Raw genomic sequence first — 57,149 nt, 5'->3', positions numbered from 1 at the left:
ACCAGAGCTTCAAACTCCTGGAGATCTTCCATATCTTTGTCTTGCGAAAAATAGATGTGTACCAGCACCGCCTGCTCACCGGCGTCATAACGGTCAAACAAGCGTAAACCCTCATTAAATACCAGCGGGGAACACAGCTAAACTGGCTCCCCGATCTGGAAATCAGCCTTCAACCTTACTCGGTTTCTTCGCTGTCCTGCTGTGCAGAGCCTTGCGCGTTGCTACCATGATGGTAGTTGTTGTTGGAGCCGCCACCCGTATTGTTGCTGTGATGTGAAACCGGGCGGGACGGAACAACAGTTGAAATCGCGTGCTTATAAACCATCTGGCTAACTGTATTCTTCAGCAAAATTACGAACTGATCGAAAGACTCAATCTGTCCTTGCAGTTTGATACCATTCACCAAATAAATTGAAACTGGAACACGTTCCCGACGCAGTGCGTTCAGGAACGGATCTTGTAAAGATTGCCCCTTAGCCATTCTATCTTTTCCTTATATGCTTGTTTTGTACTTAGAACCCGGAAGCTCTGAAAACTGCGTAAAAATTTGCGCACGATACGCGGTAATTGTACACATTCACCCTGCGATAGCACTAACTACCTGTAACACGTCATGGTAAGACTTTTCTGGCTTTTCACTCTCTAACCAGTGAACCTCACTCCATCCGCGTAGCCAGGTCATCTGTCGCTTGGCTAACTGCCTCGTCGCGCAAATACCTCGATAAACCATTTCATCGTATGAAATCTCGCCTTCAAGATAGGACCACATCTGGCGGTATCCCACACAACGAACGGAAGGCATATCCGTATGCAAATCTCCGCGAGCAAATAGCGCCCGCACTTCTGCTTCAAAACCTGAAGCTAACATCTGGTGAAAACGCTGCTCGATTCGCTGATGGAGCAGTTCACGGCTCGCCGGGGCGATGGCGAACTGATGCACCTGGTAAGGCAGAGCGTCTCCTGACGTTTGCGTCAGATCTGTTAAAGTTTTACCCGAAATGAAAAAAACTTCCAGTGCCCGGGAAAGCCTTTGCGGATCATTCGGATGGATTCGTGCTGCAGCGACAGGATCGATTATCTGTAACTGCGCATGTAACGCATCCCATCCACGCTCTGCAGCCTGCTGTTCAATTTCGGCTCGTACCTTCGGATCGGCTGATGGCAAGGGGGATAATCCTTCCAGCAGCGCCTTAAAGTAGAGCATCGTGCCGCCCACCAGCAGAGGAATACGGCCTGCATCTGTGATCGCTTTCATTTCTGCCAGCGCATCGCGGCGGAAATCAGCTGCCGAGTAGGCCTGCGCCGGATCCCGGATATCAAGCAACCGGTGCGGCGCAGCGCGAAGCTCTTCCGCGTTCGGTTTAGCTGTACCGATATCCATGCCTTGATAGATAAGGGCTGAATCAACGCTTATCAACTCAACTGGCAAAACTTTACGTAACGCGATTGCGAGCGCCGTTTTACCGGAGGCCGTTGGGCCCATCAAAAAAATTGCCTTCGGCAGGCTTGCCTTACTCACTTCACTCATCGTTCAGGGCGTTCATCGCCTTTTGTAAATCAACAGGTTGTAATAAACCATCCGGCGGGGTCTTTACCAGATGCGGACAAAGCCGTTCAACGTCGGCTAATAAGGTGATCGCCTGAGCGATACTCCACTGCGCATGTTCAGTCGCCAGACGGCGCGCCAGCCAGTGGGAGATATTCACCGCGTCAATGCTTGTCTGCTGCGCCAGGTAGCCTAACAGTTCAGGAATCAAGTTTTGTAAATTTTGTTGGCGCAAGGGTAAAGGCACCGCGCGAATGGTCACGTGATGGCCATCCGGCACAAATTCAATGCCCATTTGCGTCAGCACGGGCTGCGCGCGCTTAAGCGCCGCGCTCTCCTCGGAAGAGATTTTCAGGCGTACCGGAATCAATAGCGGCTGCCCGCAGCCCGGCGCATTATCAGGCGAGAGCTGCGCATGACGCAGCCAGCGCTCGGCCACCGGCAATGCCAGCAGCGCCAGCTTGCCGTCGCGCTCAAGCAGCGCGTAGTGCGGCGCAATCAGCGTCAACACGCGGCCAAAACTCTGGCTGTGCCCGTCGAGCGCAGGCGTTGCAGCGGGTGCTCGTTTCTCCGCTTTCGGCTCAACCACCGGCGTTTCCAGCAGCTTCTGGTAGAGCGCGCCCTGCTGTTTCTGATAACCCGGCTGCGCGTTCGGCCAGCCGCGATCGCTGCTCGCAGTCGTACGGGAAGAGGCACCGGAGGAGGATCCGCCGACGGAAGAGGGTGAATACGATCCTGCCTCGGGTTCGCGCGCGGCGCGCGGTTCGGCAAACTGGTTGCGCCCGGCGGCCACGCGGTTTTCCGGCAGCGCGCGCGGCGCGGGTTCGTCCGAGAGCGGCAGCGTCGCGTCAAGCTGTTGCTGCAACACGCTCAGCACGCCCTGGTAGATAAAGTCATGCACCAGCCGCGACTGGTGAAAGCGCACTTCATGCTTCGCCGGATGGACGTTGACATCCACCTGATGCGGGTCGATCTCCAGATAGAGCACAAAAGCGGGTTGCTGATCGGCCCCGAGCTTATCTTCGCAGGCCTGACGAATGGCATGGTTAATCAACCGGTCGCGCATCATGCGGCCATTCACATAGCAATATTGAATATCGGTAAACGCAGCGGTGTTACTCTTCGGATCGGCGACCCAGCCACGCAGAGCTAAATCGCCGTGTTGCCACTCAATCGCCAGCGCCTTTTCAAGAAAAGGCATCCCGCAAATAGCGCCCAGACGACGCTCCTTCTGCCCGCCTTGCGCCACCGCGCGGTACTGGCGCACCATTTTACCGTTATGGTTGAGGTTAATAGTGACGTCGAAGCGCGCCAGCGCGATGCGGCGGATCACCTCATCGATATGGTTGAATTCGGTCTTTTCCGTGCGCATAAACTTGCGCCGCGCTGGCGTGTTGTAGAAGAGATCCAGCACTTCAAGCGTGGTGCCAACCGGGTGGGCGGCAGGTTTTACCGTGACCGCCATCTCACGCCCTTCGGCGTAGGCCTGCCACGCTTCCTGCTGCTCAGCGGTGCGCGAGGTGAGCGTTAAGCGCGAAACCGAACTGATACTCGCCAGCGCTTCGCCGCGAAAACCAAGGCTGATGATCGCTTCTAAATCGTCGAGCGAGGCAATCTTGCTGGTGGCATGACGCGCTAACGCCAGCGCCAGCTCCTCTTTTTTAATCCCGCAGCCGTTATCGCGAATGCGGATAAGCTTAGCGCCGCCGCGCTCGATATCGATGTCAATGCGCGTTGCACCGGCATCAAGGCTGTTTTCCACCAGCTCTTTCACTACCGACGCAGGGCGTTCAACCACTTCGCCTGCGGCGATCTGGTTCGCAAGCTGTGGCGGTAGAACCTGTATCGGCATGAAAAGAATCCTTAGTTAAGCAGACCATCTGCGGGCGCGCCCGCATTCGCCATTTGCGCACCGCCCTGCGGGGCTGATTGCAGAGGATGCGCAAGGAAGTAGTTACGCAGGCCGCCATAAATGGCCGCCGCGATTTGCTGTTGGTAATCGTCGCTGGCAAGCAGGCGCTCTTCGCTGCGATTACTGATAAACCCGGTTTCCACCAGCACAGAGGGGATATCCGGCGAGCGCAGCACGCCAAGGCTCGCATGCTCCGGGCGGCGTTTATGCAGCGCGCCCACGCGTTGAAGCTGGCTCAGCATATTGGTGGCGACATCATAGCCGACACGCTGGGAGTGGCCGAACTGCAGATCGAGCACCGCCTGGCTGAGATAAGGGTCAGACTGGCTGTTAGCCAGCACATCACCCGCACCGCCCAGCAGTTCGGACTGCTTCTCGTGCTGCTCAAGCCAGCTTGCCATTTCGCTGTTTGCGCGGCGGTTTGACAGCACCCACACCGAGGCGCCCGTCGCATCACGGTTCGGCGCGGCATCCGCATGAATCGAGACCAGGAAGTTGGCGTTCTGTTTACGCGCCACGTCGGAGCGGCCCATTACCGAAATAAAGTAGTCGCCGTCGCGGGTCATCACCGGCTTAAACATCGGGTCGGCATTGAGCAAAGCGCGAAGCTTACGCGCGATGGCAATCGTCACGCTCTTCTCCTGCGTGCCACCAGCGCCGATTGCGCCGGGATCCTGGCCGCCGTGACCGGCATCAATGGCGATAATCACTTTATCGCCCGAGGCCGCGCGCGTCTGTGCGGCGGGCCGGGTAGTGGTATTACTGCTTACCACGCTGGTGATGCGATCGTTGTCCGGTTTAAACGGATTGCGCGCAGGCGCGGTCGGTTGCGGCCTCATGACCGGGGCCTCGGCACGCTTCACCACCACGGGCGGCGGGGGAGGCGGAGGTGGCGCATCAGCATCGATGGTGAAGACTACCGTATATCCTGCCCCGCTCTGCTGTTTTACCGCGCGGGTTTTGCCGTTTTGCGTCAGGTCGACCACCAGGCGGATCGACTGGTTATCTTTCGCCGTCCCGGCACGGATGCTCTTTACCAGGTTATTACCGCTAAATTGCAGCGGCAGCCCCTGAATAATGCCGGTCTGCTTAATATCGAGCGCCACGCTGCGCTTGCCCTGCTGGCTAAACGCATAGTCAGGATCGCCCATAAAACTGAAGGTGATACGTGCCTGGTTCTCGCCATTCGATACCTGAATATCCGCTAAACTCGCGGCGTTAACCTGGAAACAGAGCATCAACAGCGTAAGCGCCAACCAACTTGTTATGCGAGAGATCATCCCGTCACCTTTCCTGTTAACCAGCCATACGTGCCAGTAACGACTCGCCCGATGAGGATACCGCGCCAATGCGCGCCTCACGCCCCTGCGCCTGATAATCTAAATGGATTTCAATATCCGGCTCCGGCAATACCCCTGTGCCCTGCTGCGGCCACTCGACGAGGCAGATCGCGTCGTTGGCAAAATAGTCGCGGATGCCCATAAACTCCAGCTCTTCCGGATCGGCGAGCCGATAGAGATCGAAGTGATAGACCTTCAGCTTATCGAGGTCGTACGGCTCCACCAGCGTGTAGGTCGGGCTTTTCACATTCCCGTTGTGACCCAGTGCCTGCAGAAAGCCACGGCTAAAGGTCGTTTTGCCGGCACCAAGATCGCCATACAGATAGATCACCGTTGCGCCCGCGCACGCTTGCGCCACGCGCTGGCCGAGATCGAGGGTGGCTTGTTCATCAGGTAAAGGGATCACGCGATTAATCATTTTCTGTATCAATTACATCCGGGTTAACAACACGCAGCAGCGTGCTAAAAAGATCGGTAGCCAGCATGCCGCGCTGGCCATACTGAGCCGCCCGCAGATCCGCCGCCGCGCCGTGCGCGACGCAGCCTGCACAGGCAGCATCATACAAACTGAATTTCTGTCCGAGCAGCGCGCCGATAATACCAGAGAGCACATCGCCCATGCCGCCGCTGCCCATTCCGGCATTGCCGGCATCAATAATACCGCATTCGCCGTCCGCGCTCGCCACCACCGTGCCCGCGCCTTTCAGCACCACCACGCCCGCATAGCGTTTTACCAGACGCTGCGCCGAAAGTAAGCGATCACTCTCAATTTCCGCCACGCTGCAGTTAAGCAGACGCGCCGCTTCGCCGGGGTGCGGCGTTAATACGCGATTGTGACGTTTATCGGGGTTGATTGCCAGAAGGTTCAGCGCATCCGCATCCCACAGCATCGGTTTACGGAAGTTCTCCACTTTTTGCAGGGCTTTTTTGCCCCACTCCTGCTGCCCAAGGCCGGGGCCAATCACCACCACGTCGGCCCATTCGAGGCTCTCATCAAGAGACTCTGGCGTAAGTTCATCAACCATAAGTTCCGGCCGCTGGGTGATGATGGGGGCAATGTTCTCGCGGCGCGTCAGAATACGCACTAAACCGGCACCGGTACGCAAAGCCGCTTCGCCCGTCATGCGGATAGCGCCCGCCGTACCGTGGTCACCGCCAATAATCACCAGCCGCCCGTTATCACCTTTATGGGACGTTGGCAGGCGCGGCGTAAACCATTCTGAAAGTTGGCTGGCGTCAAAACGAGAAAGGGGTGGCTGCTGACCATTAAGCCAGGCCTCAAGGCCCAGCGCATGGTGATGCAGTTGCCCTACCACATCGCGCGCTTTGCCGGTCAGCAGGCCCGGTTTCAAGGCGATAAAAATGATGGTGTGGCGGGCCTGGATCACGGCACCAGGTGTGGTGCCGGTCTGTGCATTAAGGCCAGAAGGGATATCAAGGGCAATACACGGCGCAGCGTGCTGGTTGGCGCGCGTAATCAGCGCCGCAACGTTGTCGCGCGGTGCGCTGCTCAATCCGGTGCCGAGCAGGCCGTCGATAATCAGATCAATCCCTTCAGGCCAGAGTACCTCTTCGGCGTGGATTGTGCCGCCAGCATTGAGCCAGGCCTCACGTGCCTGCGCCGCCTCTTCAGGGAGCGGTTTATCGCTCTCTAGCGCGATGAGGGTAACCTCAATGCCCGCGGCGGCGGCAAGACGCGCAACAACATAGCCATCGCCGCCGTTATTGCCATGCCCGCAGAGCACCAGCCAGTGCTTTGTATCGGGATAATTATCCCGCGCCACCTGAAAAGCGGCCTGGCCTGCGCGCAGCATCAATTCATATAGCGTAATGCCAAGGCTGTCCGCCGCCTCTTGCTCGAGACGTTTCAGGTCGTCAGCAGGCCAGACAGAGTGTGGTATACTTGCGGCGTTTTTTTTCATCTCTATGGTCCGTCATGTCACAGCCCCTCGATCTCAATCAGTTAGCGCAACAAATCAAGCAATGGGGCACTGAATTAGGTTTTCAGCAGGTCGGTATTACCGATACCGATCTCACCGCCAGCGAGCCGAAGCTGCAGGCGTGGCTGGATAAACAGTATCACGGCGAGATGGAGTGGATGGCGCGTCACGGTATGATGCGCGCCCGCCCCCATGAGCTTCTCCCCGGCACGCTTCGCGTTATCAGCGTACGGATGAACTACCTGCCGCCGAACGCGGCCTTCGCCAGCACGCTAAAAAATCCGGCGCTCGGCTATGTCAGCCGCTACGCGCTGGGTCGCGATTATCATAAGCTGCTGCGCAGCCGTCTTAAAAAGCTCGGCGAACTGATCCAGCAGCAGTGTGCTTCGCTGAATTTTAGACCGTTTGTCGACTCTGCGCCCATTCTTGAGCGGCCGCTGGCGGAAAAAGCCGGGCTTGGCTGGACAGGTAAGCACTCACTTATTCTCAGCCGCGATGCGGGGTCATTTTTCTTTCTTGGCGAACTGCTGATTGACCTCCCCCTGCCCGTCGATCAACCAGTCGAGGAAGCGTGCGGGCGCTGCGTCGCCTGCATGACCATCTGCCCAACCGGGGCGATTGTCGAGCCCTATACCGTCGATGCGCGCCGCTGTATCTCCTATCTCACCATTGAGTTAGAGGGCGCGATCCCCGAGGAATTCCGCCCGCTTATCGGTAACCGGATTTACGGCTGCGATGACTGCCAGCTTATCTGCCCGTGGAACCGCTTCTCGCAGCTTACGGATGAAGCGGATTTCAGCCCGCGCAAAGCTCTGCACGCACCGGCGTTGATTGAACTGTTCGCCTGGAGTGAAGCGCACTTTTTAAAAGTCACGGAAGGTTCGGCTATTCGCCGTATCGGTCATCTGCGCTGGCTGCGCAATATTGCGGTCGCGCTGGGCAATGCGCCGTGGGATGAGGCGAATATCGTGGCGCTGGAGCAGCGACTGGGTGAGCACCCACTTCTTGATGAGCACATAACCTGGGCGATTGCGCAGCAAATTGAGAAGCGTAATGCCTGCGTCGTTGAGGTGCAGTTGCCGCAAAAACAGCGTCTGGTGCGGGTGGTAGAAAAGGGTCTGCCGCGCGATGCCTGAGCCATCCACAGCTTGTGAATAAAATTAAAAACACATTACGTTTCAACGTTAACAAATTCGTCAAGCGATCGTGTTAACATTTTGAAATGTTATTTTTATTTTAAAATTCAGCAGGTTAGAAAGAGATAATTTAATAAGCGAAGCAATAGAATCCAGGCTAAGCAAAGCTCGCCCTGTGGATAACTCTGTTCACAATACTTTTCTAGCACGAAAGGAAATCGCCCGCAGCGCGCTTCTTCGCTGTGGATAATTTTTTGGAGATGAAAGATTGGAGCGGGAAACGAGACTCGAACTCGCGACCCCGACCTTGGCAAGGTCGTGCTCTACCAACTGAGCTATTCCCGCATACTTATCTGGCCTGGCTAATTGCCGTGAACCAGTAAATCTGGATGGTGCGTGCCTTGCGGCATTTCAAATTTGGAGCGGGAAACGAGACTCGAACTCGCGACCCCGACCTTGGCAAGGTCGTGCTCTACCAACTGAGCTATTCCCGCATATTTATCAGAGTTCAGTGTCAAAAAACCGAAGCCTGTAAATTGGATGGTGCATTTCAAATTTGGAGCGGGAAACGAGACTCGAACTCGCGACCCCGACCTTGGCAAGGTCGTGCTCTACCAACTGAGCTATTCCCGCTTATCAGCGCTATTTCAACACGTTAAAGCATTTAACCGCTGAAATTTCGTGATGCCGTTTTTCACATTTCTGTGTCTTCACGGGAGGCGCATTATACGAGAAAACATTCCTGCTGCAAGCCCCTGAAAGCAAATTTTCGTTTTTTTTGTTTAACTGCCGATTTAATCGACAAAATGCACATTTTTGCAGCAAAACCGCGCCAGCACTGGCTTGCAGAGCCGAAAACCGCATATCGGCTCTGCGCACGCAGACGCTTACAGTTTAATAAAGTGTTCGCGGTAGTAAGCCAATTCCGCCACCGATTCGCGGATATCATCCAGCGCCTGGTGAGTATTCTGCTTTTTCAGGCCGGTCAGCACTTCCGGTTTCCAGCGGCGCGCCAGCTCTTTCAGAGTGCTGACATCCAGGTAGCGATAGTGGAAGTAGGCTTCCAGCTCCGGCATGTACTTGAACAGGAAACGGCGATCCTGGCCAATGCTGTTGCCGCAGATGGGCGATTTCCCGGCTGGCACCCACTCTTTCAGAAACTCAATCGTCGCCAGTTCCGCTGCGCGATCGTCAAAGGTGCTCGCTTTAACGCGTTCAACCAGCCCGCTGCCGGTGTGGGTTCGCACGTTCCACTCATCCATCAACGCCAGCTGCGCGTCGGATTGATGCACTGCCATCACCGGCCCTTCCGCCAGGATATTGAGGTTGGCGTCGGTCACCAGTGTCGCGATCTCAATAATGCGATCGCGCTCGGGATCTAAGCCCGTCATTTCGAGATCAATCCAAATGAGGTTGTTTTCATTTGCGCTCATGCTATTTTCCACCCTTATCGCGTCACTATATTCATCCAGAATTGAGTGTATCATAGAGGTTTTGCCCATCCGGGGCGACCAGGAGCCAGCACGATTGAGTAAAAATAAACTCTCCAAGGGACAGCAGCGCCGCGTTAAAGCGAACCATGAGCGCCGGCTGAAAACCTCGACGGAGAAACCCGATTACGATGACAACCTGTTTGGCGAAACGGCCGAAGGGGTGGTCATTAGCCGCTTTGGTATGCATGCCGATGTCGAATCCGCCGATGGCGATGTGCATCGCTGCAATATTCGCCGCACTATCCGCTCGCTGGTTACCGGCGATCGCGTGGTCTGGCGGCCAGGCAAATCGGCCGCGGAAGGCGTCAACGTGAAAGGGATTGTCGAAGCGGTGCACGAGCGAACTTCGGTGCTGACGCGCCCGGATTTCTACGATGGCGTTAAACCCATCGCCGCCAATATCGACCAAATCGTTATCGTCTCGGCGATCCTGCCAGAACTCTCACTCAACATTATCGACCGCTATCTGGTGGCCTGCGAAGCGCTGGACGTTGAACCGCTGCTGGTGCTGAATAAAACCGACCTGCTCGATGAAGAGGGCCTGGCGTTCGTTAACGAGCAGATGGATATCTATCGTCATATTGGCTACCGCGTATTGATGGTCTCCAGCCATGCGAAAGATGGCCTTGATCCGCTGATAGCTGCATTGACCGATCGCATCAGCATCTTTGCTGGTCAGTCCGGCGTCGGCAAATCGAGCCTGCTTAATGCGCTGCTCGGCCTCAACGAGGAGCAGATCCTCACCAATGACGTCTCTGACGTCTCAGGTTTGGGCCAGCACACCACCACCGCCGCGCGCCTCTACCACTTCCCGCAGGGCGGCGATGTGATTGATTCTCCGGGCGTACGCGAGTTTGGCCTCTGGCATCTCGAACCGGAACAAATCACCTACGGTTTTGTCGAATTCCATGATTATCTCGGTCATTGCAAATACCGCGACTGCAAGCACGATACCGATCCCGGTTGTGCGATCCGCGAAGCGGTAGAGAATGGCAAAATCGCGGAGAGCCGCTTCGAAAATTATCACCGTATTCTCGAAAGCATGTCGCAGGTAAAGACGCGTAAAAGCTTTTCTGAATCAGATGACTGACAACTAAGCTAAGCGTCGTTAGAATCGTCCCCCATTTTAAGACTCCGACGCCGGGCGTCGGGTCAGGAACGACAGTAAACAATGGCCTGGAGGCTACCTTGTTAAACTCATTCAAACTTTCGCTTCAATACATTCTGCCGAAACTGTGGCTCACTCGCCTGGCGGGCTGGGGCGCAAGCAAACGTGCAGGCTGGCTGACCAAACTGGTTATCGATCTGTTCGTGAAATACTACAAGGTCGATATGAAAGAGGCGCAGAAGCCGGATACCGCCAGCTACCGCTCTTTTAACGAATTCTTCGTGCGCCCGCTGCGCGACGAGGTACGCCCACTCAATACCGATCCGAACGTGCTGGTGATGCCAGCGGATGGCGTAGTGAGCCAGCTCGGCGCCATCGACAATGACAAAATCCTGCAGGCTAAAGGCCATAACTACAGCCTCGAAGCGCTGCTGGCGGGCAACTACCTGATGGCGGACCTGTTCCGTAACGGCAGCTTTGTCACCACCTATCTTTCGCCGCGCGACTACCACCGCGTGCATATGCCGTGCAACGGCATCCTGCGCGAAATGATCTATGTTCCGGGCGACCTTTTCTCCGTTAACCACTTAACGGCGCAGAACGTACCTAACCTCTTCGCCCGTAACGAGCGCGTTATCTGCCTGTTCGACACTGAGTTTGGCCCGATGGCGCAAATTCTTGTCGGCGCGACCATTGTTGGCAGCATCGAAACCGTCTGGGCGGGTACCGTTACGCCGCCGCGCGAAGGGATCATCAAACGCTGGACATTCCCGGAAGGTGAAAGCGAAGGCGCGGTCGCGCTGCTGAAGGGCCAGGAGATGGGCCGCTTTAAGCTCGGCTCCACCGTTATCAACCTGTTTGCGCCGGGTAAAGTGCAGCTGGTTGAAGCGCTACGCAGCCTCTCAGTGACCAAAATCGGTCAGCCGCTGGCGCTCTCCACCGAGCCGTTTGTGCCGGTTGATGAGCACGAGCCTGCGCCGCTGCCGGAAGAAGAAATTAAAGCGGAACATGACGCCAACCCGCTGGTTGACGACACCAAAGAAGACGTTTAAGCCTCACCCCAGGGAGACTGTAGTGCGCCTGATTATCGCTTTTCTGATGGCCTGGTGCCTCAGCCAGGGAGCCGTTGCCGCAACGGCTCCCGATGCCCGTCAAATTGCCCAGGAGCTGGAGCAAGCCAAAGCGGCGAAAAACACGCCGGACCAGGCGGAAATTGTTGAAACGCTGCAAGGCGCGCTGAACGCCCTCGACGAGCGTAAAGGCTCCCTTGAACGCGCCCAGCAGTATCAGGACGTGATCGACAACTTCCCCAAACTTTCCCGCACCCTTCGCGCCCAGCTCGATAATCTGCGCGACGATCCCCCTTCTGTTTCACCCGGCATGAGCAGCGACGCGCTCAACCAGGAGATCCTGCAAGTCAGCAGCCAGCTGCTGGAGAAGACGCGCCAGGCGCAGCAGGAGCAGGAGCGCGCACGGGAGATCAGCGACTCCTTAAGCCAGCTTCCCCAGCAGCAAACCGATGCCCGCCGCCAGGTGACGGAAGTGGAGCGTCGCCTCGGGGCGCAAACCAGCAACTCGGCGCTTGCCCAGGCACAAAATTTTGCCGCCCAGGCGGAATCGGCAAAGTTGAAGGCGCTGGTGGATGAATTAGAGCTGGCGCAGCTGTCAGCCAACAACCGCCAGGAGCTGGCGCGTATGCGCTCGGAACTGGCGCAAAAGCAGAGTGAGCGGCTGGACGCTTATCTACAGGCGCTGCGTAATCAACTAAACAGCCAGCGTCAGCGCGAAGCCGAGCAGGCGCTGGAGAGCACGGAGATGCTGGCGGAAAACAGCGCGAATCTGCCCGCCAGTATCGTCGAGCAGTTCCGTATTAACCGTGAGCTATCCCAGGCGCTGAACCAGCAGGCGCAGCGCATGGATCTTGTCGCTTCGCAGCAGCGCCAGGCGACCGGGCAAACGCTACAGGTGCGCCAGGCGCTCAATACCCTGCGCGAGCAGTCTCAGTGGCTCGGCGCATCGAATATGCTCGGCGAAGCGCTGCGCGCACAGGTGGCTCGTCTGCCGGAGATGCCGAAACCGCAGCAGCTGGATACCGAAATGGCGCAGCTACGCGTGCATCGCATGCGTTATGAAGATCTGCTCAACAAGCAGCCGCAGCTACGACAGATTCGCCAGGCTGATGGCAAGGTACTGACCGCTGAGCAAAACCGTATTCTCGAAGCCCAGCTGCGCACGCAGCGCGAACTGCTCAATTCGCTGTTGCAGGGCGGCGATACGCTGATTCTGGAGCTGACCAAGCTTAAAGTTTCCAATAGCCAGCTTGAAGATGCGTTAAAAGAGGTGAATGAGGCGACTCACCGCTATCTCTTCTGGACGGCGGATGTCAGCCCGATGGGCTTCTCCTGGCCGCTTGAGATTGTGCAGGATCTGCGCCGCCTGCTGTCGCTGAACACCATCAGCCAGCTGGGTAAAGCCAGCGCAATGGTGCTGACCAGCAAAGAGACGCTCTTCCCGCTGTTTGGCGCGCTGATTCTGGTGGGGGTAAGTATTTACTCACGTCGCCACTTCACCCGCTTCCTGGAGCGCTCCAGCGCCCGCGTGGGCAAAGTGACCCAGGATCACTTCTGGCTCACCATGCGCACCGTCTTCTGGTCCATTCTGGTGGCGTCACCATTGCCGGTGCTGTGGGCAACGCTCGGCTACTGTTTGCAGGAGGCGTGGCCCTATCCGCTGGCGGTAGCGATTGGCGATGGCGTCACCGCCACCGTGCCGCTGCTGTGGGCAGTGATGATCTGTGCGACTTTCGCGCGCCCAACCGGGCTGTTTGTCGTCCACTTCGGCTGGCCGCGAAACCGCGTGGCGCGCGGGTTACGTTACTACCTGATGAGCATCGGCTTTATCGTGCCGCTGATCATGGCACTCATCATGTTCGATAACCTCAACGACCGTGAATTCTCCGGCTCGCTCGGGCGGCTCTGCTTTATCCTGATTTGCGGTGCGCTGGCGATTGTCACTCTCAGCCTGAAACGCGCCGGCATTCCGCTGTATGTCGATAAGAGCGGCAACGGCGACAATATGGCTAACCATCTGCTGTGGAACCTGCTGCTCTGCGCCCCGCTGTCGGCGATTCTTGCCGCCGCGGTCGGTTACCTGGCAACCGCGCAGGCGCTGCTGGCAAGGCTGGAAACCTCCGTTGCTATCTGGTTCCTGCTGCTGGTGGTTTATCACATTATTCGCCGTTGGATGTTTATCCAGCGCCGCCGTCTGGCCTTTGAACGCGCACGCCATCGACGCGCAGAGATCCTTGCGCAGCGCGCACGCGGTGAAGAGGATGCGGCACATCAGCTCAGCACTGAAGGCACCGCCGACATTGACGAGCCGGAAGTCGATCTCGACGCCATCAGCGTGCAGTCCCTGCGCCTGGTGCGCTCGATTCTGATGCTTATCGCCCTGCTGTCGGTGATTTTCCTCTGGTCTGAGATCCACTCTGCCTTTGGCTTCCTCGAGAATATTCCGCTGTGGGATGTCACCTCGACGGTACAGGGCGTCGAGAGCCTGGAGCCGATTACCCTCGGCGCGGTGCTGATTGCCATCCTGGTGTTTATTATCACCACCCAACTGGTGCGCAACCTCCCTGCTTTGCTTGAACTGGCGCTGTTGCAGCACCTTGAGCTGACGCCGGGGACAGGTTACGCCATCACCACCATCACCAAATATCTGCTGATGCTGTTTGGCGGGCTGGTGGGCTTCTCGATGATTGGTATTGAGTGGTCGAAGTTACAGTGGCTGGTGGCCGCGCTCGGTGTTGGTCTCGGGTTTGGTCTACAGGAGATCTTCGCCAACTTTATCTCTGGCTTGATCATCCTGTTTGAGAAACCGATCCGCATTGGCGATACGGTGACGATCCGCGATTTGACCGGCAGTGTCATGAAGATCAATACCCGAGCGACCACCATCAGCGACTGGGATCGCAAAGAGATCATTGTGCCGAACAGGGCTTTTATCACCGAGCAGTTTATCAACTGGTCGCTTTCGGACTCCGTCACGCGCGTGGTATTAACGGTGCCCGCACCGGTCGATGCCAACAGCGAAGAGGTGACGCAGATCCTTTATACCGCCGCCGAGCGCTGTTCGCTGGTGATTGATAATCCGCCGCCGGAAGTGTTCCTGGTGGATCTTCAGCACGGGCTGCAGCTGTTTGAGCTGCGCATCTATGCGGCTGAGATGGGCCATCGCATGCCGCTGCGCCACGAAATCCACCAGCTTATTCTGGCGGGCTTCCGTGAGCACGGCATCGACCTGCCCTTCCCGCCGTTCCAGATGCGCCTTGAGAGCCTCGACGGTAAACGCGCGGCCAAAACGTTGTCTTCAGCGGGGAGAAGCAGCCGCCCGGCGGGCAGCCTGTAACTCTTTGAGTGCCGGTTTATCCGGCCTGCGGAGGTGTTACTCTTCAGGCCGGGTAAGGCGTAGCAGCCACCCGGCACAAACGGGCAGTTACGCCCGGTCGACGCTAAACGCCATCACTTCCGCCAGGGTTTCAGCCTGCAGCGCCAGCATCACCAGGCGGTCAACGCCCAGCGCGACGCCGGAGCAGTCCGGCAGGCCCGCTTTTAACGCTTCCAGCAAATTATGATCCACCGGCTGCTGCGGCAATCCGCGCGCGGCGCGCTTGCGGTTATCCTGCTCAAAGCGCTGCTGCTGCTCGCGGGCATCGGTCAGCTCATGGAAGCCGTTCGCCAGCTCAATCCCTTTGAAGTAGACCTCAAACCGCTCCGCGACGCGGTGATCTTCGGTGCTGATCTGCGCCAGCGCCGCCTGGCTGGCCGGGAAGTGGTAAACAAATGTCGGACGATCTTTGCCGATCTGCGGCTCCACACCCATGGCGAACAGCAGTTGCAGCAGGGTGTCGCGATCCTCTTCCGTATCGGCGATATTGCTCAGATCCAGCTTCGCCGCCACTTCACGCAGTTGCGCTTTATCCGCCGAAAGCGGATCGACCTCCAGATAGCGCTGGAACGCCTGCTGATAGGAGAGCGATTCTGCTGCCGGGCACTCCAGCACCTGTTGCAGCAAATCATCCACCTCATTCATCAAACGGTACATGTCATAGTGCGGACGATACCATTCGAGCATGGTGAATTCAGGGTTGTGATGACGCCCCATCTCTTCATTACGGAAGCTGCGGCAGAGCTGGAAAACCGGGCCGCAGCCCGCAGCCAGCAGGCGCTTCATATGGTATTCGGGGCTGGTCATCAGGTAGAGATTGATGCCCTGAGAGTGGCCGGGGCCAACAAAACGGGTTTCAAACGGGACCAGATGCACATCGGTCACCGTTGCCTGACTCATACAGGGCGTCTCCACCTCCAGTACGCCGCGGTCGGCAAAGAAACGGCGAATTTCCGCCATAATTGCCGCGCGTTTCAATAAGTTGGGGATGGATGCGCTCGGCTGCCAGGTTGCCGTCTCGCTCATGGTTCTTTCTCCGATTTCTAACAAGGGCACGAAGTCTACCCGCATCGATCTGGTTAGACAAATTTTGCACAAATAATTTTCATAGCCCTCGTCAATAAATAGATATGAGCTATTTAGAGATGATATCGATCAAGCTGGAAGCCGTATCACGCGGAAGAACAGCAAAACACTCGAACACGTCAAATTTCCCCTCAGTCAATATGGATATACTGCCCGCTACCCCAAAAGGAGCAGTGGACCTCTTCCGTAATGAAGGCAAGCGCACCTGGCTTATCGTTGCGGAACAACAATAATCTGGAGGAATGTCGTGCAAACCTTTCAAGCCGATATCGCTGTGATTGGCGCAGGCGGAGCAGGATTACGCACCGCGATTGCCGCGGCGCAAGCCCACCCCAACGCTAAAATCGCACTGATTTCAAAAGTCTATCCCATGCGCAGCCACACCGTTGCCGCCGAGGGCGGTTCCGCCGCCGTCGCCCAGGATCATGACAGCTTCGAATACCATTTCCACGATACCGTGGCGGGTGGTGACTGGCTTTGCGAACAGGATGTCGTCGACTACTTTGTCCATCACTGCCCCACGGAGATGACCCAGCTTGAACAGTGGGGTTGCCCGTGGAGCCGCCGCGACGACGGCACGGTCAACGTGCGCCGCTTTGGCGGCATGAAGATCGAGCGCACCTGGTTCGCTGCCGATAAAACCGGCTTCCACATGCTGCATACGCTGTTTCAAACCTCGTTGCAGTTCCCGCAAATTCAGCGCTTCGACGAACACTTCGTGCTCGATATCCTGGTGGATGACAACCACGCGCGCGGCCTGGTCGCGATGAACATGATGGAGGGCACGCTGATCCAGATCCGCGCCAATGCGGTGGTGATGGCCACCGGCGGCGCGGGCCGCGTTTACCGCTATAACACCAACGGCGGCATCGTCACCGGCGACGGTATGGGCATGGCACTGTCGCACGGCGTGCCGCTGCGCGATATGGAGTTTGTGCAGTATCACCCGACCGGCCTGCCCGGCTCCGGCATTCTGATGACGGAGGGCTGCCGCGGCGAAGGCGGTATCCTGGTAAATAAAAACGGCTATCGCTATTTGCAGGATTACGGCATGGGGCCGGAAACGCCGCTCGGCGAGCCGAAAAACAAATATATGGAGCTTGGCCCGCGCGACAAAGTGTCGCAGGCCTTCTGGCACGAGTGGCGCAAAGGCAACACCATCTCCACGCCACGCGGCGATGTAGTGCATCTCGATCTGCGCCACCTTGGCGAGAAGAAGATCAAAGAGCGCCTGCCCTTTATTTGCGAGCTGGCAAAAGCCTATGTCGGCGTCGATCCGATCAAAGAGCCGATCCCGGTGCGCCCGACTGCGCACTACACCATGGGCGGCATTGAGACGGATCAGAATTGCGAATCGCGCATCGCCGGGCTGTTTGCCGTCGGTGAGTGCTCCTCAGTCGGCCTGCACGGTGCTAACCGTCTTGGCTCTAACTCATTAGCAGAGCTGGTGGTCTTTGGCCGTCTGGCGGGTGAACAGGCGGTTGAACGCGCCTCCACGGCCAGCCCGGCAAATGACGATGCGCTCAACGCTCAGGCCGCCGATGTTGAACAGCGTCTGAAGGCGCTGGTGAACCAGAACGGTACTGAGAGCTGGGCGAAAATCCGCGATGAGATGGGCGAATCGATGGAAGAGGGCTGCGGCATTTACCGTACGCCGGAGCTGATGCAGAAAACCGTCGATAAGCTTGCTGAGCTACAGGAGCGCTTCAAACGGGTACGCATTACCGACACCTCCAGCGTCTTCAACACCGATATTCTCTACACCCTTGAGCTGGGTCACGGCCTGAACGTTGCCGAATGTATGGCCCACTCGGCGCTGGCACGCAAAGAGTCGCGCGGTGCCCATCAGCGTCTCGACGAAGGCTGTACCGAGCGCGATGACGTTAACTTCCTCAAACATACGCTCGCGTTCCGCGAGGCGGACGGCACAACCCGCCTTGAATACAGCGACGTGAAAATCACCACGCTGCCACCGGCGAAACGCGTTTACGGGGCGGAAGCGGAGTCGGGTGAGAAGAAGGAGACGAACAATGTCTGAGATGAAGAACCTGAAGATTGAAGTGGTGCGCTATAACCCGGAGGTCGACAACGCGCCGCACAGCGCCTTCTATGACGTGCCTTACGATGAAGCCACCTCGCTGCTTGATGCGCTGGGCTATATCAAAGATAACCTCGCGCCGGATCTCAGCTACCGCTGGTCGTGCCGGATGGCGATTTGCGGCTCCTGCGGCATGATGGTCAACAAAGTGCCGAAGCTGGCCTGCAAAACCTTCCTGCGCGACTACACCAAAGGGTTGAAAGTCGAGGCGCTGGCGAACTTCCCGATTGAGCGCGATCTGGTGGTTGATATGACCCACTTTATCGAGAGCCTTGAGGCGATTAAGCCCTATATCATCGGCAATACGCGCACGCCGGATCAGGGGCCGGGCAAACAGACTCCGGCGCAGATGGCGAAGTATCACCAGTTCTCCGGCTGCATCAACTGCGGTCTCTGCTATGCCGCTTGTCCACAGTTTGGCCTCAATCCGGAGTTTATCGGCCCGGCGGCGATTACGCTGGCGCACCGCTATAACCTCGACAGCCGCGACCACGGCAAACAAGAGCGCATGGCGCAACTCAACGGCCAGAACGGCGTGTGGAGTTGTACGTTTGTCGGTTACTGCTCGGAAGTCTGTCCGAAGCATGTCGACCCGGCCGCCGCCATTCAGCAGGGCAAGATTGAGAGTTCGAAAGACTTTCTTATCGCCACCCTGAAACCTCGCTAAGGAGTGCATGATGACGACTAAACGTAAGGCCTGGGTTCGCCCCATGCCGTCAAGCTGGTGGAAAACCCTGCCGTTTTATCGCTTCTATATGCTGCGCGAAGGGACGGCGATCCCGGCGGTCTGGTTCAGCCTGGAGCTGCTGTATGGTCTTTTCGCGCTGAAAAACGGGCCGGAGAGCTGGATGGGCTTTGTCGCTTTCCTGCAAAACCCGGTTGTGCTGCTGCTCAACCTGATCGCGCTGGCAGCGGCGCTGTTGCATACCAAAACCTGGTTCGATCTGGCACCGAAAGCGTCGCTGATCATTGTGAAAGGCGAAAAAATGGGGCCAGAGCCGGTGGTAAAAGGGCTATGGGTGGTGGCTGCCGTGGTGACGGTGGTTGTGCTGTTTATCGCCCTGTTCTGGTGAGGAATTGATGATGATTAACCCAAATCCAAAACGTTCTGACGAACCGATGTTCTGGGGGCTGTTTGGCGCAGGCGGTATGTGGAGCGCCATCTTCGCCCCGGTGATGATCCTGCTGGTCGGCCTGCTGCTGCCGCTCGGTCTCTTCCCCGGCGAGGCGCTGAGCTACGAGCGCGTTATCGCCTTTGCCCAGAGCTTTATTGGCCGCGCCTTTCTCTTCTTGATGATTGTGCTACCGGTCTGGTGCGGCCTGCACCGCATCCACCACATGATGCACGATTTGAAAGTGCATCTGCCCCAGGGCAAATGGATTTTCTACGGCCTCGCGGCGATTATTAGTGTCGTTGCGTTAGTCGGCGTGATTTTCCTGTAAAACCTGTCGCTCTCCTGCCCGCGCAGGAGAGCAAATTTCCCGCCATCTTCTACACTTACGTAAAAGCCAGGAGGGAGAATACCATGCGTTTACTGCCTATCTTCGCAGCGGTCACCGCTGCCTTTTTAGTCACGGCCTGCAGCACGCCAACGCCGCCAAAAGGCGTCACCGTAGTGCAGAATTTTGATACGCAACGCTACTTAGGGAAATGGTACGAGATCGCCCGCTTCGATCACCGCTTTGAGAGCGGTCTGGAGCGCGTCACTGCGACCTACAGCCTGCGCGACGATGGCGGCTTAACCGTTATCAACCGGGGTTATAACCCGGATCGCGGCAAATGGCAGGAGTCGGTCGGGAAAGCCTATTTTACCGGCGATCCGCGCACCGCGTCGCTGAAGGTCTCATTCTTTGGCCCGTTCTATGGCGGCTACAACATCATCTCGCTCGATAAAGAGTATCGCCATGCGCTGATTTGCGGCCCGGATCGCGACTACCTGTGGATCCTCTCCCGCACGCCGACCATTTCGGCCGACGTGAAAGAGAAAATGCTGGCAGAAGCGACCCGCCAGGGCTTCGAAGTGAACAAGCTAATCTGGGTCGATCAGCCCCATTAATGGGCGCTGATTTTTAAGCCAATAATTCCGGCCACAATCAAACAGAGGCTAACGATACGCGCCGGGCTTGCGGACTCGCCGAGTAATACAATCCCGGCGATCGCCGCGCCGACGGCGCCAATGCCGGTCCAGACCGCATAGGCGGTGCCGACCGGCAGGGTTTTCATTGCCCATGAAAGCAGCACGACGCTAATAAGCATCGCCACGACGGTAATAATGCTGGGAGTGATGCGGGTAAAACCGTGGGTATATTTCAGGCCGATAGCCCAGACGACTTCAAGAAGACCGGCGATGACGAGAATAAACCAGGACATGGTTGGCTCCAGTACGGGGCCGTCCCCGAATTAAAATTGACGCTGTCGGGTCGTCCCGCCAGCCAGGTGAAGAAGGTCAGATTTTCCCCTCTTTGCCGGTGGATTTCAACCCCACAAACCTCCATTCAGTTTCAGGAAGTTAAAGCAAGAAATAGCCCCTCTTCGCAGCGGAATTCAGGCATTTATTCATCATATCCAGCGAATATGATGAATCGCTTTCCTGGGTACAGGAAGCCGTGCGCCCTCCTCTGACTGCGAAGAAAAATATGTTCAAAATGCTTGTGATTGATCGCTGTTACTTCACCCGCTCAGGGATGGAATCCTGGCTCAATCAAATTGATTTATTTCCTGCCTCTTTTATTGTCACCGCTCTGCATAACTTGATGCTGGCGAAAGAGCATATTGTTCAGTGGCAGCCGGATTTGGTGATTATTGATTTACACGGTTTTAAAGATGAAATTCATCATATTCAACAGCTTGCTTCGCTCTTCTCGGTGTGCGGCACATCCTGCCAGGTGATGCTGCTGGAGTCGGGTCACGACACCCAGCTGTCGGCATTTTGTGCGCAGTTCCCCATCGCGGCGATCTTACAAAAGACGGATCCGCTGGAAAAAGTGGCGCAGGCCATTGATAACATGATGCAGGCGCGCCCGATCAGGCAGTCACGGCGAGTCGTAACGCCGCTATTAACGCGTCAGGAAGAGAAAGTATTAACCCTGTGGATGGAAGGCAGAGATAACGCGGCAATCGCAGCAAACATGCGGATCAACGGGAAAACCGTTTATACCTACAAAAGAAATATTCGTATGAAGTTGGGGATGGGAAACCGCTTTACGCCGTTTTTGTCGCTACCAGAGGCAAACTAACGGTACGGCACGGGCCGTACCGGCAGTCATCACTGTTGTGCTTTGGTCGCAGCGCCAGAAATTGCGCTACCGCCATCGGAGATATCTTCGCCGACGCCACGGGTGGTGTTACACGCCGTCAGCACGGATGAAAGAACCAGTACAGAAAAGATCGCAACAAATGTCTTCTTAACCATAATATCTTCCTTTTATTGTCAATATCGTTTGTGTATAGCCACTTAAGCATAGACAAATTCCCGAAAAGCGACGGGAAAAAAGCGGATTTTTAAGACGAGAGGAAGTTATTAACTGGCAGCGTGCGAAATGATATGACCCAGCGTCTGCACATCTTCGCCGATACCGCGCGCGGTATTGCAGCCTGCGAGCAGTGCGCAGCTGATAAGCAGCAGTGAGAGGAGTTTTGCGAGACGTTGCATTATCCGGGCCTCAACGAACCCGCGACGCAGCAGAGCGCTACGTCGCGGTTGCGCGCATTACTTCACGCGAGATACGTATTCGCCGGAGCGGGTATCGACTTTAATCACTTCGCCAACCTGTACGAACAGCGGCACTTTAACCACAGCGCCGGTGCTCAGGGTAGCCGGTTTACCGCCAGTACCTGCGGTATCACCTTTCAGACCCGGATCGGTATCAACGATTTCCAGTTCAACGAAGTTCGGCGGCGTGACGGAGATCGGCTGGCCGTTCCACAGAGTCACGATGCACTCTGCCTGATCCAGCAGCCATTTTTCGCTGTCGCCAATCGCTTTTTTATCAGCAGAGAGCTGTTCAAAGGTTTCGTTGTTCATGAAGTGCCAGAACTCACCATCGTTGTAGAGGTAAGTCAGGTTCATATCCACAACGTCCGCGCCTTCAGCCGAGTCGGTAGACTTGAAGGTTTTCTCAACGCGGGTACCGGTCAGCAGACGACGCAGTTTAACGCGTGCGAACGCCTGGCCTTTGCCCGGTTTCACGAATTCGCTGGCCTCAACCGCGTACGGTTCGCCGTCCATCATGATTTTAAGACCGGCACGAAAATCGTTGCTATAGTAAGTCGCCATAAGGCCCTCTGAAATTGTTAACTGGTAGCTTAGCCAAAAAAATGGCACACATTGTAACCCTAAAATCCCCTTCCAGAGAAGATTGGTTATTGCAACTTGCCGATGTAATCACCGATCCCGATGAACTGCTACATATTTTAAATATAGAACCTGATGAAGCGCTGCTGCGAGGACGCGAAGCAAAGCGGCTTTTCCCGCTGCGGGTGCCGCGTGCGTTTGTTGCGCGCATGCGCAAAGGCGATGTTAACGATCCGCTTTTGCGTCAGGTACTTACCACCAGCGAAGAGTTTATCTCCGCGCCGGGTTACAGCACCGATCCGCTGGATGAGCAGAGCAGCGTGGTGCCAGGGCTGCTGCACAAATACCGTAACCGCGCGCTGCTGCTGGTCAAGGGCGGCTGTGCGGTAAATTGTCGCTACTGTTTCCGTCGCCACTTCCCGTATGCCGATAACCAGGGCAACAAGCGGAACTGGCAGGGCGCGCTGGACTATATCGCCACGCACCCGGAGCTGGATGAGATCATTTTTTCCGGCGGCGATCCGCTTATGGCAAAAGATCACGAGCTTGAGTGGTTGATCGCCCAGCTGGAAGCCATTCCACACCTTAAGCGGCTGCGCATTCATAGCCGCCTGCCAATTGTGATCCCGGCGCGCATCACCGACACGCTGGTTGCCCGCTTCGCCCGCTCCTCGCTGCAAATTTTGCTGGTGAACCATATCAACCACGCGCAGGAGATTGGCGACGATTTCCGCGTGGCAATGGCGCAGCTGCGCCAGGCGGGCGTCACGCTGCTCAACCAGAGCGTGCTGCTGCGCGGCGTAAATGACAATGCGCAGACGCTGGCGGATCTCAGCAACGCCTTATTTAATGCGGGCGTGCTGCCTTACTATCTGCATGTGCTGGATCGGGTAGAGGGCGCGGCGCACTTTATGGTGAGCGATGAAACGGCGCGGGAGATTATGCGTGAGCTGCTGACGCTGGTGTCGGGGTATATGGTGCCGAAGCTGGCGCGGGAGATTGGCGGTGAGCCGAGTAAAACGCCGCTGGATCTACAACTGCGTCAACAGTAAAAAAAAGCACGGTCGCGAAATACGCAACGCGACCGTGAAAAAGCGCTTGCACGGGAAACAAGCGCGTGTCGGAACTTTAAAATGTCTCCCAGCCCTCATCGCTGCCGCCGGCAGGTGCCAGACGCGCACGCTGTACGGGTGCTTTCACGGTGCTGGCGCTGGCGCGAGCCGGCTGCTGGCCCGGTAAACGGAACACATCCACCAGTTGTTGCAGTTTCGTGGCCTGCTCTTCAAGGCTACCCGCTGCCGCCGAGGACTCCTGTACCAGCGAGGCGTTCTGCTGGGTCGTGGTGTCCATTTCAGACATCGCCTGCGCAATCTGACCGATGCCACGGTTCTGCTCATCAGAAGCGGCGGCGATCTCCTGCATCAAATCCTTCACCTGCATGACGGAGTTAACGATACCGCTCATGGTTTCGCCAGCCAGATCCACCTGACGGGAACCCTCCTGCACATAGTTCACCGATTCGCTGATCAAGGTTTCAATCTCTTTGGCTGCCTGCGCGCTGCGCTGGGCCAGAGAGCGAACTTCGCCCGCTACCACCGCAAAGCCGCGGCCCTGATCCCCTGCCCTTGCCGCTTCTACTGCCGCGTTCAGTGCGAGGATGTTGGTCTGGAAGGCGATGCCGTTAATCACCGAGGTGATTTCAGAGATGCGTTTTGAGCTTTCCATAATGTCTTTCATGCGGTTTACCGCCACGCTGACCACGGTGCCGCCCTGGGCAGCGGTATCCGAGGCAGTAATCGCCAGCTGGCTCGCCTGATGGGCGTTCTCGGCGTTCTGTTTCACCGTCGAGCTCAGCTCTTCCATGCTGGCGGCCGTTTCAACCACTGCCGCCGACTGCTGTTCAGTACGTGCTGAGAGTTCGTTATTGCCTAACGCAATCTCGTTTGCTGCGGTATTCACCGAGCTTGAAGCGGCGCGCACCATCTTCAGCGATTCAGAGACACGCTCAACCAGCAGGTTAAACGCGGCGACCGCACGACCAATCTCGTCCATACGCCCGGTTGTCAGCGCCTGGCTCAGATCCAGTTTCTCGCTGATATTTTCCATGCCATCGCGCATATCGTTAAGACGACGCTTGATGTTAAGCACGGTAAAGAGACCAAACAGACCGAGAACCAGCGTCGCGACCAGCGTGGCGCTAATCGATAAAACCATTGAGCGGTTAATCAGGCTGGAGTTAGCAGACACCGCGTTATTTACCAAATTGCTGTTATAGGCGACCTGATCGGTAAAGTCGTTAATTAATATGGCAATACTGTCAGCAACGGGCCCGCCTTTACGCATCGCCTGAATAATGGCAGCACGGTCATTACTTTCTGAGACTTTAAAAAATTGATCCATCACTGCGCGAAACTTCTCTAAATCGGCCAGCGTTTTATTTGACAGCTCTTGATCGTGTTGATCGGAAACGAGATCTTTAATGTAACCCTGGTGCATGGCGTAAACGTCGTCATACAACTTTAATGCGTTCTGTTTGATTTCCGCCATTCCGGCGGGTTCCTCAGTCAGACCGTGAACGAAGAGCTGGCCGCGAATCGTCAGCACTTTCAGCATCTCTTTGTTCATCATGTCCAGGCTGGGTAAGGTATTTTCTTTAAAGTTCGTTTGCGACTCACCCAGTTTCGATAAAGAAAATATCGCAATCAGGTTTGTGCCGATAAGACTTAAAATCAATAACGAGAAAGCAAGTAACAATCTTTTTGTAATATTCATTGATAACTCCCGACACCATCATGCAAGAAATAGAATTGTCTTTTTCACACTCCTTCGCGTTTTGTCCTGAAGTGAATATCGGCAGCGAAAATTATTACTTTATCTCGATATATCCTCTTTTTTAAAAAAAGATCGGATTCGCAGAAATATAATTAAAAAAAGCTTAAAGCTTAAGAAAACTTAATATTCAGAGAGGCGAAGTTTCATTAGCAGGAAAATTATAATCGTCTTATTTACAAGCAGAGAATAAATAACAGCGATGGGAAAAATATCAGTTCTTTCAGCGCGCCCGCCATCACTGGCGGGCAGAAGAGAAAAATCAGTTAGGGCACTTGTAAACCTGAGCGTTCATTTCGCTGGCGGTCGGCACAAAGCTCGACAGTACGCCCTGCGTCGGGCTGCTTACGTTGTAGAGCACGTTACCGCCCATAGCAGCAGCCTGGTTGCGCAGAGCATTTGCCGCGCCGCGCATTGAGCCGCCCTCTTCGCCGTGCTGGCCAGAGAGCCAGTTGCTCTGCTTACCGCTGGCGGTGCCGAGATACTGGCACTGCGCGGCGGGCTTATCTTCCACAAAACGCACGTTCTGGCCGCCTGCGGTGAGATCATTGCTGCTGCTGCAACCCGCCAACAGAAACGCTGCGCCAACCATTCCCGCCAAATATTTTACCGACATGTTATTCCCCGTAATCAATGAGCTGGACGCGGTTCGTCCGTGTCTAAACCTTATACTAAAAAGATGACTAAAAGAAAAACACCGACATCGCAGGTCAGATAAATCAGCGAAAATAGCAAAAAAGCCCCGCCGTGATGGCCGGGGCTTAAGTGCAGCATTAGCAACGATTTATGTTACTGCCAGAGAAAAGCTTATTGATCGGCACAACATCGACGGTTCCGTCCTGGGCGACAACGAACTTCACAATCGCCCAGACTCGGTCATTGAGATATCCGTTGGCATTAACAGACTCCCAGTCATAGGAGCGACCATCAGCAAGATAGAGCTTCACTTTCGCACCGCTTATATCGTTATGATCGGTCGAATAACGGTAAACCGCGTAGCAGTAATTTCCAGGATGCATTCGGTTGATGGTAATCGTTTCCGGGCCATAGCCCTGCGTATTATCCACATCCAGTTCCGCATCTGCTCCTGCTGGCTTACGGGAGGAGTACTGGACATGAGCAGTACTGTTACCTACCGGCACAAACAGGTGCGAATCGAGATCTTTCGGCCTGGCATCCCAGGTCAACACCATACGCGCCGCCTTACCGTTAAGCAGCGGGGAGAGCACAAAGTTTTTTGTGTAATCAGTGACGCCCAGCAGACTTGCCACTAAGTCCGTTTCCAGCGTGATATAGCCCGCCAGACTCGCCTCCACAAAGTAATCTCCTTGTTTAAGCGTCAGGGAGTATTTACCGCTACTGTCCGACACTATGGTGTGAAGTGGTTGCGCATCGCCCTGCGAACGGAAGATCTTCACCGTGACACCCGAAATCGCGCTGCCGGTAACGGCGTTTATGGTCGTGCCATGCACCAGCACTGGCGGTAGGGTAAAGCTCACCTTCTTTTTGGCATTGACATGGTTCGCGTTACTGAGCGATGCGGCGACCTGGACATTTATCGCCTCAGCGCGCGTACTGAGCAGCGTCCCTACGGCGACACCGGCGCTGTCGGTTACACTCTGGCTGGTGATAGTGACATCTGACCCTTTATCCTGCGCCCAGTTAACCGTCACCCCGCCGATCGCGTTGCCGTTTGCATCCTTAACCGTTGCCCTGAAGTCAAAGCTGTCGGTGCCGTTGGCATCTTTCTCTATCGCCGAGCCATCCAGCACAACGCTGGCGATAGCCGCCGTTGTGACATCACCCGTGAAGTTAACCGACTTGCTGGCGTAAGTGGTGCCTACGCTGGCCGTCACGGTGTAGCTGCCTGCACGCAGGCTGGTGACGCTGGTACTCACTTTGCCATCGTCATCGCTTACCCCCTGAGCCGTGGTCAGTGCCGCCCCGTTGCTGACGGTAAATTTTACCAGCATGCCGCTCAGGATGTTCCCGCTGGCATCTTTCACAATGGCAGTGAGGTTATTCATGGCATTGCCATCAGCCACCGCGTTATTGGTATCAACCAGCAGATGGGCATCGTCGATACGCGCCGTCGCGGTGTCAGCCACGAAGAGAGTAGACTTGCTGATAGTTGAGCCGTTTACCGTGGCATTCACCGTATAGACCCCGGCGGTACTGCTCACCACCGTCGTGCTCACTTTGCCATCTGCGCCCGTAAGACCGGCACTCGCCGCCAGCGTTGCCCCAGAACTGACGCTGAATCTGACCGCCACACCGGAGAGCGGGTTGTCATAGGCATCCACCACCGTCGCGGTCACACCGTTTGTATCCCTGCCGTTAGCCGCTGCGCCATCGGGCGAGATCGCTAAATTTTCATCCGGCAGCTGCGCGGAGTTGCCATCCGGGAGAAAAGTCGTGGTCAACCTCGCCGAATGGGAAGTGCCCACCAGATTCGCAGCGGCATTAAAGCTCCCCGCCCTGCGGCTGGTTAACGCCGTTTGCGCTTCCCCTTGCGCGTCCGTAACAGCCTGCGCTGGGGAGACTTTCACCGGGCTATCAGGCACAAACTGGATCGCCATACCGGGAATCGGATTGCCGAGCGCATCCGCAACTCTAACCTGCATCATGTTGATGTCGTTGCCATTGGCGAGGGCATTTTGCGCCACGCTGCTCTGCACAAAGTGCGCCGTTGCGCGGTCAACCTCAAAGGTCACCGTTTTACTGAGTGAGAGATTGTTAGCATTCGCCGTGACGGTGGATATCCCCGCGCGAGTATGGGTCAGCGACAGCATCACCTGCCCTTGCGCATCCGTCAGCACCGGGCTGCCTTCCACCAGCGTGGCGCCGTTGTCTGCCGAAAACATCACTGGGTAACTGGCCAGCGGGTTGCCGTAGCGGTCGGTGACCGTGGCGCGAAGTTTGTTGGTTTGCACGCCGTTTGCCACCGCGTTATCAGCGAGCACGGTAAGCTCGGTGAGCCGCGCTGACGCGACATCGGCAATAAACTCGACTCGCGCGCTACGCTCATTACCGTTACGCAAAGCGGCGGTCAACACACCATTGCCGACCACCCGGCTTCGCAGTTGTACCGCTGCGATCCCCTGGTTATTGGTGTCGACCTCCAGCCACTCTTTATCAGAGGCATGATCGGTAAAGAGGGTCGCCGCCGACACATTGTTATTGTCAGTCAGCTGTGACACGCGAAATGCCACGCGCTGTCCAACAAGCGGCTGCCTGTCACGGTTCACAATTCTGGCTTTCACCGTAAAGGCGTGCTGATTATCAGCGATCTGCGCCGCGTCAGGGGTGAGCGTGAGCTGATCCACCACAACACTTGAGCGCATCACGTGGAGAGTGGTTGTCACCGGCTCAGAGCGATTGCCTTTTTCATCTACGCCGATGGCGGTTAAAACATAATCCTGCGACGCACTGGCTGCCCGGCTGTGGCTGGGAGCATACGCAGGAACCTGCACCTCCAGCGCCGTCATTGACGGTTGGCTGAAGCTGCCACCATTGACGCTGAAATTCGCCGATGCCTGCCATTCAATACGCTTCAGCCCATATTTCGCTTTTGCCACCGTCACAGGAATAGAGAGCGTCGAACCCGCCTCAACCGTATAGTGCTGCGGAATGGAAAGCGCCACCAACAGCTGCTTTCGGTACTGCATCACAATGTTGTAGTTACGATCCACCAGCGCATATTTGCTTCCCATCAGGCTACGCTGGATATCCAGATTATCGGCATCGAGCTGACGCCACAGCGGCACGCCGAGGCGATAGTTCATCGACAGATCAAAACGGGTGTCACGGGTGTCTCCAAATGAGCGCTCTCCGGAGAGCGTTAACAGCGGAAAGGGCGAGTAGTTCAGCCCCAACGTTAACGCCCAGGGATCGTTTTTCAGATCTCCGCTGCTGGTCAGCGCGATATTTTTGCCAAAGTAGCGCTCATACTTTACCGAGCCGCCCCACTGGGGTTGCGATGGCAACCAGCCATCAAGACGAAGATCAAATCCGTTCGCCGGGCGTTCGTCGTAATCTTTCATCTTTTCAATCGTCGAGGGGTGCCAGTCGGTAAGACGGTGATAGGCGTTCGCCGACAGTTTCAGGAAATTCCCCCACGCTTCGCCACCAATCCCTAAACGGGCGTTTTTGCCCGTGTAGTCGTAGTCATAGAAGGTGTTGATGCCGTACATCCAGGCATCGCTCTGCTGGCGATAGCCGAGACCAATATTGGTAATATTGCGTTCATCATTTTTACGCAGCCCCAGTTGACCGAATAGCAGCTGATCCTCGGTATCATGCAGGGGTAAAAGCACATCGCCGCCAATGTTGCCGTCGCTATCCAGCGTGGCATTCACCGTGCCTTTTTGCCCCACCCAGTCCTGAAGCTGCTGGTTAATCAACCCGCCCCCTACGCTGCGAGCGAAATCAGCAGACGCTTTCCCGATATCTTCCGACATCAGTAATTGACCGGTCTGCGCGACTTTCGGTGCCAGCCACGCATCGGCTGCGGCAGGTTCAACTGCCTCCTCCGCCTGCATATCGAGCGTTGGCAAAGGCGGGTTATTTTGCGCCTGGGGTGCAACCGTCGGTGAAAGGGTGTGGGATAACATTCTGGGCTCGCTAATAAGCGCCTGTAGCCCGGCCATCGTTTCATCCATGCTGCGATAATCGGCATATTCTTTTGCCTGTGCCGCAGGAGTGAAGGAGAAAAAGAGTGGGCTGAATAACTGGAGCGCGATAATTACCCACGCGGCACCACGCTTCCAGCCGGGAAGTTGTCTGGTTTTCATTATTAAGTCATCAAGGAAAAAAGACGAAAAAGCCGTTTTTAAAAACGGCATTCAAAATAAAAACTGGCGATGCCTCTGTCAGATGCTGGCAAGGTTTCGCATCTTTTCTTTAACGATTTGGTAACTCGTGTAGTGCGCCTTCGCACACAGGGTATCCAGCTTGAGATCGAGCTGCATGGTGTAGATCTCTTTCGCCTCTTTACCCATGATGTTTTTATTAATGTTCAGAAACTTGTAGCCTTCGCCTATTTTTGAGTAATCATCAGAGTAATTTTTATAGGTCGACGTATCCGTGCCGCGAATGAAGTTAAATTTGTCGATACAGGTGTTGTTAGTTGATGCAATAACGATCCCATCGAAAAAGGGTGATTTGCGCTCCGCCGCCGTGCCTTGTGGCGCGCTGATGTTACTGGCGCTGACTGCCGAAATGCTCTCTTTTGGGCTGTTTTTTTTACCTGCACAAGCTGAGAGAAGAAATACGCACGCGCTGCTTAATATAATGGCATTTAAATTGTTCATTTTATTTTTTCCCTTAAAATTTAACCATTAAAAAAATATCAGGCTTTAAACGTGCGAATGCCGTGAGAATATTCCCACTCACACATCACACGCACCTAATAAGGTTGTATAATAAATTCACAATTTAGCTTTAAGCTATTTATATCGGAATATTAGACACAAACAAGATAAATTATCGCGATATAAGCCACTTCCAGCGCAACGCATAATTATTATAAGAAAAATAATAACAAAATCCCGCCCCTTCGCTGAGAATTATCTGGTAAATTGTCGGGATGCGTCTCTTAAAACAGAAAAAAAGCGGCTTTATTTATTGACAATATAGGTAGCATCGACAATATGGTTACATTTTTTAAGCAGTCTCATCATTCTGAATAGAGTGATTTAATTAACAGGTTAAAGTAAGCATTAATTAATTTCTTTATTACAGAAGCATCTAACTTTTTCTTTTTAATTTATTCCATGATCGACGGCATCATGAAAGGTATCAATATGCTCTTTATTATAGATAAGGAAATCTATTTCAGACCCGCCGATGGCGCGATATGGGGCGCGGGCACTGAAAATGAAAAACGGTTTTTAACCCTCGCCGGCAGCCGCTTATTGCTCTTTTTTATCGAGCATCGCGGCGAGATCGTGACCCGCGATGCGATCTTTCAGGCGGTCTGGGAGCGGTATGGTTTGCACTCCACCAATAACACGCTCAACCAGTACATCTCACTGCTGCGCAGAACGATGACGGACTTTGGCTTAGGCGCGCAGGTGATTAAAACCATCCCCAAAACCGGCTTTATATTCAGCCGCGATCTCTCTGTTATCGCCGTCACAGAAAATCGTGACGCGGCAGTACCAGAGGCTGCACCAGTACCAGCCGCGGCTGACCCGCTGATTGCGCGTAAACAGTACGGCGCGCTGGCGCTGCTGGTGCTGTTTTTACTGTGCACCTTTATGCTCTTTGGCCTGTGGCAGAGCCGTACCCTCAGCGCGCCGCTGCCTGAATTTGGCAAAAGCGTCGTGACGTTCACCCAGTGCGATTTTATGCCGGCGGAGAGCGAGGAGGAGTCCCGGTTGCTGGCGTCGAGTGACAAACTCAAATTTATGACGCTGGTGGACGATCTGGCGGTTGAGCAGGAAGCAACCCGCGATAAAGCCCCGCTGGCCTGTCCGGCCAACTCGCCTGCGGGCTGAAACGCAGGCAAAAAAAAGAGCGGGCATTAAGCCCGCTCCTCTTCGTTGAACCCGCGCCCGGTTTCCCGGGCACGTGTCCGGCAGCCATTACATCATGCCGCCCATACCGCCCATGCCACCCATACCGCCAGCAGCACCTAAATCAGGCGCGTCGCTTTTCGGCAGATCGGTAACCATGCACTCGGTAGTGATCATCAGACCGGCTACGGAAGCCGCGTACTGCAGTGCAGAACGGGTCACTTTAGTCGGATCCAGGATACCCATGTCGATCATGTTGCCGTACTCTTCGGTCGCAGCGTTGTAACCGTAGTTACCGTCGCCCGCTTTAACCATGTTGGCAACAACAGACGGCTCTTCGCCGCAGTTCAGCACGATCTGACGCAGCGGGGATTCCATCGCGCGCAGCGCAACTTTGATACCCACGTTCTGGTCTTCGTTCTGGCCTTTCAGCTCAGCCAGTTTGCTGGCTACGCGAATCAGCGCTACGCCACCACCGGCAACCACGCCCTCTTCAACGGCAGCACGGGTTGCGTGCAGCGCATCTTCAACGCGGGCTTTCTTCTCTTTCATCTCAACTTCGGTCGCAGCGCCAACTTTGATTACCGCAACACCGCCTGCCAGTTTCGCTACGCGCTCCTGCAGTTTTTCACGATCGTAATCGGAAGTAGCTTCTTCGATCTGCTGACGAATCTGCGTTACGCGACCCTGAATAGCGGTCTCTTCACCCACGCCATCGATGATGGTGGTGGTGTCTTTGTTGATCACAACGCGTTTCGCCTGACCCAGATCTTCCAGGGTCGCTTTTTCCAGCTCCATACCGATCTCTTCAGAGATAACGGTACCGGCAGTCAGGGTTGCGATATCCTGCAGCATCGCTTTACGACGGTCGCCGAAGCCCGGTGCTTTCACCGCAGCCACTTTCACGATACCGCGCATGGTGTTAACCACCAGGGTCGCCAGCGCTTCGCCTTCCACATCTTCAGCGATGATCAGCAGCGGTTTGCCTGCTTTCGCAACGGCTTCGAGAACCGGCAGCATTTCGCGGATGTTGGAGATTTTTTTATCAGCCAGCAGGATGAACGGGCTTTCCAGCTCTACTGCGCCAGTTTCCGGCTTGTTGATGAAGTAAGGGGAGAGGTAGCCACGGTCGAACTGCATACCTTCAACCACGTCCAGCTCGTCCTGCAGACCAGTACCGTCTTCAACGGTGATCACGCCTTCTTTACCGACTTTATCCATCGCTTCAGCGATCAGTTTACCTACGGTTTCGTCGGAGTTAGCGGAGATGGTACCAACCTGAGCGATAGCTTTAGAGTCAGAGCACGGTACGGAGAGCGCTTTCAGCTCTTCAACGGCAGAAGCGACAGCTTTGTCGATACCGCGTTTCAGATCCATCGGGTTCATGCCCGCAGCAACGGCTTTCAGACCTTCAGTGATGATGGACTGTGCCAGAACGGTCGCGGTGGTGGTACCGTCGCCCGCAGCGTCGTTCGCTTTGGAGGCAACTTCTTTCACCATCTGCGCGCCCATGTTTTCGAACTTGTCTTCCAGCTCGATTTCACGTGCTACGGAAACACCATCTTTGGTGATGGTCGGTGCACCGAAAGATTTATCCAGAACCACATTACGGCCTTTCGGACCGAGGGTAACTTTCACTGCATCTGCCAGAACATTTACGCCGCGCAGCATTTTTACACGAGCGTCGTTACCGAATTTTACGTCTTTAGCTGCCATTTTCTGTATTCCTTAAATTCGTTCAGGTTCGTTCGCGCGCGTTGTTACGCTTCAACAATTGCCAGAATGTCGCTTTCGGACATAATCAGCACTTCTTCGTTGTCGATCTTCTCAGCCTTCACACCGTAACCATCGTTGAAAATCACGATATCGCCCACTTTCACGTCCAGCGGCTGAACAGTACCGTTTTCCAGGATGCGGCCCTTACCGACAGCGATGATTTCGCCACGAGTTGATTTGCCTGCCGCAGAACCGGTCAGAACGATACCGCCAGCAGATTTAGACTCAACTTCCTTACGTTTGACGATCACACGATCATGTAACGGACGAATACTCATTTGATAGCTCTCCTTTGAGAAAGTCTTTATCAGTTATGGTGAGGCCGGGTCCATGCGGTTATCCGGCTGGTGACCTGAGAGATGGGGTTAGGCCTCTCCCCCTTCAAGGGGTAAAACAAAAAAAATTTTCGAAAATGCAATCGACTGCCCCCTCCCTTTCCTGGCGGGGAACGACGAGCCATAAGTAAAACAGCTTGTGCTACCATCGACGCTCCCGATAAGAGACAGACAGAAAAAATGAGCGGATTAAAACAAGAGCTGGGGCTGGCGCAGGGTGTTGGATTACTCTCTACCTCGTTACTGGGCACTGGAGTCTTCGCCGTTCCGGCGCTGGCGGCACTGACCGCCGGTAACAGCAGCCTGTGGGCGTGGCCGTTACTCATCGTGCTGGTCTTCCCGGTGGCGATTGTCTTTGCCATTCTCGGACGCCACTTCCCCAGCGCTGGCGGCGTCGCCCACTTTGTCGGCATGGCGTTTGGTCCGCGTTTGCAGCGGGTGACCGGCTGGCTGTTTCTCTCGGTGATCCCGGTTGGGCTGCCTGCGGCCCTGCATATCGCCGCCGGTTTCTGGCAGGGGCTCTTTGGCTGGCAGGGGCCGCTGCTGCTGATGGCGGAACTGATGACGCTGGCGCTGATCTGGCTTATCGGCACGCGCGGGGCAGGCTCCAGCGCCAACCTGCAATCGATTATCGCCGGGCTGATCGTTGCTCTGCTGGTCGCCATCTGGTGGCGCGGCGGCATTACGCTGCGCGATATCCCCTTCCCACCGCTGGGCGACGTTTCCCTCTCTGAGATGTCCGCTTCATTAGCGGTGATGTTCTGGTGTTTTGTCGGGCTGGAGGCGTTCGCCCATCTCGCCTCGGAGTTTAAAAACCCGGAGCGCGATTTCCCCCGTGCGCTGATGATTGGCCTGCTGCTGGCGGGCACCGTCTACTGGGCCTGTACCGTGGCGGTGCTGAAGTTCGATCTTTGGCATCACCTGGGCGCAGCGGCCTCGCTGCCGGTGATTGTCGTCGATCTCTTTGGCAAGCAGGCGCTGTGGGTGGCCTGCATTATTGGCTATCTCGCCTGTTTCGCCAGCCTCAATATCTATATTCAGAGCTTCGCGCGGCTGGTGTGGTCGCAGGCGGCCTACAAGCCCGACAGCGCGCTGGCAAAACTCTCGGCGCGCCAGTTGCCGCTTAACGCTCTCAACGCGGTGATTCTCTGCTGCGTGGCCTGCACGCTGGCGATTTACGCCTTCAACATCAATCTCGACACGCTGATCATCTATGCCAACGGCATCTTTATCATGATCTACCTGCTCTGCATGCTGGCGGGGTGCCGCTTGCTGAAAGGGCGCTATAAGGCGCTGGCGTCGTTGGGGAGCGTGCTCTGCCTGCTGTTGCTGATCATTCCAGGCTGGAAGAGTTTGTATGCGGTGGTGATGCTGGCGGCGCTGTGGCTCTTTTTACCGAAGCGGCGTACGACAACGGTTCGTTCGCTGCCGGAATAAAAAAATGCCCGGCAAGGCCGGGCAGCGGAGCTTAACGATCGTCTTTATGATCCAGACGGTTGTTGGGGTCATCTTTACGCTGATATTCGCCTTCAAAGGTGTCGCCACCGCCAAACCCGGCGCCCGCGCCAGGCCCGCGCGAAAAGCGCAGGTGCGGCATCAGCTTGAGGGTGATCAGCTTCTGCACCGGCGGCACCAGCAGCAGCAGGCCGAGGAAGTCGGTAAAGAAACCAGGCAGCAGCAGCAGCAGGCCAGCGATCACCAGCGACACGCTCTTGATCATCTCGGCCGCCGGGCTTTCACCCGCCGCCATCTTCTGCTGCATCGCCATCAGGTTTTTAAAGCCCTGGTTGCGCACCAGCGACATACCGATAACCGAGGTGAAGAGCACCAGGATAAGGGTCATCAGCACGCCAAAGACGTGAGCCACCTGGATGAAGATCGAAATTTCGATGTAAACGTATAAGAAAAAAGCAATAAACGGTATCCAGCGCACTGGCTTCTCCTGTGAACGAGCAACGGTCATCTCACCGTTGCTAAAATGAGTCTGCGAAATCGCATAGGGATGAGATGGTGGCAAAGCTGAAAAATTCAATTTCCCCGGTGGTGTAAAGTTTTGTTTGTTACGCAGCGGTGACTTATTTCACATATTGGTAATTATGATGGGTCCAGTAAGATAATAAGTGATCCCGATTACGGCAATTCGCCCGCGCCAGCATATAATTTCACTCTTCTGGCCGATTGAGGGAATAATCGTCGGTCGAAAAAGACACATAACCACATAAATATTGTGTGATTGGTGTATTCATTCGTAGCTTGAAAAAGAAGGTTCACATGTTAAACAACATTCGTATCGAAGAAGACTTGTTAGGTACCAGGGAAGTGCCAGCGGATGCCTACTACGGCGTGCATACTCTGAGAGCGATTGAAAACTTTTATATCAGCAACAACAAGATCAGCGACATCCCTGAGTTTGTTCGTGGCATGGTGATGGTGAAGAAAGCCGCAGCGCTGGCGAACAAAGAGCTGCAAACCATCCCTAAAAGTATTGCTAACGCTATTGTTGCCGCATGTGATGAGGTGCTGAACAACGGCAAATGCATGGATCAGTTCCCGGTTGACGTCTATCAGGGCGGCGCGGGCACGTCTGTGAACATGAACACCAACGAGGTGCTGGCAAACATCGGTCTTGAGCTGATGGGCCACCAGAAAGGGGAGTATCAGTTCCTCAACCCGAACGATCATGTCAACAAATGCCAGTCTACCAACGATGCCTACCCGACCGGGTTCCGCATCGCGGTCTACACCTCGGTGGTGAAACTGATCGATGCCATCAAACAGCTTGGCGAAGGCTTTGAAAACAAAGCGGTGGAGTTCAAAGATATCCTGAAAATGGGCCGTACCCAGCTACAGGATGCGGTGCCGATGACCCTCGGCCAGGAGTTCCATGCCTTTAACGTGCTGCTGAATGAAGAGACCAAAAACCTGCTGCGTACCGCGGAACTGCTGCTCGAAGTGAACCTCGGCGCAACGGCTATCGGTACCCGCCTCAACACGCCGGATGGCTACCAGCAACTCGCCGTGCAGAAGCTGGCCGAAGTGAGCAACCTGCCGGTGGTTGCCGCGGAAGATTTGATCGAAGCAACCTCCGACTGCGGTGCCTATGTAATGGTGCACAGTTCGCTGAAACGCCTGGCGGTAAAACTGTCGAAAATCTGTAACGACCTGCGCCTGCTCTCCTCCGGGCCGCGCGCCGGGCTGAACGAGATTAACCTGCCGGAATTGCAGGCGGGCTCCTCCATCATGCCGGCCAAAGTGAACCCAGTTGTGCCGGAAGTGGTAAACCAGGTCTGCTTTAAAGTGATCGGTAACGACACCACCGTCACCATGGCTTCCGAAGCGGGTCAGCTGCAGCTGAACGTGATGGAGCCGGTGATTGGCCAGGCGATGTTCGAGTCAATACACATCCTGACCAACGCCTGCTACAACCTGCTGGAAAAATGCATTAATGGCATCACCGCCAACAAAGAGGTGTGTGAAAGCTACGTCTATAACTCCATCGGTATCGTCACCTACCTCAACCCATTTATCGGCCACCACAATGGCGATATCGTCGGCAAGATCTGCGCCGAAACCGGGAAGAGCGTGCGTGAAGTGGTGCTCGAGCGCGGATTGCTGACGGAAACGGAGCTGGATGATATCTTCTCTGCCCAGAACCTGATGCATCCGGCCTATAAAGCGAAACGCTATACCGATGAAAGCGAACAGTAACCTCCCCCCAGGTTAAAAAATATGAAAGGCACGTCCTCCGCGACGTGCCTTTTTCTTTTGGGTGGTTACTTACCAATAACAATTTCATATCACTTGGAAAACAAGGAAGCCCACTATGTTTGCTGCAGAGCTTGTCCTCGTCTTACTTGCCATCTACCTTGGCGCCAGGCTCGGGGGGATCGGCATTGGCTTTGCCGGTGGCCTCGGGGTGCTGGTGCTGACGCTCTTCTTTCAAATTAAGCCCGGCGCCATCCCGTTTGACGTCATCGAGATCATCATGGCGGTCATCGCCGCGATTGCCGCCATGCAGGTGGCAGGCGGGATGGATTACCTGGTCAGCCTCGCCGAGCGCATGCTGCGCCGCCATCCGAAGTACATCACCTTTCTCGCCCCGCTGGTCACCTGGTTTATGACCATTCTGGCGGGCACCGGCCACACAGCTTTCTCCACGCTACCGGTAATTACCGAAGTGGCAAAAGAGCAGGGCATCCGTCCCTCGCGCCCGCTCTCTATCGCCGTGGTGGCGTCACAAATCGCTATTACCGCCTCGCCCATCTCTGCGGCGGTGGTCTTCTTTGCCGGTATCCTTGAGCCGCTGGGCGTCAGCTACCTGACGCTGCTGGCGATCTGTATTCCCGTCACGCTGATTGCCGTGATGCTGACCGCCATTGTCTGTAACTTCCTCGGCTGCGAGCTGAAGGACGATCCGGTCTACCAGGAGCGGCTGGCGAAAGGGGAAGTGAAGCTGCGCGGTGAGCAGGTGTTTGCCCTGAAGCCCCACGCCAAACGTTCGGTGATGCTCTTTCTGGTCGGCATTATCGCCGTGATGCTCTACGCCACCGCCATCAGCCCGACGGTTGGGCTGATCAATAACCCGGTGCTGCCGCGTAACGAAGCGATTGTGGTGTTTATGCTGACCATCGCCACGCTTATCTGCCTGAGCTGCAAAGTCGATACCGGCGAGATCCTCAACGCTGGCACCTTTAAATCCGGCATGAGCGCCTGTATCTGCGTGCTCGGCGTTGCGTGGCTCGGCGATACCTTCGTCAAACACCATATTGAAGATATCCAGATGGTGGCGGGCGATCTGCTGCACAGCTACCCGTGGCTGCTGGCGGTGGTGCTCTTCTTCGCTGCTACCCTGCTCTATTCGCAGGCGGCGACCACCAAAGCGCTGATGCCTGCTGCGCTGCTGCTTGGCGTCTCACCGTTGACGGCCGTGGCTTCATTTGCCGCGGTTTCGGCGCTGTTTGTGCTGCCGACCTACCCGACGCTGCTGGCGGCGGTCGAGATGGATGACACCGGTTCAACGCGCATCGGCAAATTCGTCTTCAACCACCCCTTCCTGATCCCCGGTGTGATCGCCATCGCGCTCTGCGTGGTGCTCGGCTTTATCTTCGGCACTATCTTGTTGTAAAAGTCTATAAATCGGGCTGCCCGGCGGCCCGATCTTCCCGCGTCGCATGCTATAGTCCCTGCTTTCGCTTTCAGGAGGTTGAGAATGAACACGCCCGACGCCGTTGTTGTACTCTGCACCGCCCCGGATGAAGCCACCGCCCAGGATCTGGCGGCCAAAGCGCTGGCGGAAAAACTCGCCGCCTGCGTGACGATCCTCCCCGGAGCGACCTCGCTCTACTACTGGGAAGGCAAGCTGGAGCAGGAGTATGAAGTGCAACTGCTGCTGAAAACCGACGTTGCGCACCTGGACGATCTCTTCGCCTGCCTGAAATCGCACCACCCTTATCAAACCCCCGAACTGCTGGCGCTGCCGGTTTCTCACGGAGAGCACGACTACCTCACATGGCTCAACGCATCCTTACGCTGATCCTGCTGTTATGCAGCACATCCGCTTTCGCCGGGCTGTTCGACGCGCCCGGCCGCTCTGACTTTGTGCCTGCTGACCAGGCTTTCACCTTTGATTTTCAACAGCATCAACATGACCTGACGCTCAACTGGCAGCTGAAAGAGGGTTACTACCTCTACCGCCAGCAGATCCGCGTCACGCCTGCGCAGGCGCAGATCGGCGCGCTCGAACTGCCGAAGGGCGAGATGCATGAAGATGAGTTCTACGGCAAAACCGAGATCTACCGCCAGAAGCTGAACCTGCCGCTAAGCATCGCGCAGGCGGGGAAAGGCGCGACGCTTACCGTCACTTATCAGGGCTGTGCCGATGCCGGTTTCTGCTACCCGCCGGAGACCAAAGTGGTGCCGCTGATGGAGGTCGCTGCCGCGCCGGTGGTTGAACCCAAAGCCGCACCAACGACTGAGACCGCGCCCGAGCGCCCGCTGCCCTTCTCCGCCCTCTGGGCGCTGTTGATCGGTATCGGCATCGCTTTCACCCCCTGCGTATTGCCAATGTACCCGCTGATTTCCGGCATTGTGCTCGGCGGCAAACAGCGCCTTGCCACGCCGCGTGCGCTGCTGCTGGCCTTTATTTATGTGCAGGGGATGGCGCTAACCTATACCGCACTGGGGCTGGTGGTGGCCGCCGCCGGGCTGTCGTTCCAGGCCGCGCTGCAACACCCCTACGTGCTTATCGGCTTATCGCTGCTGTTTAGCCTGCTGGCGCTGTCGATGTTCGGCCTCTTTAACCTGCAACTGCCTTCCGCGCTGCAAACCCGCTTAACGCTGTGGAGCAACCGCCAGCAGGGCGGCTCCGTCGGCGGCGTGTTCGCCATGGGGGCGATTGCCGGGCTTATCTGCTCGCCCTGCACTACCGCGCCGCTCAGCGCCATCCTGCTCTATATCGCCCAGAGCGGGAACCTGTGGCTCGGCGGCGGCACGCTCTACCTTTACGCCCTCGGCATGGGCCTGCCGCTAATTCTTGTGACGGTGTTCGGCAACCGCCTGCTGCCGAAAAGCGGGCCGTGGATGGAGCAGGTCAAAACCGCCTTTGGCTTTGTGATCCTCGCCCTGCCGGTCTTTTTACTGGAGCGCGTGTTGGGCGAAGCCTGGGGGCTGCGGCTCTGGTCATTTCTCGGCGTCGCCTTCTTCGGCTGGGCCTTTATCACCAGCCTCAACGCCACGCGCCCCATCGTTCGCGTGCTGCAAATCGCGCTGCTCGGCGCGGCGCTGGTTTGCGCCCGTCCATTGCAGGACTGGGCCTTCGGTGCGCCAGCGGCGCATACCGCAGCGCCTTTGGCCTTTACGTCGGTGAAAACCGTCGACGATCTCAACCGGGCGCTGGCGCAGGCCAACGGTCGGCCTGTCATGTTGGATCTCTATGCTGACTGGTGCGTGGCCTGTAAAGAGTTTGAGAAGTACACCTTTAGCGACCCGAAAGTGCAGGCAACGCTGAAAAACACGCTGTTATTACAGGCCAACGTGACGGCTAATGACGCACAGGATGCCGCGCTTCTGCGCCATCTGAATGTGCTGGGGTTACCTACCCTGCTCTTTTTTGACGCGCAAGGGCGAGAGCAGCAAGCGGCCCGGGTGACCGGGTTTATGCCTGCCGAAGCCTTTGCCGACCATTTGCGCAAACGCGCCCCGTAAACAACACTTGGTGGGGAAGTTTGACGCAGTAACGGAGGAGACCACTGTGCAACGCGAAGACGTTTTAAGCCAGACATTGCAACTGCTTGAATTAAGAGGCATTGCGGACACCACTCTTGAAATGGTTGCCGAGCGCGTCGACTATCCGCTGGAGGAGTTCCGCCGTTTCTGGCCCGATAAAGAGGCGCTGCTCTATGATGCACTGCGCTATTTAAGCCAGCAGATCGATACCTGGCGCCGCCAGCTGCTGCTGGATGAGAGCCTCAACCATGAACAAAAACTGCTGGCGCGTTACGCCGCGCTGACCGAGTGCGTGAGCAACAACCGCTATCCGGGCTGCCTGTTTATCGCCGCCTGCGCCTTCTTCCCCGCCCCGGATCACCCGATTCACCAGTTGGCGGATCAGCAGAAGCTTGAAGCATACAACTTCTCTCACAAGCTGCTGAACGAGCTGGAGGTGGACGATGCGGCGATGGTGGCGAAGCAGATGGAGCTGATCCTGGAAGGGTGTCTCAGCCGCATGCTGGTCAACCGCAGCCAGGCGGATGTCGACACCGCCCAGCGCCTGGCGGAAGATATTCTGCGCTTTGCCCGCTGCCGCAAGGGCGGCGCGCTGACCTAAGCGCTTAGTAGCCCCGCCCACGCGGAGAGAAACAGGCACAGCGCCATGATGCGCTGAAAGGCGACAAGTGACGTCGGGGTGCGGAACAGCCGGTTAACGGCTTTGCCGAGCAGCGCCCAGGCGGCAAGGCAGATGAGCGAGATCAGGAAAAACGACAGCGCCATCACCGAGACCTCGCGCAGCGGATGACCGCTGTGTGGGGCAAACAGGCTCACTACCGCTAACGCCATCATCCATGTTTTCGGGTTGATGAGTTGTAATATCGCCGCCGCACGTATGCTGAAGGGCTGCTGCGCCTCACCGTGCAGATCGGTGGCCGGCGCACGAAACAGCTGCCAGCTCATCCAGCTTAACCACGCCACGCCCGCCCAACTCATCACCGTTCTCACCAGTACATGTTCCTGCAATATCTGCCCTGCGCCCGCACCGGAGATAAAGACAATCGCGCTGGCGGCAACGCAGGCGCTCACCACCGCAGGCAGCGTGGCTTTGACGCCAAAGCGCTGGCTACTGGCGAGGATCAGGATATTGGTCGGGCCAGGGGTGATCGACGCGACAAAGGCGAAGAGCAAAAACGGCAGGAAGATTGAGATCAGGGTCATTGTCAGGCTCCTTAGGTATCAGCCTGTCAATGTCGCGTTATTTTATGTCATCGTCTGGAAGGTTTGTGCAGAGCCTGCGGTAGTGCGCCGGAGAGAGACGATAAGCGCGCTGGAACCAGCGCCCAAGATGGCTCTGATCGGCAAATCCCACGGCGGCAGCGACATCAGCAGGCTGATCGCCCCGCGCCAGCTGCGCCCGCGCGGTGGTAAGACGTAACTGTACAAGCCAGGCGTGTGGGCTTAAACCGAACTCGCGCTTAAAGCAGCGCGTCAGCGTAAAGCGATCGGTGCCGGTTTCGCGCGCCAGGTCCGTTAAGCCAATATTGTCACCGATATGCGCGTGAAGATAATCCCGCGCGCGGTGGGCAATCGCCACGCTCTGGATCTGCGTCGGGATGCGTTTGCGCCACTGGCAGTGGTGCGTCAGCTCGCCAAGCAGCGCATCCATCGTCCCCTGCTGCACAATGCGCATCTCGTCGCTGTGCAGCGCAGAGAAGGTTTGCGCAATGGTGCGAATCAGCCGCGGTTCGCGCGCAATAGTGTGGGAAAAGTGCAATGCATAGCTGGAGGGCACGGCGTCATACAATCCGCGCAGTGTGGTGTTGAGCCAGCGATCGTCGAGGTAAAAAGTGAGATAGGTAAAGCCGCCCTCTACCGGCGCATCGCCGTCGTGGATCTCGCCCGGCTCGAGTAAAAAAGCGTCGCCCGGTCGGCTATGATGCCGCTCGCGGCGGCAGTGAAATTGCTGGGTGCCAGACAGGGTGATGCCCACCAGATAGCTGTCATGCCAGTGCGGGTCGTACGCATGCCCCTCGAAATGGGCGCGGATGGTCTCAATCCCCGTATCCGCATGCTGTCGCAGCTCAAGCCAGTCTTTAGACATTTCGCCTCCGTATACTATCGAAAAGTAGCATTCATCAACGCTATGTAAAAGTCTGGAAGATTTGTGCAGCCCCCGATTTTCGACGCGGTTTTGCGCGTTTTGCCGCAAAGTTGAGCAACTGAAAGGGATTTCGGGAAATTTGGTTGACGCCCACGGGCGATTACGGTTTAATGCCGCCCGTTGCCCGGATAGCTCAGTCGGTAGAGCAGGGGATTGAAAATCCCCGTGTCCTTGGTTCGATTCCGAGTCCGGGCACCACTATTTAAAGAACCCGCCCAAAAGGCGGGTTTTTGCTTTTCTGCAACCGGACTCTCCATCGAACTCCGTTCGATTATTCGCCGTCAGCGGCTCACCCCTTCGGGGCCAGCGCGGCAAGCGCGCTGTTCAACGCCTTCGGCGTTAGTCCGAGTCCGGGCACCACTATTTAAAGAACCCAGCCTATGGCTGGGTTTTTGCTTTTCTGCGACCGGACTCTCCATCGAACTCCGTTCGATTATTCGCCGCGAGCGACTGGTCAGCGCGTTTCTGAGCCTCCGAGTGAAGCCGTGGGTCTGGTAGTGGACCTCATCAAAGTTGCCATAATGAATAGCAATAATGCGCAACACGAAATGATGCAGCAGCATCTTCCAAATTTTGATCCAGAGCGGGTGCTTGCAAGAAAAGCATTTGACCTGCTTAAGTGGAGTTAACTTTTAAGCAGGTCAATTCCACTTAACCAGGCTTGTCACTGTTTAGATATAACGTGCGCTTACGAATGGTTTTGAGGAGAATACTAATTTTTTCAAGGGATTATTGCTGCATAAAAATATCTTCCTGAATAGCATTATTAAGATTCTAATATTATTCATTTTTCATATTTAATTTAGCATTACAGCATTTACCATAAAGACTAATTTACCCAGAAAACCCAAAATTAAATTTTTATTAAACCACACATCTGGCCCCCTACTAAAATATCTTTTCAATCAACTAGATGAACAAACGATAATCTCACCATGATCGTTTTCACAAACTAACCATGACAATTCTTCAGAAACCACATAATATTCGAAATACCGGCATTGCTCTATAACAAAGACTAAAGCCTTGAGAGGGATCTTATATAAGTACATTTGTTCATTATCTTCATCAGCCAAGAAGAAAACGTACGAGTTATGAGCTTGAGAAAATTTATTTTCTACGATCTCGGCGATGTATTTGTAGCCAGAATTATCCTCGTAATGCAAGGTATCAATTTTATTTTTCAGAGATAACCACCAGGCTCGTGGGTTTCCAGAGACATAATTTTTCTTAATCTTTTCAATTATGGCAGTTGCGTTGACCACAACGTAGTCGCCAATACCTGCTTTATTAAACGCATCCTCAAGTTCTGCTCTTAACTCTGACTTTTGTTCATTCAACATTGTCCTGTTCCTTTCGTATTTGAACGGTGTGGATGTTGTGGACCTTTATAAGTAATGTTTCCACGATTAGCCCCTCCGGCTCCTCGTTTTCCTTCTGACTGCCAGCCAACATGTGGTTTGTCATGTCCGGCTTTAACATCCATATCGTCATGTGGTGCATCATAAGCAACTTTCGCACCATTTTTCCCTTTGAATTCAACAACGGTCCCTGTTTCAGGATCAATTTTTGAGAAGGTAACATCATCCGGGTTCGTCATACCGGCTTTTTCGAATCCTGCTCTTCTTGCAGAATCAAAATCTGGCTTGTGTTCAACAGTAGCAAGACCAAATGGATCGATCCATGTTAGCGGGTTTACCGCATACTGATAAAGATTCCAGCCCCCAGCTAACCCTATCGGGTCCTGAACAATGAACCGTCCGGCCTGTGGGTCGTAATAGCGGAACAGGTTGTAGTGCAGGCCGGTTTCGCTGTCTGCATACTGCCCGGCATAGCGCAGGGGCTGGTGCGCTAGCGCGGTGCTCTGCGCCCGTCGCGTGAAGCCGTCGGTCTGGTGGCGGACCTCGCCGAAGCTGCCGTACTGCCCGCTCCAGCGGAGGCTGCCTTCTTCGTCGTTCACTTCCAGCGGCGCGCCATTCAGGTCGGTACTGAACCAGAATATCTCCCCGGTTTTGTCCTCCCGCAGATGGTCGACCCGCGCCAGCGGGCTCCATGCTTCATTCGGATCGTAAATATAGGTGCTGCACTGCCCGCCTTGATGCTGCTCCTGCAAAAGGCGGTAACCCTGCCAGAGGAAGCGGCTTTCATGGGTGCCGTGACCGGTGGTAATAGTCTTGCGGATGCGCCTGCCGAGCGCGTCATACAGGTAGTGTGCTTCAAAGCGCCCCTGCGGCCCCGTTCCGCGCGCGGACAGAAGTCGGTTTTCGGCATCATACGTGTAGTGCTGCTCATACAGCCCGCTGCGCCTGCGCGTCAGGTTGCCCCACGCATCGTACTGCATAAACAGGCTCTGCCAGTGCTGCAGACGGTTATCGGTAACCGGGTCGTCGTTCGCGACCAGGTTATCAGCGGCATCATACGTAAAGAGCGCACTGCTGTTGCCCTGGCGGGACTCATAATGCTTCAGCAGGCGGCCTTCAGCATCGTAACCGTAATTCACCTCGCCGCGCAGAGTGTCGCTAACGCCCGCCAGCTCGCCACGTCCGGTGTAACGGTAGAGGCGCTCCAGTATCGCCTGCTCCGGCAGGGCCACCGCTGTGATAAGTGCGCTGCGCTGCGCAGTGCGTCTGCCGAGGCTGTCGTAACTGCGGAACTGTTCGCGCGCGCCCTGGGTACGGCTCACTTCCCGGTGCAGACGGTCGCGGGTGAATTCAGTGACCAGTTGTGATCCGAAGCGGATGGCACTGACGTGACCGGAGCCGTAGTGCAGCCAGGACATTTGCTGCCCGCCGGGCAGGGTCAGATTTGTCAGATTGCCCAGTGCATCCCATTCATAGCTGAGTTCGCCGTTAACACCAGACTCATTTACCAGGCGACCTGCCGCATCGCGGTTGAAGGCGATGTCATCGGCTTCAATGCCCAGGGCAACACCTTCAGCCGTCGGGGTGCGCCGGATACGGGTGAGCTGACCGTTCAGGTCGTGGTCATAGCGGTACTCCGCATGGCGGGTAGCGCGTGCGGTCAGCAGGCCACTTTCATCGTAACTGAAGGTTCGTCTACGCCGGGCGATGCCGCCATCGACGGCAGGCCTGCCATTTTCATGCAGTTCGCTGAGGAATCCACGGCTGTCCCACATCATCTGGCGCGACGTGTTGTCCGGGCGGATTTCGCTGAGCGGACGGCCTGCGGCGTCGTATGTAAAGCGATATTCGCCGCCATTGCCGTTCTCGAGCCGCAACAGGTTGCCACGCGGGTCGTAATGCCAGCGCCGGGTGCGCCCGATGCGGTCGGTGATGCTCACCGGCAGGCCGAGCGGGTTATAGTCCCAGCGCACCTCGCTCTCCAGCGGGTCGCGCCAGGCGGCAAGCTGACCGCGTGCGTTCCACTGCAATGTTTCGCGGCTGCCGTCCGGGCGGATAACAGCAGAAAGTTGTCCCGCGTTATTCCATTCTCGCCGTGTAATGTTCCCTTCGGCGTCTTCGCTGCTAAGGAGCTGACCGAACCTGTCATAGCTGAAACGCGAGACACTGCCGGAGCAGTCGGTGCGCTGCGTAAGTAGTCCCTGGCGGTTCCACTCCAGACGCACTAAACCGCCTGTCGCATCGGTGATGCTGTCCGGTAAAGGTTCTTCATCATCCGGGTAGTGGTAAGTGGTCCGGCTGCCTGCGGCGTCGGTTTCCGAAATCAGTCGTCCCTGCAGGTCATACAGGCTCTGCTCTGTCGTGCCGTCCGGCCAGACCGTGCGGGTGAGGCGGTCGGTGAGGCGGTACCAGTAATATTCCGTCTGCCGCCCGGCCGGGTCCGTCTCCTGGACCATGCGCCCGTACCTGTCCCACCGGCTCTGGCGCATAGCACCGCCCGGCAGGATGACATCACACAGCTCGCCATCGCGGTAAATAAAGGCGGTCTTCCGGCCATCGAAGTCGGTGAAGGCGGCGACGTTATCATCGTCATCAATCAGCCAGTGCGCCTGTGCCCCGTCATCACGGACGGCCCGGCGGGTCCCGTTATCAAAATCATACTCAAAAGTTAGCTGCTCACCGCCACTGTGGCGAAAAGCCGTTACGCGCGGCAGACCAGCAATCTCTTGCCAGCAGTATTCACTCACCAGGCCGTTTGCATCCTCGTGGGCGCACATAAGGCCGTCCTGCCAGCGGAAACGCCTGCGCACGCTACCGCCCCGGCCGGTCACTGAGACCAGCTGGCGCTGTTCGTCATAAGCGTAACTGACCAGGCAGATCTCATCCTCCAGCCAGGCCCCGGCAAGGCGGTTGCCCTCATAGCGGCAGACCACGCGCTCCCCGGCGCTGTCCGTCAGGGCATGCAGGGTGAGGTTATCGTTCCACTCGAAGAGGATAGCGTTGCCGCAGGATTCGGAAATGCGCTGCAACAGGGAGGGTTTATCGTTCTCAAGCGGGGCGTAGTGCCAGCGTTCACCGCTGATGTCATACACTGACCAGGTATCGTCCTGATGGTGCTCAAGCCAGCGCTTTTCGGCTTCGCAGTAGGTCCGGTAACCCTTCGGCACCTGCGGGAAGGAGACATAATCCCCGGTCGGGGCCCGCCACACCAGCCCCTCCTGGTAACGCTCCAGACGGGTTTCCCAGAAAAGATTCCAGCCGCGGCCGAGCACACTGTCGCCCGGGTTACCGCTTCGCCAGTAACGCTGCCAGCGCACCGGCAGACGCGACGGCAGGACGAAATCCAGCTCGTCATCGCCGCTGAGAAACTTCTGCCCGCTGACGATATCCACCGGACGGGCAATAATTCCTCCCGCCGCGATGGCGGTCAGCATCGCGCCGAAGCGGCAGGCGATGCGGCCGATTTTGCTGATCCCCGGCAGTTTCGACAACAGCTTACCCACCGCGCCGACCTTGCTGGCCGCACCACCCCAGCCGCCAGCCAGCCCGGCAAACAGCAGGGTGAGGTCTGATATTTTATAGAGCACCTCGGGGACTTCCGGGGTAATCGACAGAGTCTGTTCCGGGTCTCCACCAATAAGAACGTTGCCGGAGCCGGTCATCACCTTTGCATCGCAGGTGGTGCGGTCCCCGATACGGGCAGCAGGGAGATTGTTGATGTAGACGCGGGAGGAGCCTTCCGCCATCTGCTGCGAGCCATCGTCGTCGCACTCCACCATGCTGTCCGTGGCAATGGCTGCGGGCTTACCGTTGATAAAGACGTCAGGAGAGCCGGTGGTGATGACGCCTTTCTTCGTTATGTTCGCCGCCATACCTTCGGCAATGCCGTCGCGCACGCCGGTCGCCACCTCCCCGGCGAGAAAGCCGACTGCGAGACTGGCACCGATAAGCAGTACACCGATGCCCAGGCAGGAGGCACCGATGCCTGCGACCATCAGCGCACCGGCCGCGATGCCGCCCAGCGCCGCAATCGCGCCGCCGACAAGAGTGCCAACAATCATTCCGGCCAGCGCACCGGAATGGCCTATATCATCACCAACATACGCGGCTTCAAACATAGCAACAATCCTTGTTAAGCGTGGAAACGGAAACTTTTGAGAACGGAAAGAAGCAGCGCACTATCGGCGTCGTTTAACGCCCGCACGGCAGACATCGTGAACACCAGAATATGGTCAGCGGAGGGGTTAAACACCGCCTGCTGCTGAAAGGTGCGTTTACCGTCACGCAGGTAGCTGGCATGAATGATTTCGCCGGTTGCCAGGCTGTCGCCAAGCACAGCCTCTGCGCGCTCGCCCGTTTTCCAGCCCTTGAGATGTTTCGCCATCAGCGCCGTCTGGCGGTCGATATAGGCCGCCAGCGTTTCGCCGGGGTTTAGCGTGTCGCGGGAGATATTGAACGCCGGTGCATTCGCGCCGGGCTGCATGAACACATTAACCGTGCGGTCCTGATAGCCTTCAGGAAGGGTGACCTGGCCTTCGGTAAACAGGCAGGGCTGAGCGGATTCTGACATAAAGTGCGTCCTTTCACGAATTCAGAAAAATTAATTTTCGCACAGGGTTTGGCTGAAAACCAGACGCGAGAATGAGAGCTCCCGCGCAGATATTATTCTCTGATGATATGCAGATATAACCTCGCCTGTCGTTTATGCCGGCCTGTAACCTTCCTGAGTTAACGCGGTGAGTTCATACTCAACTATCTTGCCTGCAAAGCGCATAGGACAAAGCCTAACATCTTGATATAGTGCGCCAGTATCAGACGTGGCTTAGTGCATAACTTCAAAGTTCATACGGACAGCGTAGCTTGTTATAAATTTTCGAAAACAACATAAAAAATAGTGGGATATATGTTTTATCGTTCAGACATAGATGGCCTGAGAGCAATAGCGGTGCTGTTAGTTCTCTTTTTCCATGCCGGCTTTACTCTCTTTCCTTCCGGGTTTATTGGCGTCGATATATTTTTTGTCATTTCAGGTTTTCTCATCGCTTCAATTATTAAAAATAAACTCGAAACAAAAAGCTTTAGCTTCGCGGACTTCTATCTACGCAGAATCTGGCGCCTGCAACCCGCGATGCTTGCCATGCTGGTCTTCTCATTTATCATTGCATCGCTATTTTATCTGCCAGAAGATTACAGCGCATTCCTTAAAAGCTTGCAGAAGTCGTTGTTTTTCGTATCGAATCGCTATTTTAGCGATGTAACATCAGCCTATGCAGCGCCCGACTCTAATGCAATGCTGTTGCTGCATACATGGTCGCTCGCTGTTGAGTGGCAATGGTATCTTTTTTTCCCGGCGATCTACTATTTCCTGAGTAAAAAGCTTAACCATAAGAAACAGCTTATTCTGTGCCTGGTGCTTATTCTGTTAACCTTTGGTGTTACCTGGCACTATATATACAACCAGCCAACGAAGACTTATTACTTTTTTGCCTCGAGAATATTTGAATTTCTCATTGGCATGAGCGCCTGCTTTATCATCCCGCATGCCCACAAAGCGAGTAAAATCTCATTAAGCTTTTTATCAGCCATCGCATTCGTAACAATTGTAATTATCGCGATGACGAAAAATATCACACCGGGATATCCTAACGGGTATACGCTTTTAGTTTGCCTCAGTACCGCCGCCATTATCATTGCCGGAAGCAAAGAAAGTAATCCTATAAACCGCATACTCTCTTTTGGGCCGCTCGTCTGGACAGGAAAGCTCTCCTACTCCTTATATCTTTTTCATTGGCCTATATTCGCCGCGCTGCATTATGTTGGCATCACCTCTTTGACCGCACGTTTAGCGGGATTGTGTCTGGCATTGATTCTCGCCACCGCATGTTATTACTTCATCGAAAAACCTTACCGTACGCCCCGTTTTTCACTGAAAAAGTCTCTCGCTTTATTAATTCTGTTGCCTCTGTTACTGGTCATTTCATTTACCCCTCTCAGTAAACGTTACGATACCTTTAGCCATTTACGCTTCGGAAACGACCTAAGCCATATCAATGACGTATTGAAGTCTACAAAATTAGAACAACGTCAGGATTGTATGAATGAAAATGTCAGCGGAACGGATATGGCCTGTGTTGTCGGTGATAAATCCTCTGACCAAAAAGCCCTGCTGATGGGGGATTCACACTCAAATCAATACTGGAATTTCTTTGATGTGATGGGTAAAAACGCCCATATCGCCGTCGACATGAAGGCAACTTCCCTCTGCCTGGCAATTCCGAATATTTATCATGCGGACATGTACACCTATAAAGGCGATTTTTATAAGATGTGCCGGGAAAATGTTGAGCACTATTATGCTGCCATTCAGCAGCACAAATATAAATTCGTTATTATTTCGGAGGTGTGGGAAAACTACCCTTCATTCAATGTGCGAAATAATCTTCAGGATCAACTTAGTCCTGCAGAATCCATTGAGGTCATCTCTGCTTCCCTTGACGGGGCAATACAAACGATCATTCAAAGCGGCGCAAAACCTGTTCTTGTTAAAACCATGTTTGGCATGCCGGAGAATTATCTGACATGCTTCTATGAACACTTCAAAACCAGAAAAGCCTATTCACCCGGTTCATGCAACCCTGCTCCATCACCTGTGAAAAATAACTGGACCGATCAACTCTTTGCCGCGTTACAGCACAAGCATCCAGAGCTGATCGTGATTGATGCGAAAGATGCGCAGTGCCAGAACGGCAAATGCGATACCGAGATCGAGGGTATTCCGCTTTATCGGGATGTCGGCCATTTAAATGACTATGCGTCAGAAAAACTGGGTGAGATTTACCTTAAACGATATGGCAATCCGTTACGGCAATAGCGGATCGGTGGTCTTATCGTGACGCGTTGATAGCAGCATCGTTATTCATTAAGTGGACACTAACTCCCTAAAACTGTGGTGTTAGTGTCCACTTAATTCCAGATTTAAAGCGCGCTCATTACCCCTTCTTTCACCGCTTTTACCGCCTGCTTCATCTGCTTTAACTCTTGCCGCAGGGCATGCACGTTATCGTTATCGGGGATCAGCACAATGCAGTCTCCGGCGATTTTCACGGTGACGCCTTTGCCGGTGGTGAACCCGGCCTCTTTCAGCCATTTGCCGCTCAGGTTGAGGCAAGGCGTGCTGGTATCGCCCTGATTAGGCGTATAGCCGACGGTGTAACGGCGTTCGGTTTTGGAGAATGGATGAGTCTGGGTAGGGATCGTAGCCATAAGGGCAGCCTCCAGTAAGTGAGATGTGAGCCACCACCAAAGAGACCAATCTTATGGCGGCGGACCGGACGGAGTTGGTCTTACCGGCCTTACTGGACACCGGCGCGTCTTGCGACGCCCCCGCCCGGCCCGCCATTGAGGCGTAACCGTACGCGCGACATAAAGAAGACGCAATACGCGTCATATGTCGACAGTAAGGGTTTCAGGAGACCAATCCCGGCACCTGATTTTGCAGGTGCCGGTGAAAAATAGCGCTGATGCCCAAAGCCGACAAGCGGTTTTACTTCTTCCTGCAAAACAAAGCGTTATTCCGGAATTTGTCTCGCAAAATGGGTGTTCTCCCCCTGCCCTCGTTTGCACGCAGCCGGGATCGCTCTTCAGAACATCGTATTGGCGTTGGCGGACTTCCCCGGCACCGACTGAATGATGTCCCAGTGTTCAACAATTTTCCCGTTGCTCACGCGGAAAATATCCATCACCGCCTGGCCGCGATCTTTACTGTCATTGGTCGAGTGAACCTGCAACCAGACTAAATCGCCGTCGGCGGCGCTACGCACAATCCGCGCGGCAGAGTGCGGGTTCTCCTTGAAGAAACCGGTGAAGTAATTCACAAACGGGGCTTTGCCGTCCGGCACATCGGGGTTGTGCTGGCGGTAATGCTCATCAACCACCTTCGCGGCCTCTTTCACCTCGTGGCGGTTGAAGAATTTATCATAAAAATCAACCACCAGCTGTCGGTTAGCCTCTTCTGTCGCCACATTGCGCACATGTGCCGCAGGGGCCGCTACAGCGCTGCCAGACGCGATCAGAACTGCCGTTAACAGCGCACCGCTAATAAACTTTTTCATTGTGCTCTCCTTTAGTACATTACCTTTGGTCACAAAAATAGACCGTTAAGAACGCGGATGGTACATTGCCCGCAAAACCTCAACAAGAGGTCAAAATTCAGGTACTTAGTCACACGAAGCTGACTATTGGTGGCAAAAGAGAGATAACGAATGAGCGACAACGACCAGAATGTTATCGCCGAATTTGGGCAACCCTGCCCGATCCGCGATGTGCTTAATCAAATCGGCGATCAGTGGAGCCTGCTGATTCTGGAAGCGCTGGCGGAACGCACGCTGCGCTTTAATGAACTAAATCGGAAAATTAGCGATATCTCCCGCCAGATGCTCTCCCGCACGCTAAAACGCCTTGAAACAGACGGTTACGTCAGCCGCACCGTTTATGCGGAAGTGCCGCCGCGCGTGGAGTACACCTTAACGCCGCTGGGGAGATCGTTTCTGGAACCGATGCAGAAACTTATTCAGTGGGCAGATGAAAACCATGCTGATATCTGCCGTTCCCGCCGACGCCAGCATGAAGAGCAGCAGGAGCAGGCGCGCTGCTAAGACAGTTACGGGCTGAAACAGATGACGGCGCAAGCGGTTGTTGCGTAAGGTAAACCTCCATTTCAGGAACCAACAGGGGCTATTTATGAGCAGATTTGAAGGCAAACGCGTGCTGATCACCGGTGGCACCAGCGGAATGGGGCTGGCGGGTGCACAGCGCATCGTCAGCGAGGGGGGCGAGGTCGCCATCACCGGGCTGAACGAAACGCGCCTGGCTGAAGCCCGCAAGCTGCTGCCCGCCTCATCGCTGATCCTGAAAAGCGATGCTGCCAGCGAAGCAGATATCGAGTCGCTGGCGAGGGCGATTAGTCAGTGGGGATCCCTCGACGGCCTGTGGCTGAACGCCGGTTATGCCGAAGTCGGCGCACCGGAATCGGTTACCGCCGAGAGCTTTAACCGCATGATGAATGCCAATGTGCGCGGCCCGATGCTCCAGCTGGCGGCGCTTTCTGGCGCATTATATTCCGGCGCGTCGGTGCTGGTCACCGCCTCCTCTTCCGTCTACGAAGGCGCGGCAATGACCAGCCTTTATGCCGCCACCAAAGGCGCGGTCGTTGCGATGGTCAAGAGCTGGGCCAGCGCGCTGGCACCGCGCGATATCCGCGCCAACACGCTAGTGCCGGGGCCGATTGAGACCAACTTCAGGCACTTTATGCCTGAAGAGTCGCGCCAGCAGTTTGAGGATTTTGTGGTAAGCCAGGTGCCGCTCAGACGCGCCGGTACTGCACAGGAAGCCGCCGCCGTCGCGCTCTTTTTGCTCTCGGATGATGCGTCATACGTTACCGGCAGCCAGTACGCCGTGGATGGCGGGCTGGTGCATTACTGATTCGATAAGTGCCTTAACGTGCTGAAAAATTGGATCCGCTGTTAAGGCGGATTTTTTTCATCATCGTCACCCGTTCTCAACCATTTGTCTTTTCCCCCTTTTCAGCCGATAGTCTCTTTTTCCCTGTTACCGAAACGGACATTCGTATGCTCAAGAGCATTAACCGCCCTGCGCTGTACGGCGCAGCGCTGATCCTGTTACTGATCCTCATCTATACCGGTCTCTTTACCCATGACCGCGCCACCTGGCTGATGGAAGTGATCCCGGTGATGATCGTGGTGCCGCTGCTGCTCGCTACCTGGCGGCGCTACCCGCTGACTGCCCTGCTTTACACGCTGATTTTCTTTCACGCCATCATCCTGATGGTCGGCGGGATGTACACCTATGCCAAAGTGCCGATCGGCTTTGATGTGCAGCACCTGTTCAACCTTAGCCGCAACCCATACGACAAACTTGGCCACTTCTTTCAGGGACTGGTTCCGGCGCTGGCGGCGCGGGAGATTTTACTGCGCGGGCAGTACGTGCGCGGTGGCAAGATGCTCGACTTTATCGTCTGCTGTATTGCGCTAGCCATCAGCGCCACCTATGAATTAATTGAGTGGTGGGCCGCGCTGGCGATGGGCCAAGGGGCGGATGACTTCCTCGGTACGCAGGGCGATCCGTGGGATACCCAGTCGGATATGCTCTGCGCCCTGCTCGGCGCGCTGACCACCGTGCTGCTGCTCGGTCGCTGGCACAAACGCCAGCTCAATCTCTGCCCCCAGACTGGAGCCCGCACCTAACGACACCTATACTGCGGGCTATCCCTTCTTAATCGCTGAACGCCTATGACGACGCAACTTCTCACCCGCGACTGGCGCCTGACGGCCGCGCTTACGCTGCTGGCGGCAGGGCTGGTCGCCGCTTTCGCGCTGCACACGCACTGGGGCGCTTTTTTGCAGTGGTGCCTGGCGGCGCAAATCACCCTGCACCGCTATCTGGTGATGTATCTGCTGCAACTCAATAATCATCAGTACAGCGGGGGGCTGTGGCTGCTGACCGGGGCGTTCTTCTATGGCGTGCTGCACGCTATCGGGCCGGGGCACGGCAAATTTATTGTCGCCACCTACCTCAGTACCAATAAAGAGAGCGAGGCCGCCGCGCGCGTGGTTCCGCTGCTCGGCAGCCTGATGCAGGGCGTCAGCGCGATCCTGTTTGTCTTTATCCTGGCGGTCGGGTTTAACCTCGCCTCGGGCGATCTCAGCGAAAGCCGCTGGTATGTTGAGAAGGTCAGTGCGGTGCTGATTGGCGGCTTCGGGGCCTATATCATCTGGCGCGCGGTGAAGAGCCTGCGACCGCGCGCGCTGCGCATCCGCTCCCTGACGCATGTTCACGACGCGCAGTGCGGCTGCGGCCATCACGGCGTTGGTGTGTCGACGCAGGGCGACTGGAAAACCCGGCTGGGGGTGATCCTGGCGATTGGCGCGCGGCCGTGCAGCGGAGCCATTATGATTTTGCTCTTCTCGAATGCGCTCGGCATTGTCACGTGGGGAATGGCGGCGGTAATGACCATGGCCTTCGGCACAGCGCTCTCGATCATGGGCCTGTCGCTGGCGGTGCGTTATGCGCGTAACCGCACGGCAGCCTTTTTTGGCAGTGAGTCAGGTCGCTTACGCTGGCTGGTTCCGGGGCTTAAGATCGCGGGCGGCGTGGCGCTGATGCTCTTTGCGCTGGTGCTGTTTTTAACGGTGATCCCGGTGAGTGCCAACGGGGATTATATTGCGGCAGGGTGTTAAAAAAACCCGGAGGGCAGCGCCTTCCGGGTTTTATTTAGTTACTCGTCAATCTTCGGATGCTGCTGCACCAGGCGGGAGCGTTTCTCCTGCAGCTGGGCAATCTCTTCATCCAGATCTTCGATTTTCTGTTCGATATTGTCGTGATGCTCTTGCAGAATTTCACGCGCTTCCTGCATATCCGACGCTGCCGGGGTCGCCCCTTTCAGCGGCAGGTTCGCCGTCTCTTTCATCGTCAGGCCGGTAATCAGGCCAACCACCGCAATCACCATCAGGTAGTACGCTGGCATCATCAGATTATTCGAGCTCTCCACCAGCCAGGCGGTCAGCGTTGGCGTCAGACCCGCAATCAGGATGGAGATGTTAAAGGCACTGGCGAGCGCGCTGTAACGGATATGCGTCGGGAACATCGCTGGCAATGTAGAAGCCATCACGCCGGTGAAGCAGTTAAGGATCACCGCCAGCAGCAGCAGGCCCGCGAAAATCATGCCGGTCACACCGCTGTTGATCATGCTGAATGTCGGAATCGCCAGCGCCAGCAGCGCGATACTGCCGATCAGCACAAACGGGCGGCGACCGAAGCGGTCACTCAGCAGACCCATCACCGGCTGCACAAACAGCATGCCGATCATAATGGCGATGATAATCAGCACCCCATGATCTTCCGAGTAGTGCAGGTTATGCGACAGGTAGCTCGGCATATAGGTCAGCAGCATGTAGTAGGTGACGTTGGTGGAGATCACCAGACCAATACAGGTCAACAGGCTGCGCCAGTGTTTGCTGGCAATCTCTTTAAAGGAGACGCGCGGCCCCTCTTGCAGCCCTTCGCGATCTCCCTGCTCGAGCTTATCGACATGCTGCTGGAACGCCGGGGTCTCTTCCAGCGCATGACGCAGGTAGAGGCCAATCAGGCCCAGCGGCAGTGCCAGGAAGAACGGAATACGCCAGCCCCAGTCGAGGAAGTTCTGCTCGCCGACAATCGTCGACAGCAACACCACCACGCCCGCGCCGAGGACAAAACCGGCGATAGAGCCGAAGTCCAGCCAGCTGCCCATAAAGCCGCGTTTACGGTCCGGGGAGTATTCGGCCACGAAGATCGACGCGCCGGTATACTCGCCGCCGACCGAGAAGCCCTGCGCCATCTTACATAACAGCAGCAGAATCGGTGCCCAGATACCGATTGACTCATACGAAGGTATAAGCCCGATAGCAAAGGTACTGACGGACATGATCACTATCGTGATCGCGAGGATTTTTTGTCGTCCATATTTATCCCCCAGCATGCCGAAGAAGAGGCCGCCAAGTGGA

Annotated in this window: 52 protein-coding genes and 4 tRNA genes (2 of these 56 running past the window's edge); 25 read left to right on the top strand and 31 right to left on the bottom strand. The window is 55.8% G+C overall.

Annotated elements, in window-relative coordinates:
• The 7 genes from hflX to nnr form a co-directional block, all read right to left on the bottom strand.
• A protein-coding gene (gene hflX / locus ACWPW2_RS01020; RefSeq protein WP_023478522.1) for a ribosome rescue GTPase HflX crosses the window boundary here: on the bottom strand, positions 1–101 show its start. It extends 1,180 nt beyond the left edge of the window; 101 of the gene's 1,281 nt are visible here — the first part of the coding sequence; the start codon lies at positions 99–101; its stop codon lies off the left edge, out of view.
• 74 nt (positions 102–175) lie between these two features.
• Positions 176–481 (bottom strand): RNA chaperone Hfq, encoded by a 306-nt coding sequence (gene hfq / locus ACWPW2_RS01015; protein WP_454121318.1) that lies wholly within the window; start codon positions 479–481, stop codon positions 176–178.
• A 96-nt stretch (positions 482–577) separates the two neighbouring features.
• The gene (miaA, locus tag ACWPW2_RS01010; protein WP_076769004.1) at positions 578–1,528 is read right to left on the bottom strand and encodes a tRNA (adenosine(37)-N6)-dimethylallyltransferase MiaA; all 951 of its coding nucleotides are present in this window, start codon (positions 1,526–1,528) and stop codon (positions 578–580) included.
• Positions 1,521–3,398: a DNA mismatch repair endonuclease MutL gene (gene mutL, locus ACWPW2_RS01005; protein WP_454121317.1), complete on the bottom strand. Its 1,878-nt coding sequence runs from the start codon at positions 3,396–3,398 to the stop codon at positions 1,521–1,523. The genes miaA and mutL overlap by 8 nt, the downstream gene beginning before the upstream one ends.
• A gap of 11 nt (positions 3,399–3,409) precedes the next feature.
• Positions 3,410–4,738, bottom strand: coding sequence for an N-acetylmuramoyl-L-alanine amidase AmiB (amiB, locus tag ACWPW2_RS01000; RefSeq protein ID WP_124970433.1), 1,329 nt, complete (start codon positions 4,736–4,738; stop codon positions 3,410–3,412).
• A 16-nt stretch (positions 4,739–4,754) separates the two neighbouring features.
• Complete coding sequence (gene tsaE / locus ACWPW2_RS00995) at positions 4,755–5,216, bottom strand: tRNA (adenosine(37)-N6)-threonylcarbamoyltransferase complex ATPase subunit type 1 TsaE (protein WP_023478430.1); 462 nt, start codon at positions 5,214–5,216, stop codon at positions 4,755–4,757.
• Entirely contained in the window at positions 5,209–6,720 is a 1,512-nt protein-coding gene (gene nnr / locus ACWPW2_RS00990) for a bifunctional ADP-dependent NAD(P)H-hydrate dehydratase/NAD(P)H-hydrate epimerase (protein WP_454121316.1), read from the bottom strand. The genes tsaE and nnr overlap by 8 nt, the downstream gene beginning before the upstream one ends.
• 14 nt (positions 6,721–6,734) lie before the next feature.
• Here nnr and queG point away from each other — a divergent pair, with 14 nt between their 5' ends.
• Positions 6,735–7,874 carry a tRNA epoxyqueuosine(34) reductase QueG gene (gene queG / locus ACWPW2_RS00985; protein WP_054803040.1) on the top strand — a complete coding sequence of 380 codons (1,140 nt, stop codon included), beginning with the start codon at positions 6,735–6,737 and terminating at the stop codon, positions 7,872–7,874.
• 269 nt (positions 7,875–8,143) lie between these two features.
• Here queG and ACWPW2_RS00980 read toward each other — a convergent pair.
• From ACWPW2_RS00980 to orn, 4 genes are all read right to left on the bottom strand, one after another.
• Positions 8,144–8,219: transfer RNA gene (locus ACWPW2_RS00980), tRNA-Gly, on the bottom strand.
• Positions 8,220–8,292: 73 nt separating this feature from the next.
• Positions 8,293–8,368, bottom strand: a tRNA-Gly gene (locus tag ACWPW2_RS00975).
• A gap of 63 nt (positions 8,369–8,431) precedes the next feature.
• A tRNA-Gly gene (locus ACWPW2_RS00970) sits at positions 8,432–8,507 on the bottom strand.
• A 254-nt stretch (positions 8,508–8,761) separates the two neighbouring features.
• Entirely contained in the window at positions 8,762–9,307 is a 546-nt protein-coding gene (gene orn / locus ACWPW2_RS00965) for an oligoribonuclease (RefSeq protein ID WP_023478488.1), read from the bottom strand.
• A 94-nt stretch (positions 9,308–9,401) separates the two neighbouring features.
• Between orn and rsgA the strand changes: the two genes are divergently transcribed.
• The 3 genes from rsgA (at position 9,402) to mscM (ending at position 14,882) form a co-directional block, all read left to right on the top strand.
• Positions 9,402–10,457, top strand: a complete 1,056-nt coding sequence (gene rsgA / locus ACWPW2_RS00960) for a small ribosomal subunit biogenesis GTPase RsgA (RefSeq protein ID WP_454121315.1) — start codon at positions 9,402–9,404, stop codon at positions 10,455–10,457.
• A gap of 98 nt (positions 10,458–10,555) precedes the next feature.
• Positions 10,556–11,527: an archaetidylserine decarboxylase gene (asd, locus tag ACWPW2_RS00955; RefSeq protein ID WP_454121314.1), complete on the top strand. Its 972-nt coding sequence runs from the start codon at positions 10,556–10,558 to the stop codon at positions 11,525–11,527.
• Between the two features lie 22 nt (positions 11,528–11,549).
• Positions 11,550–14,882 (top strand): miniconductance mechanosensitive channel MscM, encoded by a 3,333-nt coding sequence (gene mscM / locus ACWPW2_RS00950; protein WP_454121313.1) that lies wholly within the window; start codon positions 11,550–11,552, stop codon positions 14,880–14,882.
• An 87-nt stretch (positions 14,883–14,969) separates the two neighbouring features.
• Here the strand turns inward: mscM and epmA are convergent, their stop codons facing one another.
• Positions 14,970–15,947: an elongation factor P--(R)-beta-lysine ligase gene (epmA, locus tag ACWPW2_RS00945; protein ID WP_187801055.1), complete on the bottom strand. Its 978-nt coding sequence runs from the start codon at positions 15,945–15,947 to the stop codon at positions 14,970–14,972.
• Between the two features lie 307 nt (positions 15,948–16,254).
• On the opposite strand from epmA, the gene frdA reads away from it, so the two are divergent.
• The 5 genes from frdA (at position 16,255) to ACWPW2_RS00920 (ending at position 20,162) form a co-directional block, all read left to right on the top strand.
• Entirely contained in the window at positions 16,255–18,045 is a 1,791-nt protein-coding gene (gene frdA, locus ACWPW2_RS00940) for a fumarate reductase (quinol) flavoprotein subunit (RefSeq protein WP_139966782.1), read from the top strand.
• Complete coding sequence (locus ACWPW2_RS00935; RefSeq protein WP_054803043.1) at positions 18,038–18,772, top strand: succinate dehydrogenase/fumarate reductase iron-sulfur subunit; 735 nt, start codon at positions 18,038–18,040, stop codon at positions 18,770–18,772. The genes frdA and ACWPW2_RS00935 overlap by 8 nt, the downstream gene beginning before the upstream one ends.
• A 10-nt stretch (positions 18,773–18,782) precedes the next feature.
• A complete protein-coding gene (frdC, locus tag ACWPW2_RS00930; protein WP_054803044.1) occupies positions 18,783–19,178 on the top strand; it encodes a fumarate reductase subunit FrdC in 396 nt (131 codons plus the stop codon).
• A gap of 10 nt (positions 19,179–19,188) precedes the next feature.
• On the top strand, positions 19,189–19,548 hold the full coding sequence (gene frdD, locus ACWPW2_RS00925; RefSeq protein ID WP_054803045.1) for a fumarate reductase subunit FrdD: 360 nt from the start codon (positions 19,189–19,191) through the stop codon (positions 19,546–19,548).
• An 83-nt stretch (positions 19,549–19,631) separates the two neighbouring features.
• Complete coding sequence (locus tag ACWPW2_RS00920; protein WP_279793781.1) at positions 19,632–20,162, top strand: lipocalin family protein; 531 nt, start codon at positions 19,632–19,634, stop codon at positions 20,160–20,162.
• Here ACWPW2_RS00920 and sugE read toward each other — a convergent pair.
• Complete coding sequence (gene sugE, locus ACWPW2_RS00915) at positions 20,159–20,476, bottom strand: quaternary ammonium compound efflux SMR transporter SugE (protein WP_454121311.1); 318 nt, start codon at positions 20,474–20,476, stop codon at positions 20,159–20,161. The two genes, ACWPW2_RS00920 and sugE, sit on opposite strands and share 4 nt — an antisense overlap.
• A gap of 266 nt (positions 20,477–20,742) precedes the next feature.
• Between sugE and ACWPW2_RS00910 the strand changes: the two genes are divergently transcribed.
• A complete protein-coding gene (locus tag ACWPW2_RS00910) occupies positions 20,743–21,342 on the top strand; it encodes a LuxR C-terminal-related transcriptional regulator (protein ID WP_034811934.1) in 600 nt (199 codons plus the stop codon).
• A gap of 29 nt (positions 21,343–21,371) precedes the next feature.
• Here the strand turns inward: ACWPW2_RS00910 and ecnB are convergent, their stop codons facing one another.
• The 3 genes from ecnB to efp all read right to left on the bottom strand — a co-directional run bounded on the left by ecnB (position 21,372) and on the right by efp (position 22,382).
• Positions 21,372–21,518 (bottom strand): lipoprotein toxin entericidin B, encoded by a 147-nt coding sequence (ecnB, locus tag ACWPW2_RS00905; protein ID WP_023478333.1) that lies wholly within the window; start codon positions 21,516–21,518, stop codon positions 21,372–21,374.
• Between the two features lie 108 nt (positions 21,519–21,626).
• A complete protein-coding gene (locus tag ACWPW2_RS00900) occupies positions 21,627–21,758 on the bottom strand; it encodes an entericidin A/B family lipoprotein (RefSeq protein ID WP_034811937.1) in 132 nt (43 codons plus the stop codon).
• Between the two features lie 57 nt (positions 21,759–21,815).
• Positions 21,816–22,382: an elongation factor P gene (efp, locus tag ACWPW2_RS00895; protein ID WP_023478480.1), complete on the bottom strand. Its 567-nt coding sequence runs from the start codon at positions 22,380–22,382 to the stop codon at positions 21,816–21,818.
• Between the two features lie 41 nt (positions 22,383–22,423).
• On the opposite strand from efp, the gene epmB reads away from it, so the two are divergent.
• On the top strand, positions 22,424–23,452 hold the full coding sequence (gene epmB, locus ACWPW2_RS00890; RefSeq protein WP_454121310.1) for an EF-P beta-lysylation protein EpmB: 1,029 nt from the start codon (positions 22,424–22,426) through the stop codon (positions 23,450–23,452).
• A 76-nt stretch (positions 23,453–23,528) separates the two neighbouring features.
• Here the strand turns inward: epmB and ACWPW2_RS00885 are convergent, their stop codons facing one another.
• From ACWPW2_RS00885 to ACWPW2_RS00870, 4 genes are all read right to left on the bottom strand, one after another.
• Positions 23,529–25,172 (bottom strand): methyl-accepting chemotaxis protein, encoded by a 1,644-nt coding sequence (locus ACWPW2_RS00885; RefSeq protein WP_454121308.1) that lies wholly within the window; start codon positions 25,170–25,172, stop codon positions 23,529–23,531.
• A 319-nt stretch (positions 25,173–25,491) separates the two neighbouring features.
• A complete protein-coding gene (locus ACWPW2_RS00880; RefSeq protein ID WP_023478338.1) occupies positions 25,492–25,845 on the bottom strand; it encodes a DUF4156 domain-containing protein in 354 nt (117 codons plus the stop codon).
• A gap of 157 nt (positions 25,846–26,002) precedes the next feature.
• Positions 26,003–30,022, bottom strand: coding sequence for an Ig-like domain-containing protein (locus ACWPW2_RS00875; protein ID WP_454121307.1), 4,020 nt, complete (start codon positions 30,020–30,022; stop codon positions 26,003–26,005).
• A gap of 78 nt (positions 30,023–30,100) precedes the next feature.
• Positions 30,101–30,541: a hypothetical protein gene (locus tag ACWPW2_RS00870; RefSeq protein ID WP_454121305.1), complete on the bottom strand. Its 441-nt coding sequence runs from the start codon at positions 30,539–30,541 to the stop codon at positions 30,101–30,103.
• A 492-nt stretch (positions 30,542–31,033) separates the two neighbouring features.
• Between ACWPW2_RS00870 and ACWPW2_RS00865 the strand changes: the two genes are divergently transcribed.
• Positions 31,034–31,729: a winged helix-turn-helix domain-containing protein gene (locus tag ACWPW2_RS00865; RefSeq protein ID WP_454121304.1), complete on the top strand. Its 696-nt coding sequence runs from the start codon at positions 31,034–31,036 to the stop codon at positions 31,727–31,729.
• Between the two features lie 87 nt (positions 31,730–31,816).
• Here the strand turns inward: ACWPW2_RS00865 and groL are convergent, their stop codons facing one another.
• Together groL and ACWPW2_RS00855 are read right to left on the bottom strand one after the other, a co-directional pair.
• Complete coding sequence (gene groL, locus ACWPW2_RS00860; RefSeq protein WP_094419174.1) at positions 31,817–33,463, bottom strand: chaperonin GroEL; 1,647 nt, start codon at positions 33,461–33,463, stop codon at positions 31,817–31,819.
• A 44-nt stretch (positions 33,464–33,507) separates the two neighbouring features.
• Positions 33,508–33,801 (bottom strand): co-chaperone GroES, encoded by a 294-nt coding sequence (locus ACWPW2_RS00855; RefSeq protein ID WP_007372708.1) that lies wholly within the window; start codon positions 33,799–33,801, stop codon positions 33,508–33,510.
• 237 nt (positions 33,802–34,038) lie between these two features.
• On the opposite strand from ACWPW2_RS00855, the gene yjeH reads away from it, so the two are divergent.
• Positions 34,039–35,295 carry an L-methionine/branched-chain amino acid transporter gene (yjeH, locus tag ACWPW2_RS00850; RefSeq protein ID WP_454121302.1) on the top strand — a complete coding sequence of 419 codons (1,257 nt, stop codon included), beginning with the start codon at positions 34,039–34,041 and terminating at the stop codon, positions 35,293–35,295.
• Positions 35,296–35,326: 31 nt separating this feature from the next.
• Here yjeH and ACWPW2_RS00845 read toward each other — a convergent pair whose 3' ends face one another.
• On the bottom strand, positions 35,327–35,791 hold the full coding sequence (locus ACWPW2_RS00845; RefSeq protein ID WP_042718491.1) for an FxsA family protein: 465 nt from the start codon (positions 35,789–35,791) through the stop codon (positions 35,327–35,329).
• 338 nt (positions 35,792–36,129) lie between these two features.
• Here ACWPW2_RS00845 and aspA point away from each other — a divergent pair, with 338 nt between their 5' ends.
• From aspA to ACWPW2_RS00820, 5 genes are all read left to right on the top strand, one after another.
• Entirely contained in the window at positions 36,130–37,566 is a 1,437-nt protein-coding gene (aspA, locus tag ACWPW2_RS00840; RefSeq protein WP_454121300.1) for an aspartate ammonia-lyase, read from the top strand.
• A gap of 115 nt (positions 37,567–37,681) precedes the next feature.
• Complete coding sequence (locus ACWPW2_RS00835) at positions 37,682–38,983, top strand: anaerobic C4-dicarboxylate transporter (RefSeq protein ID WP_023478477.1); 1,302 nt, start codon at positions 37,682–37,684, stop codon at positions 38,981–38,983.
• Between the two features lie 84 nt (positions 38,984–39,067).
• On the top strand, positions 39,068–39,391 hold the full coding sequence (gene cutA / locus ACWPW2_RS00830) for a divalent cation tolerance protein CutA (RefSeq protein ID WP_023478491.1): 324 nt from the start codon (positions 39,068–39,070) through the stop codon (positions 39,389–39,391).
• Positions 39,367–41,061 carry a protein-disulfide reductase DsbD gene (locus tag ACWPW2_RS00825; RefSeq protein ID WP_454121298.1) on the top strand — a complete coding sequence of 565 codons (1,695 nt, stop codon included), beginning with the start codon at positions 39,367–39,369 and terminating at the stop codon, positions 41,059–41,061. The genes cutA and ACWPW2_RS00825 overlap by 25 nt, the downstream gene beginning before the upstream one ends.
• Positions 41,062–41,107: 46 nt before the next feature.
• Positions 41,108–41,683 carry a transcriptional regulator gene (locus tag ACWPW2_RS00820; RefSeq protein ID WP_023478395.1) on the top strand — a complete coding sequence of 192 codons (576 nt, stop codon included), beginning with the start codon at positions 41,108–41,110 and terminating at the stop codon, positions 41,681–41,683.
• On the opposite strand, the gene ACWPW2_RS00815 is transcribed toward ACWPW2_RS00820, so the two are convergent.
• The gene (locus tag ACWPW2_RS00815) at positions 41,680–42,285 is read right to left on the bottom strand and encodes a LysE family translocator (protein WP_454121296.1); all 606 of its coding nucleotides are present in this window, start codon (positions 42,283–42,285) and stop codon (positions 41,680–41,682) included. The genes ACWPW2_RS00820 and ACWPW2_RS00815 overlap by 4 nt on opposite strands.
• Positions 42,286–42,322: 37 nt before the next feature.
• Entirely contained in the window at positions 42,323–43,168 is an 846-nt protein-coding gene (locus tag ACWPW2_RS00810) for an AraC family transcriptional regulator (protein ID WP_396461925.1), read from the bottom strand.
• A 182-nt stretch (positions 43,169–43,350) separates the two neighbouring features.
• On the opposite strand from ACWPW2_RS00810, the gene ACWPW2_RS00805 reads away from it, so the two are divergent.
• Positions 43,351–43,426 (top strand) — tRNA-Phe (locus ACWPW2_RS00805).
• A gap of 182 nt (positions 43,427–43,608) precedes the next feature.
• Complete coding sequence (locus ACWPW2_RS00800) at positions 43,609–43,857, top strand: hypothetical protein (protein WP_454121294.1); 249 nt, start codon at positions 43,609–43,611, stop codon at positions 43,855–43,857.
• Positions 43,858–44,133: 276 nt separating this feature from the next.
• On the opposite strand, the gene ACWPW2_RS00795 is transcribed toward ACWPW2_RS00800, so the two are convergent.
• From ACWPW2_RS00795 to ACWPW2_RS00785, 3 genes are read right to left on the bottom strand one after another with little or no spacing between them, the layout of a single operon-like run.
• A complete protein-coding gene (locus ACWPW2_RS00795) occupies positions 44,134–44,571 on the bottom strand; it encodes a DUF6756 family protein (protein ID WP_454121293.1) in 438 nt (145 codons plus the stop codon).
• On the bottom strand, positions 44,565–48,707 hold the full coding sequence (locus tag ACWPW2_RS00790; protein WP_454121292.1) for a polymorphic toxin type 47 domain-containing protein: 4,143 nt from the start codon (positions 48,705–48,707) through the stop codon (positions 44,565–44,567). The genes ACWPW2_RS00795 and ACWPW2_RS00790 overlap by 7 nt, the downstream gene beginning before the upstream one ends.
• Before the next feature lie 14 nt (positions 48,708–48,721).
• A complete protein-coding gene (locus ACWPW2_RS00785; protein WP_023478376.1) occupies positions 48,722–49,159 on the bottom strand; it encodes a DcrB-related protein in 438 nt (145 codons plus the stop codon).
• Positions 49,160–49,492: 333 nt separating this feature from the next.
• Here ACWPW2_RS00785 and ACWPW2_RS00780 point away from each other — a divergent pair, with 333 nt between their 5' ends.
• Entirely contained in the window at positions 49,493–51,460 is a 1,968-nt protein-coding gene (locus ACWPW2_RS00780; protein ID WP_454121291.1) for an acyltransferase family protein, read from the top strand.
• Between the two features lie 104 nt (positions 51,461–51,564).
• On the opposite strand, the gene ACWPW2_RS00775 is transcribed toward ACWPW2_RS00780, so the two are convergent.
• Positions 51,565–51,852, bottom strand: coding sequence for a SymE family type I addiction module toxin (locus ACWPW2_RS00775; RefSeq protein WP_454121289.1), 288 nt, complete (start codon positions 51,850–51,852; stop codon positions 51,565–51,567).
• A gap of 377 nt (positions 51,853–52,229) precedes the next feature.
• Positions 52,230–52,700, bottom strand: a complete 471-nt coding sequence (locus ACWPW2_RS00770) for a nuclear transport factor 2 family protein (RefSeq protein ID WP_454121287.1) — start codon at positions 52,698–52,700, stop codon at positions 52,230–52,232.
• A gap of 150 nt (positions 52,701–52,850) precedes the next feature.
• On the opposite strand from ACWPW2_RS00770, the gene ACWPW2_RS00765 reads away from it, so the two are divergent.
• The 4 genes from ACWPW2_RS00765 to ACWPW2_RS00750 all read left to right on the top strand — a co-directional run bounded on the left by ACWPW2_RS00765 (position 52,851) and on the right by ACWPW2_RS00750 (position 55,844).
• Positions 52,851–53,243, top strand: coding sequence for a winged helix-turn-helix transcriptional regulator (locus ACWPW2_RS00765; RefSeq protein WP_454121286.1), 393 nt, complete (start codon positions 52,851–52,853; stop codon positions 53,241–53,243).
• 85 nt (positions 53,244–53,328) lie between these two features.
• Positions 53,329–54,069 carry an SDR family oxidoreductase gene (locus ACWPW2_RS00760; RefSeq protein WP_454121285.1) on the top strand — a complete coding sequence of 247 codons (741 nt, stop codon included), beginning with the start codon at positions 53,329–53,331 and terminating at the stop codon, positions 54,067–54,069.
• A 146-nt stretch (positions 54,070–54,215) separates the two neighbouring features.
• Positions 54,216–54,851 (top strand): DUF2238 domain-containing protein, encoded by a 636-nt coding sequence (locus ACWPW2_RS00755; RefSeq protein ID WP_454121284.1) that lies wholly within the window; start codon positions 54,216–54,218, stop codon positions 54,849–54,851.
• A 45-nt stretch (positions 54,852–54,896) separates the two neighbouring features.
• Positions 54,897–55,844, top strand: a complete 948-nt coding sequence (locus tag ACWPW2_RS00750) for a nickel/cobalt transporter (protein ID WP_454121282.1) — start codon at positions 54,897–54,899, stop codon at positions 55,842–55,844.
• A 38-nt stretch (positions 55,845–55,882) separates the two neighbouring features.
• On the opposite strand, the gene proP is transcribed toward ACWPW2_RS00750, so the two are convergent.
• On the bottom strand, positions 55,883–57,149 hold the 3' portion of the coding sequence (gene proP, locus ACWPW2_RS00745; protein ID WP_454121281.1) for a glycine betaine/L-proline transporter ProP. The gene runs 236 nt beyond the window's last position; the window shows 1,267 of its 1,503 coding nt (coding positions 237–1,503); the start codon falls outside the window, past its right edge; it ends in the stop codon at positions 55,883–55,885.

The sequence above is a fragment of the Kosakonia sp. Marseille-Q7440 genome (assembly GCF_965119485.1).
Note: the sequence above shows the minus strand (reverse complement) of the source record. Positions and strands in the feature narration are given on the sequence as shown.

Excerpts from the sequence above, each read along its gene's own strand:
- ACWPW2_RS00885 (WP_454121308.1), bottom strand. The coding sequence starts at position 25,172 with ATGAATATTACAAAAAGATTGTTACTTGCTTTCTCGTTATTGATTTTA.
- hfq (WP_454121318.1), bottom strand. The coding sequence starts at position 481 with ATGGCTAAGGGGCAATCTTTACAAGATCCGTTCCTGAACGCACTGCGT.
- nnr (WP_454121316.1), bottom strand. The coding sequence starts at position 6,720 with ATGAAAAAAAACGCCGCAAGTATACCACACTCTGTCTGGCCTGCTGAC.
- ACWPW2_RS00935 (WP_054803043.1), top strand. The coding sequence starts at position 18,038 with ATGTCTGAGATGAAGAACCTGAAGATTGAAGTGGTGCGCTATAACCCG.
- ACWPW2_RS00855 (WP_007372708.1), bottom strand. The coding sequence starts at position 33,801 with ATGAGTATTCGTCCGTTACATGATCGTGTGATCGTCAAACGTAAGGAA.
- ACWPW2_RS00880 (WP_023478338.1), bottom strand. The coding sequence starts at position 25,845 with ATGTCGGTAAAATATTTGGCGGGAATGGTTGGCGCAGCGTTTCTGTTG.
- ACWPW2_RS00795 (WP_454121293.1), bottom strand. The coding sequence starts at position 44,571 with ATGTTGAATGAACAAAAGTCAGAGTTAAGAGCAGAACTTGAGGATGCG.
- aspA (WP_454121300.1), top strand. The coding sequence starts at position 36,130 with ATGTTAAACAACATTCGTATCGAAGAAGACTTGTTAGGTACCAGGGAA.
- ACWPW2_RS00910 (WP_034811934.1), top strand. The coding sequence starts at position 20,743 with ATGTTCAAAATGCTTGTGATTGATCGCTGTTACTTCACCCGCTCAGGG.
- orn (WP_023478488.1), bottom strand. The coding sequence starts at position 9,307 with ATGAGCGCAAATGAAAACAACCTCATTTGGATTGATCTCGAAATGACG.
- efp (WP_023478480.1), bottom strand. The coding sequence starts at position 22,382 with ATGGCGACTTACTATAGCAACGATTTTCGTGCCGGTCTTAAAATCATG.
- ACWPW2_RS00785 (WP_023478376.1), bottom strand. The coding sequence starts at position 49,159 with ATGTCAGAATCCGCTCAGCCCTGCCTGTTTACCGAAGGCCAGGTCACC.
- ACWPW2_RS00875 (WP_454121307.1), bottom strand. The coding sequence starts at position 30,022 with ATGAAAACCAGACAACTTCCCGGCTGGAAGCGTGGTGCCGCGTGGGTA.
- queG (WP_054803040.1), top strand. The coding sequence starts at position 6,735 with ATGTCACAGCCCCTCGATCTCAATCAGTTAGCGCAACAAATCAAGCAA.
- ACWPW2_RS00835 (WP_023478477.1), top strand. The coding sequence starts at position 37,682 with ATGTTTGCTGCAGAGCTTGTCCTCGTCTTACTTGCCATCTACCTTGGC.
- ACWPW2_RS00865 (WP_454121304.1), top strand. The coding sequence starts at position 31,034 with ATGCTCTTTATTATAGATAAGGAAATCTATTTCAGACCCGCCGATGGC.
- ACWPW2_RS00770 (WP_454121287.1), bottom strand. The coding sequence starts at position 52,700 with ATGAAAAAGTTTATTAGCGGTGCGCTGTTAACGGCAGTTCTGATCGCG.
- sugE (WP_454121311.1), bottom strand. The coding sequence starts at position 20,476 with ATGTCCTGGTTTATTCTCGTCATCGCCGGTCTTCTTGAAGTCGTCTGG.
- ACWPW2_RS00800 (WP_454121294.1), top strand. The coding sequence starts at position 43,609 with ATGGCTGGGTTTTTGCTTTTCTGCGACCGGACTCTCCATCGAACTCCG.
- mutL (WP_454121317.1), bottom strand. The coding sequence starts at position 3,398 with ATGCCGATACAGGTTCTACCGCCACAGCTTGCGAACCAGATCGCCGCA.
- cutA (WP_023478491.1), top strand. The coding sequence starts at position 39,068 with ATGAACACGCCCGACGCCGTTGTTGTACTCTGCACCGCCCCGGATGAA.
- ACWPW2_RS00810 (WP_396461925.1), bottom strand. The coding sequence starts at position 43,168 with ATGTCTAAAGACTGGCTTGAGCTGCGACAGCATGCGGATACGGGGATT.
- ACWPW2_RS00825 (WP_454121298.1), top strand. The coding sequence starts at position 39,367 with ATGGCTCAACGCATCCTTACGCTGATCCTGCTGTTATGCAGCACATCC.
- ACWPW2_RS00780 (WP_454121291.1), top strand. The coding sequence starts at position 49,493 with ATGTTTTATCGTTCAGACATAGATGGCCTGAGAGCAATAGCGGTGCTG.
- ACWPW2_RS00775 (WP_454121289.1), bottom strand. The coding sequence starts at position 51,852 with ATGGCTACGATCCCTACCCAGACTCATCCATTCTCCAAAACCGAACGC.
- epmB (WP_454121310.1), top strand. The coding sequence starts at position 22,424 with ATGGCACACATTGTAACCCTAAAATCCCCTTCCAGAGAAGATTGGTTA.
- ACWPW2_RS00760 (WP_454121285.1), top strand. The coding sequence starts at position 53,329 with ATGAGCAGATTTGAAGGCAAACGCGTGCTGATCACCGGTGGCACCAGC.
- groL (WP_094419174.1), bottom strand. The coding sequence starts at position 33,463 with ATGGCAGCTAAAGACGTAAAATTCGGTAACGACGCTCGTGTAAAAATG.
- frdD (WP_054803045.1), top strand. The coding sequence starts at position 19,189 with ATGATTAACCCAAATCCAAAACGTTCTGACGAACCGATGTTCTGGGGG.
- epmA (WP_187801055.1), bottom strand. The coding sequence starts at position 15,947 with ATGAGCGAGACGGCAACCTGGCAGCCGAGCGCATCCATCCCCAACTTA.
- ACWPW2_RS00870 (WP_454121305.1), bottom strand. The coding sequence starts at position 30,541 with ATGAACAATTTAAATGCCATTATATTAAGCAGCGCGTGCGTATTTCTT.
- ACWPW2_RS00750 (WP_454121282.1), top strand. The coding sequence starts at position 54,897 with ATGACGACGCAACTTCTCACCCGCGACTGGCGCCTGACGGCCGCGCTT.
- amiB (WP_124970433.1), bottom strand. The coding sequence starts at position 4,738 with ATGATCTCTCGCATAACAAGTTGGTTGGCGCTTACGCTGTTGATGCTC.
- ACWPW2_RS00900 (WP_034811937.1), bottom strand. The coding sequence starts at position 21,758 with ATGCAACGTCTCGCAAAACTCCTCTCACTGCTGCTTATCAGCTGCGCA.
- miaA (WP_076769004.1), bottom strand. The coding sequence starts at position 1,528 with ATGAGTGAAGTGAGTAAGGCAAGCCTGCCGAAGGCAATTTTTTTGATG.
- ACWPW2_RS00815 (WP_454121296.1), bottom strand. The coding sequence starts at position 42,285 with ATGACCCTGATCTCAATCTTCCTGCCGTTTTTGCTCTTCGCCTTTGTC.
- ACWPW2_RS00920 (WP_279793781.1), top strand. The coding sequence starts at position 19,632 with ATGCGTTTACTGCCTATCTTCGCAGCGGTCACCGCTGCCTTTTTAGTC.
- tsaE (WP_023478430.1), bottom strand. The coding sequence starts at position 5,216 with ATGATTAATCGCGTGATCCCTTTACCTGATGAACAAGCCACCCTCGAT.
- ecnB (WP_023478333.1), bottom strand. The coding sequence starts at position 21,518 with ATGGTTAAGAAGACATTTGTTGCGATCTTTTCTGTACTGGTTCTTTCA.
- ACWPW2_RS00755 (WP_454121284.1), top strand. The coding sequence starts at position 54,216 with ATGCTCAAGAGCATTAACCGCCCTGCGCTGTACGGCGCAGCGCTGATC.
- ACWPW2_RS00790 (WP_454121292.1), bottom strand. The coding sequence starts at position 48,707 with ATGTTTGAAGCCGCGTATGTTGGTGATGATATAGGCCATTCCGGTGCG.
- frdC (WP_054803044.1), top strand. The coding sequence starts at position 18,783 with ATGACGACTAAACGTAAGGCCTGGGTTCGCCCCATGCCGTCAAGCTGG.
- yjeH (WP_454121302.1), top strand. The coding sequence starts at position 34,039 with ATGAGCGGATTAAAACAAGAGCTGGGGCTGGCGCAGGGTGTTGGATTA.
- ACWPW2_RS00765 (WP_454121286.1), top strand. The coding sequence starts at position 52,851 with ATGAGCGACAACGACCAGAATGTTATCGCCGAATTTGGGCAACCCTGC.